Below are 57,671 nucleotides of genomic sequence, written 5' to 3'. Positions count from 1 at the left end.
ATGCTAAAAAGATGGAAGCCTGGAGAAAAACCGATCATAGCGATATGAAAGGTAAAATGAATGAGCGTAAAACGGCAATGAAAGAACAAAAGGCAAAAATTGATGCAATCTTAACTGCAGATCAAAAAACTAAAATGGAAGCTTTTCGTGCAGAAGCAAGAGAGAAAGGTGGAAAGATGCGTAAAGGATTGAATCGTGGAGACAGAACTGATAAAGCACCAGTTGAAGGCTAATCCTCAGTAAAATATAATATTCGATAAATAAAGATCGCCTGGAAGTAAAATTCCAGGCGCTCTTTTAGTTTTAAATAAATACTAAAACGTGATTTGCTCCATTAATTTAAATAACCACTTTTCTTTAAGAATGCTGCCCAAACATCATATCCCGCAGGTAGTAAATGGAGTCCATCTTTAGTTAACGCGGCATTTAAATGCTGATCCGAATCAGTAAAATGTGGATAAAGATCAATAACGGTAACGTTTTTGGAGGTAAACTTTCTGATCTCCTCATTGAGATAAAGAATATGTTGATCCTTACCGTAATGATTTTTAAATTTCTCAAATGAACTATTTACTGGCAGAAGGGTATTGAAATAAATCTGCGTTTTTCTAGATCCTTTTCTAATTCTTGAAATCATCATTTTATAATTTTTCAGAATGATGCTATCTGGAATATTTCTGGATATATCATTGATTCCGATCAGTATAAAAACCTTCGACGGCTTTCCGTCAATCACATCCTGTAGCCTTTCTAAAACACCAAATGTAATATCGCCGGAGATGCCCCGGTTTTTAGCCAGTGGTAAATCAAGAAGTTTTGACCAATCTGTTCCAGCCGTAATGCTGTTGCCTAAAAAAACAATATCCTTTTTTGATTTTAGATCGTCTTTAAATTTTTTAACTAATTCAACATATTTGCCAGGCCGGTAAGTGCTGTCCCATGTTACGGTTTGCGATTTAACAGAAACGGCTACTAAAAGTAATAAGCTGAATGCAGTAAAATATTTGCGGAAGGGAAATAATTTCATGAGTTTTTTTCTTCAAACTTAATTATTTTGCCTGAACTAAAATATCAGGATAATCTGAAATAATACCATCAACATTTAAGGCTTTTAATTTTTGAATATCTTCCAGCTTATTGGCTGTCCAGGGAATAATTTTAACGCCATTAGCATGTGCTTTAGTTACCATATCTGTAGTTACCATTTGCCATATCGGACTTAAAATAAACGGCTTATAACCTAAATCAGCGATGTTTTCTTCATAAGATTTTTTATTCGCTACGAGGAAAGATGTTTTGATGTGCGGATATTTCTCGTGAATGATTTGAATGGTTCTCTTATCGAAAGACTGAATCACTACAAAAGAAGAAATTTTCTTTTTCTCAATAACATCCATTAATAACTTAACAAACACCTCTGGCGTGGGATTGGTCTGTCCATCCCCTTGCGGACTGCATTTGGTTTCGATATTGTAAAAGAACTGCTGACGTTTATTTTTATTAATATCGTATTGTACCGAATCAATCAGATTTGACAACAACGGAATGTAAGTTTTAACTTTCTGTTGTGTTGGAAACAAATCATAATATTTCGTACCAAGATCAAACTGTTTTAATTCTGCATAATTCATCCCGAATACAGGATATTTCTTTGCATCAGCCTCAGGGATATCTTTTCCATCAGGCGTAAGCATAAATGCCGGGCTCAAATAATCATCATGTGTAACCACCACCTGGCCATCTTTAGTAATGTGCGTATCCATTTCCAATGTCGTAATACCCTTTATTTTTAGCGTATTGATCATGGCTTTAATGGTATTTTCAGGCATTAGCCCTCTCCCGCCCCGATGCGCTTCTGCACTAAAGGCTGGAAATGAAGCAGTTTTCTGTCCATTAGAATTTAGTGCTAAAAAAGATGCTGCTGTAAGTAAAATAGCTGACTTAATTAATTTCATTTTCAATGAGTTAAGTTATGATTTTTTAAAATGATGGTGACTAGGCACTTACCTCTGATTCGAACTTCTCTCCAAACCGATCAGTGGCAACAACTTTTACCTTTCTAACAGAAGGATCGAAATGTGCCATAAATAAGTGGTCCGTTGAACGGGCTTCTACAAAGGATCTTGGGTTGGGAAGTTTATCCCCTTTATACAACTTTACTGCAAGAGGATCAAATCCATCTTGTTGCGCCAGTGTACCCATTGCTTTTCCATCAAGAAAATATTCAACCTTCCATTCCGGATCATAGTTCCAAACATTGGCAATCAGCCTCTTCTGGTTGGTTAAAGTTTCTACATAAACGGCCAGCTGCTCTTTTCTATCGCGACCAGTGGATTTATAATGCCATTTAAGTTTTGTTCCATCCACTTCGTAAACGCCATAACCACGAGGTGTTCCATCTTCACAAATTGGACCAGTCCACCAGCCACCACAAACGGTACCATGGTTATGCTCGAAAACACCATTCTTAATTACGTTTTTATTAAAATGCGTGTGGCCAGACATGATGTGAACATTGCTGTAATCCTTAATCACAGCATAAAAATCATCGTTGTTTTTTACGGAGTTATGCACCGGGATATGTAGGCAGATAATCAATAAGGCATCTTTCGGCACGAATTGCAAATCTTTAGCCAGCCAATCCAGCTGTGTTGGCGTGATATAGCCATCATAATTTCGCTCTGTGCCTAAGTATCTTACATCATCCAGTACCACATAGTGTGCTTTACCTCTGTTGAAAGAATAATAAGTCGGGCCGTAATGAGCCTGAAAGGTTCTGTCAGATGTATCATCACCACCTTGTCTGTAATCCTGATCGTGGTTTCCCAATGCCTGGAAAAAAGGGATGCCGATTTGTGCAATTGCTTCGTCATAAGCTGGGAATAAATCAAAATTATCCCAAACTAAATCACCCACTCCAATACCATGAACAGGTATTTTACCCATTCCTGCAACCACTTTTTTAGTGTCAGGAACTGAAGTTTCCATCATTTGCTGTACATCACTTTTATTTTTTACCTGAGGATCAGCCCAGATAATGAAGTTATGTCTGTTGTCTTTTTGCTTCAAAGGTTGAAGGTCGAAATTCAGTTTTCCAGCGGTATCCGGCTTATAATAATGTCTTGAAATGCTGCTTTCTGTTTTAAATTCATAGCCTGCAGGTGTACTGATCCAGACAAAACGGGCAAGATCATTCAGCTTAATTTCGTATTGGCCTGCTTTATCTGTTTGTACCACCTGATATCCGTCGGAAATTACTGCACCTGCTACGGCCTTACCTTTACTGGTAACCGAACCACTTACCACGCCATCAACAGAAAACATTGATGATGGGAAAGCTTTGAGACTAACAAAAAGTGTAGTGGTTAAGAGACTTGTTTTTTGGATAAAGGATCTTCTATTCATAAAATGATGGAGTTAAAATAATAAATCAAGCCACCGGTAAACTGATGGCTTGATCAAATAATTAATTGACAATCGCTGTAAAGCCTGTTGCCTGTTGAATTTCTGAAAGTTGTGATTTAGCGTTAAGCTCAATATTTTTAGCTACTCTTCCGGTTTTCCATAAGCCTGTTGTAGCATCGTAAGTGCCGCCAAGCATGGTGAAATTACTGGTAGCAGGAAAGGCAAACTTGTTGGTATTGGTACCACCTCCATAGAAAATGACACGCTTTCTGTTTTGAATGACACTATATTTATCAGTATTGGTAATGCGATAGCCCACTTCTGGTGGCCCTGCAGTATATACACTGCCACCTCCACCAAACATAACCACATCCAATGGAACTGAATTTGCATTTACCGTTATGCCATCAAATACGGCAATACCTGCTACGTTACCACTGTTAGCCAGTAAATTAGTTGTAGCAGTACCAAAATCATCACCATTTAATGTAGAGTAAGCTTTGCTGGCAATCCATACTGCACTGCTGATATCAGTTGATGCAGAACCCCAAATTTTCTTATTGCTTCCACCAACATAACAAAACTGCCCTTTTTTAACTGATCCTGTTGTGATGTTAAACTTATAAGTCCGCACACCGCCCATTGCCCATCCTAAAGCTGGAGCAGCAGTAATACCGGCATTATTGGAAGTTACAATTGACATTGGTGTTGTAGCAAAATTAATGTCTTTTGTGGCTTTAAACTGAATATATTCGTTATTGGCATCAGATCCATCCGGATCGGTCAAATAGCCCGTAATTACCAATGGTGATACTTTAATAATATCCAATTCATATATGTCATCAATATATCTTGGCCAAAGTTGCATACCACTTGAAGTGTTAAAAACAATCCCGGTAAAGTCTCCAAAAGGCACCATTGAAGCTTTGGCTAGTTGTGCAGCAGATTCTGTATGAACAGTTATTTTTCCAAAACCATCATTAATCGTTTTGTTTCCGCTGAATGTTTCGCCAGCTACTGGCTCTGGCTCAACAACTCCTTTACTAATGGTGATCAGTGTACTTTCGTAGAAATCTAGACGACTAATTAGTGTTGCTGCATTAACCGCCTGTGTTCTCATATTTTTACCTGATGCGATTTTTTTTATCTCGCTGGCATTAACGCTGGTAAGTTGTAAAATTCCATCTACTCTTTTCAAAGTGCTACCATCTATCTTCACGTGAATAGAATCACCTGGAACATATTTGCTTGATTCTGCACCTATATTAATGGCAATTCCTCTTAAAGAATCGATCCCGCTGCCTGTTACTCTGCTATTTTGCAGAATAACTAATCCGGCAGGAATATTTCCATTAGTCTGATCTGAAATAACCACCCCTCTGATGCTGGTAGCACCTGCTAAGTTTGATGTATTTAATTGTACTTCTGTATTTTTGAAGAGTTTCCGTAAATCAAAGTTTGCAATAAATGGACTTGGATTAACCAACACATAATCGCTATCGCGCTTACAACTTATAAAAGTGCTTCCTAAAACCAGAAGTGCACTCATGTAATATAATATCTTTTTCATCTTATTTATGAATTAAGGTTTTTGCCACCAAACCAATGTATTGATGTCATCAGCCCCTTGTGCAGCAACAGCGTTACGATAAGAGGTTGGATTGGTAGATTGTGTAACCAATGGATAATTTAGTCTTGCTGGCATTTGCCCACCGTTGGCAAGTCCGGTACCGACCTGTAAAAAAGGATGTTTAGTTCTGCGATACTCAAACCACTGCTGAAAATCAACTAGAAACAACGCATAATATTTTTGAATCTGAATCAGTTGCATTTTGCTTGATGAATTGCGTACCTGATTTTCTAAAGGTAAAGTGTTATTCCATTGGATATCAGCATCGTTAACATAGTTAATAACTTCCGGGCTGCTTCCGCTGGTAAATCTTTCAGGCATCCAGTAGTTAATGGCATCTGCAATTCCTTTTAAATAGTAAGCTTCTCCAGTACCATTTATCCAGCCTTTTGCAGCAGCTTCTGCCAGGATAAAATCGACCTCTGCGCAATTCATGATAATACCCGTATAACGGTCAGTTTGCAGCGTATATGGTGCGTTGGTTGCATCTGAATAAAAGTAGGATTGTTTTTTAATAGAATTACCTGCATCATAACCACTTGGTACACCTACATAACCATCTGGTCCGGGTGCTATACCAAATCTGCTCACATTGTTTTTACCCAACTGAGGATTGATACGCGGGTCTGCCCAGGCACCAAGATTTCTTAAAAAAAAGTCCGTAATGGCTGGTGTTCTGAAATCAACAGCACGTACATTGATCATAAATGGCGAAGAGTAAACCGCAGTACTGCTATTGGTTCCGTTCCAAAGGATTTTAGCTGTATGGGTATTGTTTTCCATAATTGGATAGTTCGCTTTATTGGTATCGGCTATTTCTTTAATTTTTGCGATAGCCTGTGCGCTCACCTCTGCTTTTCCAGAAACACGAAGTAATAATCTTAAATAAAGCGAATTGCCAAATCTGCGCCATTTATTAATATCGCCTTGATAAACAGGATCTGCATTGGCAGAAATAGCTGTTCCTGTTGTTAATAGTTTGTTTGCTTCTTCAAGTTTGCTAAACAGATCAAGGTAAATGTCTTTTTGCTTATCAAAGGCTGGCTCGATTAGACCTTCTTTACCTTTATTGGCTTCAGTATAAGGTATATCACCATAAACGTCCGTTAAGAGTTGAAAAACCCAAGCCTGGCTAATTAATGAAATTCCTTTATAGGATGCGTTTAGCGATTCTGGCCGATCTGCAATGGTATAAATATCTCTTAAGTTCGTTAACTCTAAGTACCAGTTATTCCAGGTGTAATCTGCCCAGTTTCTACGAACATCATACCTGAAAACCTTGCCTTCTGCATCACTGATATCAACAGTAACCTGCATTAATTCATTATTAAAGTTTCGGTTACGTACCATATTGGTTGATAGCACATTCACTAAAGATGGTGCCAGTAATTGTCCTGCAGTTGTAGTTGATTGCCCAATTGGATCGGTATTGACCTCATTAAAATCTTTCTTACAAGAGAAAGCGGATAAACAAAGTATTGATAATAATATATAGCTGGTTATTTTATTTCTTGTCTTCATAATCTTATAATTTATAAACCCACTACTAAACGAACACCATAACTTCTGGTAGATGGTAGTTGGCCTGTTTCGAAGCCTTGCACAATATCACTACCGGAGAGTGTTCCAAACTCCGGATCGAATGCCGGCCATGGTGACCATATAAATAAATTCCTTCCGTAAGCACCGATGGTTAGTTTGGTAAAGCCAATTCTTTTCAAGAAAGTGGGACCGAACGCGTAGGTGATATTTGCTTCTCTGAATTTTAGGTAATCTGTTCTGAATACACTCCCTTCTGCCTGGTCTGAACCATAAAGCGAGGTATAAAAACTTTCCAGATTGGTGGCCACCACATCATTTTTACGATAGGTACCATCTGCATTTTGAACCACTCCATCTCCTATAACGCCATTATAGCGTCCTGGTAAGGTAAGTTCAAGTTTTCCCAAGGCTGCCATCCTCGAAAAAGTTAAAGAGTGTGCTACTGCTCCCAGCTGTGCGTCAAATAATCCATTAATGCTGAAATGATCGTAAGTAAAGGTAGAGCCAAAACTAAATCTGAACTTAGGCATTGTATTTCCTAAATAAATTAAATCTGAGGTGCTGATTTTAGCATTACCTGTTGCAGAATCATAAATAATTTGTCCATCCGGAGATCTCATATATCCCCTTCCGTATAAATCACCCATGCTTCCGCCAACATTGGCAACGATTTGTCCGCCACCCAAAGCGCCGGTTCTTAATACTACTGAACTATCTGCAAGTTCTTCTATCCTGTTGCGGTTTGCTGTAAAAGTTCCGGTAAGTTCCCATTTAAATTTCTTGGTTTGAACAGGCGTACCATTCACGGCAATTTCAACTCCTTTATTTTGTACCCGACCAACATTGAAAACAGCTACGTTATAACCAGTTGCCCGATCAACGATGCGGCTTAAAATTTGATTTTTAGTATTCCCTAAATAAGTTGCAAGATCAAAATTCAAGCGATTCTTAAATAATCTCAATTCAGTACCTAACTCAATGGTGGTGGTTTTTAGTGGTTTTAAATTTGGATTGGGTAAAACACTGGGATTAGTCGTGGCATTACCTGGATAAATACCATTCGAAGCCAGATTATAATTATAAGCCGTGCGGTATGGCGTAGTACCTCCACTTCCAACCTGAGAAACTGAAGCCCTTAATTTAAAGAAGCTGATCGTCTTCGGAAGTGATAATAAATCGGATAAAATTAGTGATGTACTGGCCGACGGATAGAAGAAACCTACGTTATCTGTTCTTGATGGCGTGGCTAATGTACTGCTCCAATCTTGACGACCCGTTAAATCTAAATACAAGTAGTTTTTATAGCTGAAAGACAACGCTGCATAAAAACTGTTAATTCTATATCTGGCGGTATCAGGAACAGAAACAAGCGGACTTAAATTGTTATCGAGGCTGTAAATTCCCGGAACAACTAATCCATCTGCACGTAATTCAGATTTTTTATATTCATTACGCATCTGGCTTCCACCTACATTAGCATTAAGGTGAAGATCATTACTGATTTTTTTATCATATCGCATCAGGAAATCAAAATTGGTTTCATAAGAATTGATATTTTGAACGCGATAAGATCCCTGTGCAAACTTATTTCCTGCTGCATCCCACGGACGTTGTGTCTCGCGGATATCTTTATTATAATCAATTGAGCCTCTTAACAACAAACTCAATTCCTTCGTAATTTTATAGGTCGCCTGAACATTGCTGAGAATTCCGTTTCTACGCTGCTTATTGATGTATTGTTCAGAAACAGCATATGGACTTTCAGGATTGGTAGTTGTGATATTAACGAATTGAACATTCTCTTTTCCAGGTGCCCAATAGTCTCTATACCAATCTGTATTTACATTGGGCTGAGCAAACATAAACCAATACATAAGTGACTGGTTTCCGTAACCTGTGGCTGGTAAATTATCACTATTTCTATTGTTGTAAGCAGCTTTAAAGGATACACTAAATTTCTTGCTCGCATCGGTATTTGCAGAATAAGAAACTGAAGTACGCTCTAACCCGGTATTGGGCACAATCCATTCATTGCTGCCATGACTGGCTGAAAATCTCATGCCCACTCCTTTATAAGAACCATCCAAACTTACAGCGTTAGAAGATTCGAAGCCGGTTTGAAAAAAAGCATCAACAGGATTTTCATAAGCTACCCATGGCGTTCTGGTAGTACCTCGGGTTTTAGTTGCAGGATCATACTGATAAAAACTGGTTCCCGTACCGAATGGAGCTCCCCAACTTGCACTGGTAGCATTGGTACTTGGTCCATCATCTGTAGTACCATAAGAAAAGTAAGGTACACCAAACTGGCCTTGCCCGAATTGATTTTGAACATCAGGGCTATTATTTACCGTTTCCCATGTACTGTTTGAAGTAAAGGTGATGTTTAACTTTTTATTGGCCCTGCCAGATTTTGTAGTGATGATGATGGCACCATTTGCACCACGTTGTCCATATAAAGCTGATGCACCCGGACCTTTCAAAACCGTAACACTTTCAATATCATCAGGATTTAAGTCGTTAAGTGCAGAGCCAAAATCAGCTGGCATTACATCTCCCGATGTTCCATAAACACCTCCGGATGAGCCTGCAGTACGCCTGGCGGAACTACTGGCCACAACCCCATCAATTACAATTAAGGCTTCATTATCACCAGTAAGGTTATTCTCACCTCTTAAAATAATTTTATTAGAAGCCGCCGGACCACTGTTACGTACGAGATTTAAACCGGCCACTTTCCCAGAAAGAGATTCCGTCCAGTTGCTGGCAACAGCATTCGTTAGCGCGGTGCTATCCACTAAGGTAACCGAATAACCCAATGCCTTTTCATCTCGCTTAATTCCTAAAGCAGTAACCACCACTTCATTCAAATTACTAGCTGAAGAAGCTAAACGAATCACAGCATTATTTTCATTGGTATTAAATACGCGGCTAACAGCTGTATATCCTACCATATTATAAACCACCGTGGTACCTTTTGCAATACTGAGGGCATAATTTCCTTTCTCATTGGTTACGCCTAAAATTTTACGGTTACCATCGGTAATGGTAGTTCCCACCAAAATCTGACCATCTTCATCATCTAAAACTGTTCCTTTTACAATGATATTCGCCGTGTTAATCTGGGCAGAAGCATTGCTGAAGCAAATCAGATGTAAAATTAAAAGTAACGTAAGCACTCGAAATCCTGAATTCAGAAAAACAGCGTTCCTTCCTGTTTGTTGTCCATTACTCAGAAGGCGTTCCTTCGAATTTAGAAAACATTGTGGCCAGGAAAATTTTTGTGTAAATTTTTTAATCATAATTAGCTATATTAGGGTCGCTGAGCATAATCTAATTCGTTTTACTCCTTCCCGATTTGCGAACAAAGTAAGCCTCCCTGTGTTAAAAGGATGTTAACAGTATATTAAGGTATAACAGGTAATCACAATCTATTTCGAATGATTTCGATCTAGTTTCATTGGACTTCTAAGTGGTTACTTTTGATCACATTGAAATTAAACATCAAGAACTATAGTTACAAATGCTGACTGTTAAACACTACTGAGATATCGTTCTGTTTTGAGTTAAATGTATAATGTATTCAAGGAATAAGAGTGAATTCACATCTTTTTGAAGATATAAAATATGCATTTACAATAAGCCAGACAAAGGATTGTAAGATTAAATCGTAATCACAGTTACGCTTATTAGAAGGAAGTAAAAAACCAAATTGATGAAATGCCGCTAAGTAACATTTTAATGATCTTCATCATCGAAACATAATGAAACTATTATTCTTTAACCTTTAAAACTCAATATGTATTTATTGTAAAGTTTTCTTAAAGAATAAGTTCTTTCTAAAAGAACCAACAGTACGATTGGGAAAATCACCCATTTAAAAATCTGGAGTACATAAAACAGATAAGCAAATAATAAAATTAACCTGAAAGCTTCTAAATAGTAAATCCAGATCCGCTGTTCTAACAACGCTCCAATATTGATCAAGGTAATCAATACCAAAATAAGTATTGCCCATCTATCTACTGTGTTTAAAAATGAATAAAACATGGTGGTAGCTGTTAGCGTAATCACCACCATTATCAATTGAATATTAAGATATTTTTTAAACTTTAAACCAGATTGCTTTTTCTCTTTATTCTGGAAATATCTTATCTCCAAAGCTGGTCTTATATTTTGATCCATTAGTGTCGGGCTTCCAAAAAGTGCATTCCATTTTGCTTTTCTACCATTTGCTCTCCTATATGCCTCTGCTATTTCCAGGTAATAATGAAAATGTTGCCATAAAAAACTATAGCTTTTAATGGGGTGAGTAAGTCCATATTGTGGTGGCTCCTCTTCCAGCTGAAAGGTGCCGAAGAGCTTATCCCAGAAAACAAAAACATCGCCATAATTTTTATCCAGATATTTTTCATCTGAAGCATGGTGCACACCATGTAGAGATGGTGTGATCAACACATTTTCAAGCCAGCCCAATTTTCCAATTAATTGGGTATGTGTAAAAAAAGAATAAGCGCCATGTACCAGCAAAATGGTGATAATCATATGAGGCTGAAATCCAATCAAAGGTAAAACACACCAAAAAATATTTCTGAAAATGGCTTGTATAGTTGTAATTCTGGCAGCAGTTGTAAAATTAAACTCCTCGCTTTGGTGATGTACAATATGAGCTGCCCATAAAAAGTTAATCTCATGCCCCAAACGGTGGTACCAATACCAAACAAAATCGGTGGCCAATAATAAAAGGAGCCATATATACCATTTATTAGGGATGTGAAATAAAGCATAATGGTTATAAACCCATTCATAAACCTGATAAAAGCTGGCAGCCATAAATAAATTTAGCAACCTCTCGGCAATGCCAACACTAAAGTTTGCAATAGAACTCTCGTATTTATAAATATTATTCTGCTTTCTTTGTTGCGCAATTTGATATTCGATAAAGACAAAGATGAAAAAAGCAGGAATAGCAAATGCGAGGTAGTTTACAGTCATGGCGATTACATTTTCTTTAATATAGATACCGCAAACATATAAATAATATACTAAATACATAGACTAAGTAGTTTACTATTTTAAATTAGTTTCCATTCTATTCGTTTAATATTTATTGTTTCTATTAATTTGCAGAAATCAGTTTATATAAAAACATTCATATGGCAGCAGAAAAAAAAGTCGGACAAACAAACATTCTTTCAATTGATATCGGTGGAACAAGTATCAAAACAGTTTTACTGGATGAAGATGGAAATATGCTGTCAGAATATATGAAGAGCAAAACGCCTGCTGGGGCAACGCCAAAAGATATTGTAACAGGCATACAGGACCTGATTAAACCTATCCCACAAACTTACAACCGTGTTTCAATTGGATTTCCAGGGTATGTAAAAAATGGAATCGTTAAGACTGCTCCAAATCTGGCTAAAAACAAATGGGCAGATGTAGATTTGGCTCAACGTGTAGCAAATGCCCTAAACCACCCCGTAAGATTGGTTAATGATGCTGACCAGCAAGGTTTAGGCGTGGTTGAGGGTAAGGGTTTTGAAATAGTATTTACAGTAGGTACTGGATTCGGAACTGCATTGTTGTTTGATGGTGAACTCCTTCCGCATTTGGAACTGGCGCATTTCCCGATCAATAAAGAAGAAGATTATGATGACTATATCGGCAATAAGGCCTATGAAGAAATTGGTTCAGACCGATGGAATAAACGTCTGAAAAAAATTGTCGAAATCTATAAAACGGTTTTTAATTATGATACGCTCTACATCGGTGGTGGTAATTCAAAACATATCGATTTTAAATTAGATAGCAACATTAAACTGGTAACCAACCGTGATGGTATTAAAGGTGGTGCAAAGCTCTGGAAACTAGCGGATAAGTATAATATTTTCACCGTAAATCCTTCTGTGTAAAACGTACACTAACCTGCGTTGTTAATTATTACAATCTTTTAACATCAAAATCCAATATATTAATTTGTAAATTTTAATTTTGGATACTATAAAAAAATAAAAATGTCAAATAACGAGTCAAAAAAATACAAATTAGGGATGATAGGTTTGGGCACAATGGGCCGCAACTTATTATTAAATATGGCAGATAAGGGTTTTTCTGTAACCGGTTATGATAAGGATCAGAAAATGATTTCTAAACTGGAAGAAGAAGGGCAAAAACACCAGTTGAAAGGTTTCGATAACATTGAAGCCTTTATAGGTAGCTTACAATCGCCCAGAACACTGATCCTGTTAGTTCCTGCCGGACCTATTGTTGATAGCGTTATTACAGAATTAAAACCTTTGCTAAGTGAAGGTGATATTATTATCGATAGTGGAAATTCACACTTTACAGATACCAACCGCAGGGTTACCGAACTGGAAAAAGATGGCTTACATTTCTTCGGAATGGGCATTTCTGGTGGAGAAGAAGGTGCTCGTTTTGGACCGAGCATGATGCCAGGTGGCGATAAAAAAGCTTATGATGTAGTGAAAGAAGTTTTTGATGCTGTTGCCGCGAAAGTGGGGTCGGATCCATGCGTAACTTACATCGGCCCTGGTGCATCTGGTCACTTTGTTAAAATGGTGCATAACGGCATTGAATATGCTATTATGGAACTTATCGCTGAGGTATATGGTGTATTAAAAAATGGCTTAGGCTATTCTAATGATGAAATTTATAAAGTTTTCAAAAAATGGAACGAAGGTAGACTTCAATCTTTCTTATTGGAAATAACCGCTGAAATCTTTTTGTTTAAGGACACAGATACTCAGAACGACCTGCTGGATCAGATTAAAGATGAAGCCCGTTCTAAAGGTACCGGAAAATGGACTTCAGAAGTTTCTATGGAATTACAATTGCCTATTCCAACTATTAATGAAGCTGTTTCAAACCGTGATTTATCTAAATTTAAAAACTTAAGGGTTTCATTGGAAGATGCTTTTGGTAAAAAAGATAATAAAATTGAAATCACAGTGGATGAATTGGAAGATGCATTTTATTTTTCTATGATTAGTGCATATGCCCAAGGAATGCATTTATTGGTTCAGGCTTCTAAAGAATATGAATACGATTTACAATTGCAGGAAATTGCTAAAATCTGGCGTGGAGGCTGTATCATCAGGGCTAAATTTTTAGAAGATATTTATCAGGCTTATGATAAAGATAATGCTTTAGAGCACTTATTCGGTGATTCTGGAATTCAGGAAATCATTAAATCTACCTTAACCGGAACACGCAAAACCATTTCTGCCTGCGTTAATGCTGGTGTAGGTATTCCTGCATTTGCATCCACACTTACTTATTTTGATACCATTACTACAGCTAGAATGCCTTCAAACCTGATCCAGGCTCAAAGAGACTTTTTTGGCGCACATACTTTCGAGCGCATTGATCGTGAAGGCGTTTTCCACGCAGACTGGAACAAACTATCTTAATTTTAATTACAAGAAGTCAATATAAAATGAAAACTAAAGCCGCATTAAGCCCTACAATATTTGTAATATTTGGTGGTACAGGTGATTTGAATAAAAGAAAATTAGCTCCTGCCTTATATAATTTATTTATTGAGGGTTACATGCCCGAAAAGTTTGCCATTATTGGTACAGGTAGAACTGAATTTACTGATGATAGTTATAAAGCTGCCTTAGAAGATGCAGTAAATGAATTTTCGCGCTCTGGAAAAGTAAAAAAAGATAAATGGGAAAATTTTGGAAACACCATCCACTACTGCCCTACTGATTTTGCACAGCCTAAGACTTTCGAAAACTTAAAGAATGCTGTAGATAAATATCAAAAGGAATACGGATCAGATACACAGATTATTTTCTATCTCGCTGTAGCACCAAATTTCTTTCCGGTGATTGCAGAATACCTGCATAAATACAAATTAACGGAAAATGAGAATAACAGTAGAATTGTAATTGAAAAGCCTTTTGGTCATGATCTGGAATCTGCCAAGGAATTAAATGCACTATTAAGTACCATCTTTTCCGAGAAACAGATTTATAGAATTGATCATTATTTAGGTAAAGAAACGGTTCAAAACATGATGGCTTTCCGCTTTGCCAATTCTTTATTTGAACCACTTTGGAACAGATCATATATTGATCACGTTCAGATTTCGGTAACCGAACAATTAGGTGTTCAAGATCGTGGTGGCTATTATGAAGGTTCAGGTGCTTTGCGAGATATGATCCAGAATCACTTATTACAATTGCTTTGTTTGATTGGAATGGAAGCGCCCATTAATTTTGATGCTGATGAAATCAGAAATCGCAAAGTAGAAGTTTTAAAAGCCATGCGTCCTTTTTCTGCGGAAGATATTCGTTTCCATACTGTTCGTGGCCAATACAGTAAAGGCTGGGTTGAAGGAAAGGAAGTACCAGGATATCGCCAGGAAAAAGGTGTAGATCCACATTCCAACACTGAAACCTTTGCAGCAGTAAAATTTCACATTGATAATTGGAGATGGCAGGGCATTCCATTCTATTTAAGAACTGGAAAGCGTTTAAATCAAACCTCATCTTTAATTACAATTCAGTTTAGAGATGTTCCTCATCAGATTTTTTCTTCTGGTGTAACTGAAAACTGGCAACAGAACCGTCTGGTTATCAGCATTCAGCCAGAAATGAGTATCCGTTTGCAGGTTCAGGCGAAAAGACCAGGTTTAGATATGGTTTTAAATCCGGTTGACATGGTATTTGATTATAAAGGAACATACGATGGTGATACACCTGAAGCTTATGAAACATTGCTTTTAGATGCCATGATGGGCGATCAAACTTTATTCATGCGTGGCGATCAGGTAGAGGCCGCCTGGGAATTGGTGATGCCAATTTTAAATACCTGGGAAAGTAAGAAATCAATAAACTTCCCTAATTACCCTGCAGACAGCTGGGGACCTGAAGAAGCAGAGGCACTAATTGCACGTGATGGTTTTCACTGGTTTAACTTGCCTTTGAAAAATAAAGAATAATTTTTATCCTGTTATTGCGAAGTACGAAGTAATCTTAAAGGTATTTAAGGTTTCTGTATGCTTCGCAATGACCATTAACCTATAAACATGAATCTACTCATTTATAAAACGCTTGAAGAGTTAAATCAGGATTTAGCTGATTATGTGATCAAAATCGCAGAAATGTCGATTGAGGAAAACGATCGCTTCAATTTTGTTTTAACTGGTGGAAGCTCTCCAAAAGCGCTTTACCATCTTCTGGCAACTGAATGTGAACACCGAATTGATTGGGAAAAGGTTTACTTTTTCTTCGGTGATGAAAGAAATGTGCCTTCAGATGATGAAAACTACAATGGCCTGATGGCAAAAAAAGCTTTGCTTGATCCATTAGGAATAAAAGAAGACCATATTTTTTATGTAAATACAAGTTTAGCTCCGGAAAAAGCAGCTATTGAATATAAAAAATCAATTGATCAGCATTTCAATGGCGAAGATCTTACCTTTGATCTGATTCTTTTAGGAATGGGTGATGATGCACATACAGCATCAATCTTTCCACATACTGATTTAGTTAAAGATGAAGAAGTTGGTATTGCTTCGGTATTTGTAGAGAAATTAAACACTTACCGAATCAGTTTCACTGCTCCTTTAATTAATAAAGCTGATAATGTGGCTTTTCTGGTTTTTGGTGAAAATAAAGCGGAAGCTTTGAAGCACGTAATTGGAGATGAAGAGAAAAATTTCGATTTATATCCTTCGCAATTGATTGATCCTATTGATGGTAAACTGACTTGGTTTACTGATGAAGCAGCTACGAAATTGTTAGAGGAATAAAATTAGTTATTGTTTGGCGATAAAATCGCCTTTCTCAATCGTCCTCGTTAAAAACGAGGACGATTTTTTTTATTATTCAAACTTATGAGGTTTTAAAAACCTTATAGGTTTATTAACTTTTAACTTAATTTCTCCTCAATTAACAACTTAATAATTCCATCTGCCATACCCACTTTTGGTACGTAAAGTTGTTTTATTCCAGTCCATTTCATCAAGGTTAAATAAATTTCACATGCTGGAATAATTACATCTGCACGATCAGGATTTAAGCGCAAGGTGTTAATTCTTTCTTTTAAAGAATAGCTGGTGAGCTTGTTATAAAGGGCATTTAATTTTTGCAAAGAAAGTGGAGCGTTATCTTTCTCCTCACTCATGCGAAATAGCTTATTAATATTACCACCTGTACCAATACCGGCCAGATGCTTATGGCCTTTGGTATGCTCTTTTACCCACTCCTTCATTTCCTCCCAGGTTTCTTCTTTATCCTGGTTATCCAGCATTCTAATGGTACCGATATCAAAAGATTTTGAAGCCTGAGGCGTACCATCAACGAAAATGGAAAGTTCTGTACTACCGCCACCTACATCAATATATAAATACGTTTTACTGTTATCAAGATCTGCTTCAATGTGATTTGCATAAATAATATTTGCTTCACGTTGGCCTTCTATAATCTCCAGATTAATTTCTGTTTTCTCTTTAATCAATTTAACAATGTCATGACCATTTTTAGCCTCACGCATGGCCGAAGTGGCACATGCAAGGTATTCTGATACATGATAAACATCCATCAGATTCTTAAATGCCATCATGGTTTTGATCAGGTCGCCTGTCTTTTTCTCAGAGATCTGTTTATCAAGAAATGCATCATCTCCTAAACGCAGTGGTACGCGGATTAAGGTGTTTTTTTTATATTTGAATTCGCCCTCGTGTTTGCTGATATCTGCAATGAGTAGCCTTACCGCGTTAGAACCGATATCTATAGCTGCGTATCTTAACATTATAATTGGTGCTTGGTTTTTAAATAGTTATAGGTATCAACTTGCGCTCTGATTTTTTTACTTTGCCTGTTTTTGTGGTACTTGTTATTGTTTAATGCATTGATCTGACGCGCCTTCGTATTGTCTTGTAATTGCAAATCAATAATATCCTGAATTTCTTGTTTGACATCAGGATCTAAAACCGGGAAACCAACTTCTACCCTATGCTCAAAATTTCTGCTCATCAAATCAGCGGATGATAAATACATATCGTTCTTACCATTATTGCTAAAAATATACACACGGGCATGTTCTAAAAACTTATCAATAATGCTAATTGCGGTAATATTTTCACTAAAGCCTTTTACACCTGGCACTAAACAGCAAATGCCACGAATAATTAATTGTATTTTAACACCAGCATTGCTTGCATCATAAAGTTTTGAGATAATACCTTCATCTGCCAGACTATTAACCTTTAACAAAATATAAGCTATTTTGCCAGCCTTTGCGTTTCTAATTTCCCGATTAATAAAATTGATCAGTTTAGACCTGCTTTCCAGCGGTGATACAATTAAATGCCTAAAACCACTTGTTACAGTACGTTTACTTAAGGCATCAAACAGTTTAACTAAATCATTGGTAATTTCTTTACGCGCTGTGAAAATACTATGGTCACAATATAAACCAGCTGTTTTTTCATTGAAGTTACCTGTAGCCAGATTGGCGTAATAAACAGGTTTTTCCTTTTCAATTCGCTTAACCAGACAGATTTTGGAATGCACTTTATAGTCAGTTAATCCATAATTTACCTTCACGCCTTCTTCCATTAAGCGCGTGGTCCAGAAAATATTGGCTTGCTCATCAAAACGTGCTTTTAACTCTAGCAGTACAGAAACAGCTTTTCCATTTTTTGCCGCATTAATAAGGGCATTAATTACTTTAGAATTCTCAGCTAGTCGGTATAAGGTAATCTGAATTTCGGTAACCTTTGGATCTATAGCCGCTTCACGAAGAAAAAGAATAATGTAATCATAAGATTGATATGGCAGGTTTACCAAATAATCGCGTTGCGCCACCTTATTAAACATGCTCTGTGTCCGATGAAGATCATGTACCTTGAGCGGTACATTTGGTGCATATTCCAATTCTTTTTTTCCAACGTTCGGGAAAGAAATAAAATCTCCAAACTTATGGTACCTGTTTCCTGGAATTAAACTTTCTGCTTCCAGTTTCAGTTTATTTACTAAAACAGTCAGCATATTAAGTGGCATGGCCGAATCATAAAGTAAACGCATAGGTTTACCTTTTTTTCGTTTCTCCAGACTGCTCTTCAGATCCTCAATAAATTTATCATTGATGTTTTTATCAATATCCAATTCGGCATCTCTGGTTAGCTGAATAGAATAAGCCTCAAGGTTATCATAAGTAAATACATAAAAAATATCGTCAAGGCAATAACGGATAATGTCTTCAGCCAGAATAATAAATTTCAAGTCGTTCGTTTCCGGAAGCACTAAAAACCGCGGTAAGTTGGGAGGAATTTCAATTAAGGCATATTTCTCTCTTATTTTAGTGTCTTTTTTAGAAAGCTTAACAAAGAAATAAAGATACCTGTCCTTTAGTTCTGGAAAAGGCTTATCCATGTCCAGCATAATCGGAACCAGATTCGAGAGAATTTTATCGCGAAAGTGATTTTTAACAAATTCTCCCCTGCTTACGTTAAGCTGGGTATCATTTAAAATAAAGATTCTATTTTGTGCTAACTCATTGATTAAGGTTGCCTGAAAAAGCTGATCAAATTTCCGCTCTTGTTTAACAACAATATTTTTGATTTCGTTAAGGATTTTACGCGGATTGAATCCTAGAAGCGCCTTAGCTTTATCATTCAGGTTAGTTAAGCGAGTCATTGTAGCTACCCTTACCCGGTAAAATTCTTCCAGATTGGATGAAAAAATAGATAGAAACTTTATTCTTTCGATAAGTGGCACAGTTTCATCAGCGGCCTCCTGCAATACTCGATCATTAAAGTAAAGCCAACTAATTTCACGATTTAAAAATGGTATCTTCTTCTTGCTCATTTAAAAAAATAAAAATCCCCGCCGAAACAGGGATGCTCAAAACTGCATATTAATTTGTTAAATCCATGTTAATTCACATACAGATTAACGTTAACAAATTATTTTTTTAATGGCGCTTTTACTACTTTCTTAACAACTGGAGCAATTTTATCTTTAGCTTCTGTTGCGGTTTCTTTTGTAGCTTCAGCTGTTTTTTTAACTGTTTTCTTAATAGCAGTAGTTGCTTTTGCAGCTGCATCAGTTACCTCTTCTTTAGCAGATTCTACCGTTGGCTTAACCGCTTTTTGTATTCCTTCTACACTGTCTTTAACCACTTTAACTGGTTTTGCAATAGCCTTTTCTGCTTTTTCTTCTGTTGCAATAGCTGCAACTTTAACACTTTGAACAACAGGTTTTGCTTTAGCAACTGCTTTTTTAACCACCTTGGCAGCACTTTTTTCTGCCTTAGTAATGGGTTTCTTTATGTCTTTAACTTTTTCTTTTGATGAATGTAAAATATCATCAATTTTATGACCAACGTCTGCTTTGATTACTGTAAATTTTTTGGTCAATTTTTTTGCAACACGTTTACTTGCTTTTGCCACTTCGGTACTTATCTCTGATGCATCATGGCCGAGGCTCATGATCACCTCTAAAAATTGAGCAGTTAAAGATTGTTCTAATTGTTTCTTAGCATCTTTTTTAGTTACTTTTTGAGACTTTGCTTTAGTGGTTTTCATATTATTTTTCGTTTTTTTGTGCAACGGATTTATTTCTTTTTAAATCTACTAATTTTTTACCTTAAAGCTAAAAACCATGCCTTCTTTTGATATTGTAAGTAAAGTTGATGCGCAGACTCTTGATAATGCGATTAACAATGCTAAAAAGGAAATACTCAACCGTTTTGATTTCAACGGTTCTAAAAGTACTGTCGATCTGGATAAGAAAACGAATATTGTAACCATTGTAACGGAGGATGATATGCGTTTAAAAGCCATTGAAGATGCTATTATCTCCAGGATGATGAAACAGAATCTAGACCCTAAAAGTATGGATTTTGGTAAAGAGACCATTGCTTCTGGCAATATGATCCGAAAGGAAATCACCATTAAGGAAGGATTAGATAAAGAAGCAGCCAAGAAGGTGGTGGCAAAGATTAAGGCCAGTGGCTTAAAGGTGCAACCTTCTATTATGGATGATCAGGTTCGGGTAACGGCTAAGAAAATCGATGATCTGCAGGCGGTTATCACTTTATGTAGAGGTGAAGATTTCGATCAGCCATTGCAGTTTATCAATATGCGTAATTAAAAGATTCAACTGCTCATTGCTATTGAAGTTGAAGTTTAATTCGCATCTATTTTAATTTTTTTTATCCTTTTTTATATGCAGATAAGCGAAAATGATTTTATATTTTCTGATCAGAAGGAGTTGCTTCAGATAGAATCTATTCATCATTATTTGAGTAAAGAATCGTACTGGGCGAAAAATATTCCATTAGAACTTGTTAAACGTTCTATAGAAAACTCACTGTGCTTTGGGATATACAAAAATCAGGAACAAATCGGTTTTGCCCGCTGGGTTACAGATAAGGCAACTTTTGGATGGCTCTGCGATGTTTATATTGCCGCTGCTTATCGTGGATTAGGTTTATCTAAAAAGCTAATGGCTTTTATGATTTTTCACCCTGATCTTCAAGGTTTGCGCCGTTACCAATTGGCTACGTTGGATGCCCACAGTTTATATGAACAATTTGGCTTTAAAGCGCTAGAAAATCCTGATAGGCAGATGGGTATCGTGTTACCAAATATTTATCAAGAAACAGATACTGAAGCGGATTAAAAACCTTTTTCATTAACACTTGTTTTAATTCTATATCAATACAAGAACATACATGAAAAAGATATTTATACTATCAACGATAGTTGCTTCCGCTCTTACCTTTCAAGCCTGTCAAACAGCAGATAAAAAATCAGATACCACTAAAGATAGCGTAGGTGGAGATACCACCATGGTTAATGGTAATCACGTAGCCGGAAGTGAGGTTGTAGAATCTGGTATAGATGAAGCAGGTGCTACTTTCCTTAGAAAAGCTGCTGTTGGTGGCATTATGGAAGTTGAAGCTGCTAAGATTGCTTTAAAAAATGCATCAGATCAAAAAGTTAAAGACTTCGCTACAAAAATGTTAGCTGATCATACACAGGCTAACAAGGAGCTTAAAGCTTTCGCCATTGAAAAGAAAGTAATTACTCCGGATGCTTTACCTGCGGAAGATCAAATCCATTTGGATGAGATGAAAAAAATGACTGGTGCTGCATTTGACAAGCACTATATGGACATGATGGTTACCGACCATGAAAAAACTGTTGCTTTATTTAAAGAAGGTGTATCAAATAAAGATGCAGGCTTAAAAGAATGGGCTACCAAAACTTTGGCAATCATAGAACAGCACAATGTAATGGCAAAACAGATTGTAACTGGTTTAAAATAAAATTTACGACATTGCATATTACTATAAAAATCCCAATTTATTTGGGATTTTTTTTATTTATAAAGTTTGTAAAACATCATTTTTAATACAATTTATGGGAAAGAAAAAAATTAAAATTATCTTTCGCCGTTTAATACAAAAAAAACACAAATGAATAAGAATAGAATTTTTAATGTGCTATTAACCGGTGCATTTGTTATTGCAGTTCCATTATTTGCCAATGCACAAAAAGCAAACTGGCAAAATCTTGATTTAAAAACTGATTCAACATTTGGAATCAGTACAGAAAAAGCCTACAAAGAATTGCTTAAAGGTAAAAAATCAACAAAAGTTATTGTTGCTGTAAATGATGGTGGTGTTGATGCGATGCATGAAGATTTAAAGCGCATCATGTGGGTAAATGCCAAAGAAATTGCAGGTAATAATAAGGACGATGATAAAAATGGCTATGCAGATGATATTCACGGCTGGAATTTTATTGGCGGACCAAAAGGATCTGTAAATTTTGAAACACTGGAGCTTACCCGTTTAGTGCGCCGTGACCAAACACGTTTTGCCAATACTACGGATGCTAACGTTGCCGAAAAAGATAAAAAAGACTGGGAAGCATTTAAAGCCATGAGGGCAGATCTTGAAAAACAGTTGGGTGAAGCTAAACAAGGATTGGCTGGTATTTCGGGTTTCAAAAACGCTTTAGATGGTGTAGTGAAGAAAATAGGCAAAGAAAATCCGACTATTGAAGATTTTAAAAACTTTAAGCCTGCCAATGATATGGAGGGACGTATCCAATCGGTGATGGTTCAGCAATTGGATAAAGGTTCATTCAAAGAATTTTATGAAGATCAGATTAAAGAAGGCTTAGATTATTATACCCGTCAGGCAGAATATAACTTAAACATTGATTATGATCCACGTACTATTGTTGGTGATAATCCTAATGATGATAACGAGAAATTTTACGGTAATAATGATGTAACTGGTCCTGATGCCATGCATGGTTCACATGTGGCTGGTATTATTGCTGCTGATAGAACCAATAAGCTTGGAATCATGGGTGTAGCTGATAATGTGGCGATTATGGGCGTTCGTTGCACACCAAATGGTGATGAACGTGATAAAGATGTAGCCAATAGTATTCGTTATGCTGTTGATAATGGTGCTAAAGTTATTAATATGAGTTTTGGTAAAGCATACAGCTGGGATAAAGCTGTTGTGAATGATGCTATGAAATATGCAGCTTCTAAAGATGTGCTAATTGTTCAAGCTGCAGGTAATGAAAATAAAAATATTGATACTGAAAATAATTTTCCTAACCATAAAGATTTAGATGAAAAAACCATCGCATCTTGGATTACGGTTGGTGCATCTGGTCCAAAAGATGATGAAACATTAAAAGCAAGTTTCTCTAACTTTGGTAAAACACAGGTTGATGTATTTGCACCTGGTGTTAAAATTCACTCTACCGTTCCAGGTTCTAAATACAAAGATTTAGATGGAACGAGTATGGCTTCTCCTGTTGTTGCTGGTTTAGCGGGATTAATTCGTTCGTATTATCCTAAATTATCTGCTGCACAAGTAAAAGAAATCATTGTAAAGTCGGTAACGAAGGTTAACCACAATGTATCTTATAAAAAAGGTGATGAAGAAAATGCTGAAACCGTATCAGTACCTTTTTCTGATTTGTGTATAAGTGGCGGTGTGGTTAATGCTTACGAAGCACTTAAATTAGCGGCTACATATACCGGAAAATCATCTGCTAAATAATTTTAAATCTATTTATTAAAAGGGCAAATTTCATTGAAATTTGCCCTTTTTTTATTGGTCGAGATTTATAATCTCGATCACATTAACTGCGGATTTTAAATCCGCAATTCGTAGAGCCGGGATTGGAGATCCCGACCAACAATATCGCTATGGATATAAAAAAATATGCTTAGTTGGTCGAGATTTATAATCTCGTCCTTATTTAACTGCGGATTTGAAATCCGCAAATAGAAGAGTCGGGATTGGAGATCCCGGCTAACAATATCACTATAGATATAAAAAATTATGCATGATTGGTCGAAATTTATAATCTCGATCGCATTTACTAAGGATTTGAAATTAGCAAACAGAAGAGTCGGGATTGGAGATCCTGATTAACAATTTCAATATGGATATAAAAAATTATGCGTAGTTGATCGAGGTTTATAATCTCGATCGCATTAACTGCGGATTTTAAATCCGCAAATAGAAAAGTCGGGATTGGAGATCCCGACTAGCAATATCTATGGGTATAAAAAATTATGCGTGGTTGGTCGAGTTTTATAATCTCGACCTGACTTAACTGCGGATTTTAAATCCGCAAATAGAAGAGTCGGGATTGGAGATCCCGACTAACAATATCACTATGAATATAAAAATTATGCGTGGTTGGTCGAGATTTATAATCTCGATCGCATTAACTGCGGATTTTAAATCCGCAATTCGTAGAGCCGGGATTAGAGATCCCGGCTAGCGATACTAACTATCTGCTAAAATTTTATCAGGCGTAATGGGTAAACTTCTGATTCTTTTACCTGTGGCATTAAATACCGCATTGGCTACAGCAGCTGAAAAACCGATTAAAGCAATTTCCCCCATTCCCTTTGCCCCCATCGGATTGATATAAGGATCAGGTTTATTGATGAAATGCACTTCAATTTCAGGAATATCTGCATTTACCGGTACATGGTAATCAGCGAAATTATTATTAATGTACCTGCCATAACGATGGTCAATAATAGATTCTTCAGTCAGCGCCATGCCAACGCCACCCACTGCACCTCCAACCATCTGGCTACGAGCGGTCTTTGGACTTACAATGGTTCCGGAATCTCCAACAGATACAATTTTATCCACCTTCACTACCCCGGTTAAACTGTGCACTTTTACTTTCACGAAATGAATGGAAAACGAATACATCGAATAAGCTTCGCGTTCTTTTCCTGCCTGACTTTGCTTCATGATTTCAATTGAAGGCAAATTATTTTTCTTTAAAACATCTACAAAGTTAGCAGTGGCATCCATATTGGAGTTAGCCGCCAATTCTGCGATGGTAGATTTTAAGGCTACACAAACATCATTAACAGCAGAACCAACTGTAGAAAGCGTAGCAGAACCACCCTGACTTGGTGCGGGTGGCAAAGAAGAATCTCCCAGTTCAAATGTAATTTTATCAGCAGGGATCTTCATTAATTTACTCGCGATCAAAGTCATGCCGGTTCCAGTGCCCGGACCAATATCACTCGTTGCACTTTGTAATACCAATGAGCCATCTGCTTTTAAAATACCTTTTACACTGGCTCTACCCCTGTTGGCATTAAAAACACCGATGCTTACACCGTAACCAGTTTTCAACTGACCATCTATCAGACTTCCAGGTTTATTCTTTCTTTCATTCCAGCCTATTTTTTGTGCACCAACACGATAGGCTTCTTTGATGTTTTTATCTGAGAATGGCAGACTTCGCTGTTGATCTCTTTCCGGGTCGTTTTTAATTCTGAATTCCAGCGGGTCCATGTCTAGTGCATGAGCCATTTCATCAATGGCACTTTCCAGCGCAAATGCACCTGTCGCTTCACCAGGTCCACGCATCCAGATCGGAACACCTAAATCTACAGGCACAACAGTATATTGGGTATTTACATTATCACATTGATACATAAATTTCGCCATATTAACCACGCCTTCCGTAAAGTTTTCGTAAACAGAAGTCTCGCCAAATGCTCGGTGTGTGATTCCTGTAAGCTTTCCATCTTTATTGGCACCCAAACCGATAGTTTGTATAGCTGCAGGGCGATTTCCCACCATCGTAAACATCTGCATTCGCGTGATCACGAGTTTTACCGGCTTACCAATGTGTTTCGATGCCATTACAGTCGCAATCTCTACAGGCCAGGTTCTAAGTGCCATTCCAAAGCCACCTCCAACAAACTCAGAATTCACCTGGATATTTTCTACAGGAATTTTAAAAACGTTGGCAATAGTACCCTGTGTAGCCTTTACACCTTGAGTTTTGGCATAAACGGTAAGTTGATTATTTGGCCGCCAATCTGCAATAATTCCATGTAACTCCATCGGATTATGTGTCTCGATAGGAAGATGGTATTTTTCTTCAATTTTTACCTCAGCGGTTTTATATGCATTTTCTACACCTCGTTTATAATCAGGTTGACCCTGAAGTTTTTTTGATTTTGAATCGGCAACTGCCTTGTCAAAATTAGTGTTGAATTCCTCCTTAGCATAAGTTGCCTTAACCAGCGATGCGGCATAAGTAGCCCTTTCAAAAGTATTGGCAACAACCATGGCAATAGGTTGACCGTTATAGAAAATTTTATCTGTGTAAAAAATCTTCATTGGAGAGCCGCCATCCTGTTCATAACCGGGAGCCGAGGGCTTATTTAAATGAGACAGTACTGAGATTACACCAGGTGCTTTTTCAGCTGCCTTAGTATCTAATGTGGTAATCTTTCCCTTTGTTATGGTACTGGTTACCAGCACACCATAAGTTAAACCCGGAAGTTCATACTCGGCAAAATATTTCGCTTTACCAGTTACCTTAAAAACGCCGTCTACACGATCGTTTTCATCTTTTAGCATTCTATTTTCCATGGTTAAGCTTTTGATTTTGCAAGGGTTAATGCTTCAATAATTGAATTGGGTGCCATTTGAAGTTTGAAATCATTTTCACCAAAACCCTTTGCATCAGTCATGGCTAATTTAGCAGCCAGTTCAAAGTTCGCTGTTGATGCTTCCTTTCCTTTAAGGAAATTTTCTGATGCCGTTAAACGCCAGGGTTTATGTGCTACGCCACCCATAGCTAGCCGCACATCAGTAATTTTATGATCAGAGATTTCCAATGCCGCTGCAACAGAAACCAAGGCAAATGCATATGAAGCACGGTCTCTTACTTTCAGATAATGAGAATTTTTAGCCAGGTTATTTATCGGGATTTCTAACCTAATGATCATTTCATCAGTCTTTAAGTTATTGTCTAACTGCGGTGTATCTCCAGCGAGGCGGTGAAAATCTTTAAATAATATTTTGCGTTCACCTTTCTGATTGGCCAGTACAACAGTTGCATCCAGTGCGATTAATGCCACGCACATATCACTCGGATGAACAGCGATACATTTTTCTGATGTGCCAAAAATAGCATGCATTCTGTTAAAGCCACCAATAGCGCCACAACCAGATCCCGGTTGGCGTTTATTGCAAGGCATTTCCGTATCATAAAAATAACCACAACGCGTACGCTGCATCATGTTTCCTCCTACTGTAGCCACATTACGCAACTGCGCAGAAGCACCTGCATTTAAAGCATTAGCCAATAATGGAAGTTTTTCCTTTATTAGTGCATGTTCTGCAACTGCCGTATTTGATGCCAGTGCACCAATTATTATTGTATCACCTTTAAGTTCGATCTGCTTTAAAGGTACATGGTTAATATCGATCAGCTTCTCCGGTGTGGTTACTCCCCTTTTCATTAAATCAATCAGGTTGGTTCCACCAGCCAGAAATTTGGCTGCTTTATCTTTTGATAATAAAGCCAATGCCGATTTAGAAGTTGTTGTTCTTAAATATTGAAAATTGATCATGCCTTTGTTTCTCCTTTCGATACTTCAATGATTGCATCAACTATATTTGGGTAAGCACCACATCTGCAGATATTTCCACTCATGTATTCACTAATTTCAGATCTGGAAGTGGTATGGCCTTCATTCACACATGCCACTGCAGACATAATTTGCCCGGGTGTACAGTAGCCACATTGGAAACCATCGTGTTTAATAAATGCGGCCTGCATCGGGTGTAATTCATCACCATTGGCCAGGCCCTCTATGGTGGTTACTTTTTTACCTTCATTCATCACCGCCAAACTTAAGCATGAATTAACCCTTTCACCATCAACGTGAACGGTACAAGCCCCGCATTGACCGTGATCACAACCTTTCTTGGTGCCTGTTAAATGCAGTTCTTCCCGCAAATAATCCAGCAGCGTAACCCGAGGTTCAACAGATGTCTGATATGCCTTATTATTAACGGTAAGGTTTAAGGGGATTTTTTCAAAAAGCTCGGCGAAGCGTTCATCAGCCTGGCTTTCTGCAGCCTTTAAGGCAACTGATGGTGTGAGGGCAATAGCAGTGATGAGAGAACTTTTTTTCAGGAAATCTCTTCTGCTATCACCCTGATTATTTTTAGGATCAGATGATTGCATAAAATATGTTTTGTAAAGTAGTGCAATTTTAAATATCGTGAATATAAACCTTAAAATCTGTACAATAAGAAATTTAGAACAATTCTATGAAGTAATATTTATGTGTCGTTAAAGCTCTGATTTTAGGTAAAACTTAATCTGTTCTAAATAGAAAATCGTTCATTGTAGCCAACTCTATAAAGAAATCCTGATTTTTTAAAATAATTTCTGAAAATGTAAAGCCAATTTCTATTTTTATCAAATGGAAGAGATTAAAGCACTACCCGATTTATCTGCGGAGGAACAACGTGTGTTAGGTTCATTGATTGAAAAGAGCAGAACTACACCGGATTATTATCCCATGACTTTAAATAGCTTAACAGCGGCCTGTAATCAAAAAAGTTCAAGAAATCCTGTTGTCAATTATGATGAAGAAACTGTTACCCTAACATTGAATGCTTTAAAAATAAAAGGATTAACCTCAACAGCTACAGGTGGTTCAAGCAGAGCAATTAAATATAAACATAACTTGGGAATCGTATATCCACTGGTACCATCTGAACTTTCTATCCTAAGTTTACTGCTGTTGCGTGGACCATTAACACCAGGAGAAATTAACAGTAATTCAGGAAGGCTTTATGAATTCGATAGTATTGAAGAAGTGTTGGAACAACTTCAGAAACTTTCAAATGGTGAGCATGCTTTTGTAAAACAATTGCCGAAGAAAACGGGTCAGAAGGAAGCCCGATTTATTCATTTATTAGGCGAACAAGCCCATACACCAGAAGTAGAAAATCAGACTTCTGAAACAACGATTTTCCAACCCAATGAAGCGTTGGAAAATCGAATTTCAAAACTTGAACAAGAAGTTGAAGACCTGAAAGAACTGGTTAATCTCTTAATGGATAAATAAAACTATGCTTCATATTTTTTGAAAATTGTACTGGCTACATGCCCACCAAAACCAAAAGTGTTATTTAGAACATAATTAATTTCCTTCTCAATACATTGCCCTAAAACGATGTTCAATCCTTCCGGGATTTTTTCATCTAGTTTTGTGGTGTTAATTGTTGGTGGAATAATGCCGTCTCTGATCGCTAAAATACTAATTAAACTCTCCACCGCGCCAGCAGCACCGAGCAAATGGCCTGTCATTGATTTTGATGCCCCGATCACAACAGGTAAATCTCCAAATACTGTTTTTACGGCATTCAATTCGCTCAGATCACCCAAACCTGTAGATGTGGCATGAGCGTTAATATAATCAATCTTATCCGGGGTAATGCCTGCATCATGTAATGCTTTTTTCATACCTAAAGATGCACCCAGACCGTCCGGAGGTGTTCCGGTTAAGTGGTAAGCATCGGCAGCCATTCCGCCACCCACAATTTCAGCATAAATATGAGCACCACGATTTAAAGCATGTTCTAAATCTTCTAAAATTAGTGCTCCGGCACCTTCTCCCATTACGAAACCATCACGGCTTTCATCAAAAGGTCTTGATGCCGTTTCTGGACTATCATTTCGTTTTGATAAAGCTTGTGCTGCACTAAATCCACCAACTGATGCTTCAGTAATTGCAGCCTCCGACCCACCGGCCACCATAATATTGGCTTTTCCTAAGCGAATAGTGTCGAATGCATTTATAATGGCTGTGTTGGATGACGCACAAGCTGAAACGGTGCAATAATTAGGTCCACGTAATTTATGGCGAATGGAGATGGCGCCTGCAGCAATATCTACAATCATCTTCGGAATAAAAAACGGACTGAATCGTGGTGTTCCATCACCCTGATGAAACTCAGCCAATTGCTGTTCAAAAGTAGAGATACCGCCATTTCCAGTTGCCCAGATTACTCCAACTTCAGCCAACTGATCATCACTCATTGATTTAAAATCCAGTCCTGCGTCTGCAATCGCCTCATCAGTTGAAGCAATGGCATATTGCGTAAACGTATCAAATTTTCTAGCCTCTTTTTTGTCTAAAAAAGATTCAGGATTAAAGTCTTTAACCTCTGCGGCAAAATGTGTTTTAAACTTACTGGTATCGAATTTGGTGATTGGTCCAATCCCACTCTTCCCAGCTAAAATATTCTTCCAGAAACTTTCTACTGTATTTCCAAGGGGCGTTATCGCACCCAATCCTGTTACAACTACTCTTTTCATGCTATTTATTGTTCATGGTTCCAAATTAAGAAACCGATTTTTATTTTTTGAGGTGATAATATTATTGGTACAATGACCTGACGCACTTTGATTGAGTAAGATGTGCATCAATTTGATTCAATCTTTAGACTTCTCATTTTACTATTCCTGGCGCAAATATCATGATAATAAGGTTAAAGCGCTCTTCTTTTTTCTCTTCCTGAATGTTCGTTTTATAATCGATTGTCAGTTAGATTTTTATGTTTTGCAACTCATTTGTTTAAATCACTTTTTTAGTCATCATTATCATTTGTGGTTAGCTTAGATTATTGATATATACTTTTAAAGAGTCGATAAGCAGTTCGCAAGTTTCCTTGGTATTGGTTAGTCTGGAAATCATGATTCCACCTTCTATCATCGCAATAACTGTTAAGGCAATTTGTTCTGGATTATATTTAGAGGCTATTTCTTTATTCGAAATCCCATCTTGAATTATGCCCATGATTTGCTTCTTCCAGGACAATAGTGCATTCAATGCTTTTTCCCGGAGTGCCGGATGAGTATCGTCAGCATCAATAGAAGTATTTAGAATTGGACATCCGCCGGGAGAAATTTGACCAACCATTAAACCTTGATATACGATCAAATAAGCTAAAAGTTTATCTTTTGCGGTATGTTGATTATTCATAGCTGCGTTGATTTTCATCTCCATGCTTTTGAAATTATAGTCGAAGGCCGCCAGCGCAACTTCATCTTTATTGGCAAAATTCCCATAGATACTTCCTTTTGTCAATCCGGTTGCGTCAGTCATGTCATTTAATGATGTCCCGGCAAAACCTTTCATGTTAAAGATCGGTGCAATTTTTTCAATGATGTGACGCTTCGTTTTCTCTGATTTTGTCATAATAATTTATCGATTCAAATGTATACCGATCGGTATTTTTAATTGTCATGATGCTGTACTATTCGACTATTAACATTTAAATCTGAATGAGGCTATTAATGCGTCAACATTACATTTTATGGTTTATCGTTATGGGAAGGATCAGCCTTGTAAAAATTCAAACAGAACTTTTCCAAACTTTTGTCACTATACTAAATATCAAATACCACACATTAATCTTAGTTTGAATTTTGTAACTTTGTTTTCATGAGTACAACAGAAACTATTGAAGACTTCTATCAAAAAAAATTTAGTTTTTTACCCGAAAACCTACAGCAAGGTGTTGGCCATTTTAATGTTTTCAAACTAGAAGATTGCCTGCGTGATGATAGTAAACAAATGAGTTATAACCGCAGAGATTTTTATAAAATCGCGTTAAACAGGGGTCATAACATTTATCATTATGCAGATAAAAGTATTGAAATAAATGGTACTGCACTCATGTTTTTTAATCCTTTGGTTCCATATACATGGGAATTAGCAAGTGGTAGTAAAAGTGATATAACTGGCTTTTTCTGTATTTTTACCGAGGCATTCTTCAAAGAAAAAATTCGAGGAAACATCGGTGATTTACCCATGTTTGTTCCCGGAGGTAAGCCTGCATATGCACTTGATGAAAAACAAGATGCTATCGTTTCATCAATTTTCACCAAAATGTTTGAAGAAATAAATACGGATTACATTTATAAGTATGACCTATTAAGAAATTACATCACTGAGATTGCGCATTTTGCTTTAAAAACACAGCCATCGGAAACCTTATTTAAACATACAGATGCCAATACCAGAATAACCGCTGTATTTACTGAATTATTGGAGCGGCAATTCCCTATAGAAACTACTTCACAAAGGTTTACCATGCGCTCTGCAAAGGATTATGCTTCGCAACTTTCAGTTCACGTCAATCATTTAAACCGGGCTATAAAGGAAACCACTGGAAAAACCACGACAAATTACATCACCGAACGTTTATTAAGCGAGGCAAAAGCACTGCTTAAACATACCGATTGGAACATATCTGAAATTGGTTATTGTTTAGGTTTTGAGGAACCAACACATTTTAATAACTTTTTCAAAAAATTAACGAAGCACACGCCTACTTCTTATCGAATTGTTTGAATTTTGTAATGATCAGTTTGAATAGCGTAATATTCAATATCGATTTCCACCTTAATTTTGTCTCAACAAAAAGGATAAAATTATGGGACTTAAAAAAGTTTGGTTTATAACTGGCGCATCAAAAGGCTTAGGGCTGAGTTTAGTTAACCAATTATTAAAAGCTGGTCAGTATGTTGCGGCTACATCCAGAAATATTAATGAATTAGCATCTGCCGTAAATTCTAATTCTGAAAAATTTCTTCCATTAACTGTAAACCTCAGCGATGAACTTAGTGTAGAGCAAGCCATCAATGCTACTATTACTCAATTTGGAAGAATAGATGTAGTCATAAATAATGCTGGCTACGGAATTGGTGGTAGTATTGAAGAACTTACTGATAAAGAAACCCGAGATAACTTTGACGTAAACGTATTTGGAACGCTAAATGTAATCAGGAAGGCTCTTCCCCATTTAAGAGCGCAAAAATCAGGACACATCATTAACATTTCATCTATTGCTGGCATCAATGGTGCCACCGGATGGGCAATTTACGCTGCTACAAAAGCAGCAGTGATAGCATTTTCTGAAGTTTTAGCAGAAGATGTTAAAGCATTCGGAATAAAAGTAACTGTTGTCGCACCAGGCGCATTCAGAACGAGTTTCCTCAAACCAGAATCATTAATACTCACCGAAAATCCAATTGAAGACTATGAAGATGTGCGTACGGCACATGCCAGATATTTAAAAATGGATGGAGTGCAGGCAGGAGATCCTGAAAAAGCCGCTGCCGCGATGATTTCGCTGGCAAGCATGCCAAACCCTCCCGTTCATTTACTTCTGGGAAATGATGCATTAATTAGGGCAACATCAAAGTTAGATGCATTATTAGAAGAAATCCAAATTTGGAAAGCGATCACGATTTCTACAGATTTAGATGAATAATCAGGTATTGTATTCAACAAGGAGTATACATCTGATCACGATAAAAAGTAAAAAAATACAATAAATTATGGAAAACAAAAAAGTATGGTTTGTTACCGGGGCATCAAAAGGACTCGGACTAACATTAGTTAAAAAATTATTAAGCATTGGTTATCAGGTTGCTGCAACTTCTAGAAATCTAAATGATCTATCGAAAGCAGTTGGCGATGACGAAAACTTCCTGCCCTTATCGATGGATTTGTTAAATGAAGAAAGTGTAGAAACCGCTCTGAACAAAACCATAAGCAAATTTGGTCAGCTGGATTTTCTAGTCAACAATGCTGGTTATGGAATGCTAGGTGCATTGGAAGAATTGAGTGACAAAGAAGCTCGGGAAAACTTTGATGTCAATGTTTTTGGTTCGTTAAACGTGGTTAGAAAAGCATTGCCGCAAATGAGGAAACAGCAATCAGGACATATTTTTAATATCTCTTCTATTGGTGGTTTCACTGGAAATTTTCCCGGATTTGGGATTTATTGCGCTACAAAGTTTGCTGTGGCTGGTTTTACAGAATCACTTGCTGCTGAAGTTAAGTCTTTTGGGATTAAAGCAACAGTTATTGAACCTGGATATTTTAGAACTGAATTTCTAACTTCCGGATCACTGGCAGTTCCGGCAAATCCAATTGATGCGTATAAAGAAGTGCGAGACTCACAAGCGGCACATCAAAATGACATCAACAGCCAACAACCTGGAGATCCAGCTAAAGGCGCAGATGTAATTATTGCAGCTGCTGAAAGTGAAAATGCCCCATTACATTTATTCCTGGGCCCGGATGCTTACTCGCTAGCAGAAGCTAAAATAGCCGATGTGCAGAAAGACATGGAAACCTGGAGAGCTTTAGCGACAGCAACAAATTTCTAACCTCTTCAACTGACGAAGTTTAGTTGCCTGTGCAACGGAAAACTTCGTCAGTTTAAAACAGTAGTTTCTACTATTCTCGAACGTCTTTGCTAAAACATTTTCCGATCCTTCAACGGTAATGTTCGTGACAATCTCACCTTTGTTTTGCAACGATCCACCTTAAGGGAGGTTGCCATGAAACGGAGAAAAACCGTTTCGCGCAATGACGACTAGGTCAGTTTGGCACTATTTTCACCTCCATGAACTTCTTTGCGAGGAGGCACGACGAAGCAATCTCATTTGCGATTTCTTCGATGGAGATTGCTTTAGCAGATGAAGAATCAGCTTCGCAATGACGATTCCGCGAGAGATGCACTAAATAAATCGTCATGCTGAATTTAGTTCAGCACCTTACTATAATAAGATCCTGAATCAAGTTCAGGAGGACGATCCCCTAGTAGAATCGTCTTTGCGAGGAGGCACGACGAAGCAATCTTATTTGCGACTTCTTCGATGGATATTGCTTCAGCAGATGAAGAATCAGCTTCGCAATGACTATTCCGCGAGAGATACACTTAACTTACTTAAAGTCCAATAGCGTATTTTTCAATTCTGTTTCCGTAAACTCTTTCTCGTAAAATTTCCTCCTCTTCTTATTTACAAACAGAGTTGCAGGAATCGCTCCAGACCAATGTTCATCAACACGTTGAATATCAGCTTGTCGGTCTGATGCATTCAAAATAAACACTTCAGCATTAATGTTATTTTTCTGAACAAAAGGAATTACTTCTTTTTGTAATTTTGATTTAAAATCTAAACTGATCAAGAGCACCTTAACAGGATTTTTTACGTTGGCCAAACGCAACTTTTCAAAGTTGGGAAGTTCTGCTACACATGGAGCACACCAGGTTGCCCAGAAATTAATAACATAGGTGGTATCTTTTCCGTTGGTCAGACGTTTATCCAAATCTTCAAGAGTTAGTAATTTTACTTGAGCGCTAGCTGAATAAGCAATTAAAGATAGGTAGATTATAAAAAATATGCGCATAGTTTTATAACGAATTTAGAAGGTTTTAGTCGCTCGTCACCCTGAATTCATTTCAGGGTCTTTCTTTTGGTTAGATGCTGAAATAAATTTACTCCGTAGCTTTCCACTGCGCTACAGGTCAGCATGACGATAAGCTTAAAAAACTATTTAATTAACAGAACCCGATTTAACCAAAACCCTTTGATAGGCTGGCAGATTCAAATCATCTACAATTACCCCTCTGTTTGTGCTGGCATGAACAAAAAAACCATTATTTAAGTAGACCCCAACATGGTCAACATTACTGCCTCCAAAAGAGAAAAACACCAAGTCACCTTCTTTTAAATTGTCAACACTTTTGTGTTTTACTACGCTTGCCTGATCACGGGAAATTCGAGGTAAGGTAACACCATAGATTTCTTTCTCCAGTAAAAATGCGAAACCAGAACAATCTATACCACTTTTATCCAATCCACCGAAACGGTATTTTACGCCTGTCCAATCTGTAATGAATTTATAAAGTTGTTTACTTTTTAAATTAGACATGGCATCAGCAGCCTTTGCTGCTTTGGTATCACTTTTAACTGTATATTTTCTGGAACCACAAGCAGTTATAAGGAGTGAGAGCATTAAAATTAACCCAAAAGAGTATTTTGTTTTCATCATATCTCTAATATTATTTGCCGCAAATTCGCAGATTTAATTTTTATTTTTATCACAGGAATAAGTTTTCAAGGCGTGATTCCGTAAAATCATATTACTTTGCCTAATAAAATCTGCGAATCTGTGGCTAACCTAATTCTTTATCAGCCTTTGTATTTCATCTAATTTTAACAAAGCCTCTACGGGTGTTAACGCATTAACATCCAAATTATTTAGCGTATCTCTGATTTTTACCAAAACAGGATCGTCAATAGCGAACATTTGTAATTGATAAGCCTGGTTCTGAACTTTTTTGATACTATCTTTAATACTCTGTCCCTCTGTTCTATCGATTTCCAATTTCTTTAAGATCTCATTTGCCCTGCCAATCAATTTTGGTGGCATACCAGCCATTTTTGCTACATGAATACCGAAACTGTGTTCACTTCCTCCTGGAATTAACTTCCTCAAAAAGATCACTTTATTGGTCATTTCCTTAACAGATACATTAAAATTCTTAATACGGGGCATGGTATTGGCCAACTCATTTAATTCATGATAATGCGTGGCAAAAAGTGTTTTTGGTCTGGCTGTTGGGTGTTGATATAAAAATTCTGCAATGGCCCAGGCGATGGAAATGCCGTCATATGTACTTGTTCCACGCCCGATTTCATCTAATAAAATCAAACTATCATCTGAAATATTATTTAAGATGCTGGCTGTTTCATTCATTTCCACCATGAATGTACTTTCGCCCGAAGAAATATTATCAGAGGCACCAACACGGGTGAAAATTTTATCAACAATTCCCACTTCAGCATCTTTTGCTGGTACAAATGAACCCATCTGCGCCATTAAAACAATTAATGCCGTTTGGCGGAGAATTGCTGATTTACCCGCCATATTGGGGCCGGTTATCATAATGATTTGTTGAGAATCGGTATCCAGATAAACATCATTGGTAATGTATTCCTGGCCAACTGGTAACTGTTTCTCAATTACTGGATGTCGACCACCCTTAATATCCAACACTTTATTATTGCTTACCTTTGGCTTATTGTAATGATTCTTTTTAGCCAGTTGAGCGAAGCATAGCAAACAATCCAATTGTGCGATCAGAAATGAATCCAATTGAATCGGTTTGATGTAGCCCGCTGTTTCATACATCAGTTCATTGTATAAACGAATTTCAATGGCCAGAATTTTTTCTTCAGCACCCAGAATCTGATCTTCATATTCTTTAAGTTCGGGCGTAATGTATCGCTCTGCATTTACCAGGGTTTGCTTACGAATCCAGCCTTCAGGAACTTTATCTTTATGGGTGTGTGTTACTTCTAAATAGTAACCGAAAACATTATTAAAAGCAATTTTTAGCGATGGAATTCCAGTAGCTTCCGCTTCGCGTTTTTGAATCTGAACCAGATAATCTTTACCGCCAAAGGCGATTTTTCTCAAACGATCAAGGTCTTCATCTATACCATCTGCAATTACATTTCCTTTAATTAATACAGCGGGAGGTTCAGGTTGTAATTCTTTTTCAATGCGATCTCGAATGGCTAGACAAGGATTTAATTGGTCGGCTATTTTAATTAAAAAAGGATTTTTAGAATCGGCAGCCAGCTTTTTAACAGACTCGATATGGTAAAGTGCTCTTTTTAAAGCCACTAATTCCCTCGGGCCAACTCGCTGTAATCCCACTTTAGAAATCAATCGCTCTAAATCACCAATTTGTTTAATATGTGTTAAAAACTCTTCCTGTAATTCATGATTTGTAACGAAATAATCAACCATTCCCAAACGTTCCTGGATAGGTTTTAGCTCCTTTAGCGGCATAATAATCCACTTTTGCAACAAACGGGCACCCATCGGAGTACAGGTGTGGTCGAGAATATCAAATAAAGTTACCGCATTATCGTTTGGTGAGTTCACCAGTTCCAGGTTACGAATGGTAAACCTGTCCAACCACATATAGCGATCTTCTTCAATTCTGCTGATCGATGTGATATGTTGTAAGTTGCGGTGCTCTGTTTCACCTAAATAATGAAGGACAACACCAGCTGCCACAATACCACTTTGAAGTCTATCTACACCAAATCCCTTTAAGGAAGTGACATCGAAATGCTTCATTAGCGTTTCATTTCCATAATCAGAGGTGAAAGGCCAATCATCTAAACCAAAAGTGTAAAAACGGTCACCAAAATTTTCGGTAAATGTTTGCCTTTTAGATTTCTGAAATATCACTTCAGTAGGCTTAAAACCTTGCAAAAGCTTATCAATGTAATCACTATTTCCTTGGGCAATTAGAAATTCACCTGTAGAAATATCCAGAAAGGAAACGCCCAGTTGTGTTTTATCAAAGAAAACACAGGCCAGAAAATTATTCGACTTTTGATTGATGATATTATCACCATAAGCCACACCAGGAGTAACCAGTTCAGTAACACCACGTTTCACAATAGTTTTGGTTGCTTTAGGATCTTCTAACTGATCACATATCGCTACACGCTGGCCTGCCCTAACTAATTTTGATAAATAATTATCTAAAGAATGATGCGGAAAACCTGCAAGCTCTAAAGCGCCTCCATTTGGTCCGGTGCCTCTTCTGGTTAAAACAATGCCTAAAATCTGAGCTGTTTTTATGGCATCTTCGCCAAAGGTTTCGTAAAAATCTCCTACCCTGAAAAGTAGTAATGCACCCGGATACTTCGCTTTTATAGCGTTGTACTGTTGCATTAATGGGGTTTCCTTATTCGTATCTTTAGCCAAAACTGAAATTAATTTGCAAAAGCTATAAAGATAACATGATTATGCAATGGGGAGGTATTTTGTTGAAAAATTGAATAAATGTTGGAATGTTTTAAAACTGAAAAGTATCTGTGATTAGCAAATTAAATATGATCGAAAATATAAAATATTACTCGATGTAAGTTTTGAAATTAAAGTCAATCTGATAACCAATTGGTTACAATTATACAGCTGCTATTTAAAACGTTTTGTTGTTCGGTTTGTTAATCAAATATAGTTTAACCTTAATATTAAAATTATGACGATTCAACTTAACACCGACAAAAATTTAACCATACACCAGGAATACGAAGAAAAAATTAAAGGTGCCATTACAGATGGATTAGGCCGATTTGATGATTTACTTACGCGGATCGAAGTACACCTTTCCGATGAAAATGGAAGTAAAGATGGTTTAGATGATAAACGTTGTTTATTAGAAGCGAAAATAGTTGGTAAAGAACCTATCGCCGTAACTAACCTCGGTAACACTTATGATTTGGCACTAAGCGGCGCTATCTCGAAGTTAAAAAGTAAACTGGAAACGATTGCTGGAAAGCTTAAGACACACTAGAAATATAAAAGGCAATTTATTTGCCTTTTTTTATGCCTCCACTTTTTCCAGTTGATCAATGTATTTTAAAAATAAATTCATGGCTTGCTTCCGCTCTTCAGTTGCATCAAACTGGAGTTTATCATAGAGGTAATCTTTCAGATCGAAGTTAGATACGGTTGGTAAATCTTTTAATACTTCATTTCGATGTTCCAAACCAAATTTTAAAGCCGCATTAAACTCAGCTTTAAATTCATCAGAGATCTTTTTATTGGCTACCCAGGCTGCATACATAAAAGGCAAACCGGTGAAATTTTTCCACTCTTCACCCATATCATAAGCAAAAGCAAAGTCATCTTTTTTGCCAAAAGTTCTATCACCTATTAATACCAAAGCATCTGTATCAACCGTTTGATCAGTGGTGAAATCAACCTCCTTCTTCCAGTAAAATTTCAGCAAAACTTTAGCCAGATTATTTGATGTTCTGGAATGCGCATCTAATTTTAATGTTTTGATTTCCTCAATAGGGACATTGCTAAATATAAACACCGAATTGACCGCACCATCACTTCCTATGCAATAATCGGCGACAATGTTTGCATTAGGCACCAATGGAATTGCAGCCACGGGCATTAATCCCATATCTACCTCACCACTAATTACTTTAGCAGCACAATCTGAAGGAATATCTAAACTTAAATCGATTTTATTGATAATATCCGAATGTTCCAATCCGTATATAAAAGCTTTTGTGTTGGTATAGGCAACAGCCGATATTTTAATTTTATTCAAGGTATTATTTTAATGTTTTGCGCTAAGCTTTAGCGCATTATCCAATCACTAAACCATCCAAATGAACGGCACTATTAAACTCAAGAACGGAGAACTTTCCATCTTCAAAACCCATTTTATATAGAACTGTATTCTGATGAGGAAATTCGGTCATTTCACTTAAAGGTTTCCCAAGCAATAGGCAGAGAAATACACGCATGGCTCGTCCATGCATGCAAAGCAAAACTGTTTTTTCTTCAGGACGTGTAGACAGTACTTCCATTGGGTGCTTTAAACGTTCATATACATCCTGAACACTTTCACCGCCATCAAAATGGGCAGTATAATCACCATTTTCCCACGATTCTAACATATTACGAAAAGCTTCACGTGCTTTTTCACTGTTCGGCTGACCTTCCCAAACGCCCCAGGCCAATTCATCCAGGCCTGAAAGTTTTTCCCATGGTAAACCAGAATCGATAAATTTTTGAACAGTTTGCCAGGTACGTTTTAAATCTGAAGTATATACTTTATCAAAACGAATGTCTTTATATCGTTGATAGAAAGCTTCAGCTTGCGCTCTGCCCGTATCATTTAGATCAGAATTTATACCCCTACCTTGTACTATGCCTTGTTTGTTCAGTTCCGTTTCGCCGTGGCGTATAATATAAATACTCTTCATTTAATGATTGGATTTTGAGTTAGAATGATAGAATTTTGGTCCGTGAAGTATTCACTCATTCAAAACTCATTCATTCAAAATTAATTTACCACGGGCAACTTATAATATTGTGGCTTTTTTTCTTCTTCAAAAACAACATTTTCAAAATCGGTTACCACATTATAGAGTGTGTCACGTTCAATTGCAATTCTGCCAACTTGTTTAATCAGATTGACCAGTTCTTTGGTACTCATTGCTGGCGTTTGCTCTTCGGCTCCAGCCATAGAATAAATTTTAGTGGTATCATCTAAAGTACCATCAATATCATCTACTCCATAATTTAATGATAATTGTGCAGTTTCCCTGCTAATCATTGCCCAGTAAGCCTTGATATGGTCAAAATTATCCAGATAAATTCGTGCAATGGCATAGTTTCTCAAATCCTCAATGACAGAAGATTCAGCTACATTGCTCATCTGGTTGTTTTGATTTCTAAATTTTAATGGAATAAAAGTTTGGAAACCACCAGTTTTATCTTGCAATTCACGAAGTTTTTCCATGTGATCTACCCGATGCTCAAATTTTTCAATATGACCATAAAGCATGGTGGCATTACTTCTCATGCCTAACTTATGCCATTCTTCATGTATCGCTAACCATTGCTCTCCGGTACATTTATCTTTGGCAATTTGCTCGCGGATTTCCGGATGGAAGATCTCGGCTCCACCGCCTGGCATAGATTGTAAGCCTGCATCCTTCATCAATTTCATACCAGTAGCATAATCTATTTTTGCCTTTTTGAAAATATAATGGTATTCAACTGGGGTTAAGGCTTTTACATGTAATTCTGGACGGTGTTCTCTAATTGCAGTAAACAGTGCGGAATAGAACGCGACATCATACTGCGGTAAAACACCACCTACGATGTGTACTTCAGTTACAGGTTCATGGTCGTATTTCTTTACGATATCAAGCATTTGCTGCATCGTTAAAGCCCAGCCTTCTTCTTTTTGTTTAATTAGGCGAGAATAAGAACAAAATTTACAATCGTAAACACAAAGATTAGTAGGTTCCAAATGGAAATTTCGATTAAAATAGGTTTTATCGCCATGTTTTTCTTCCCTGATAAAATTGGCTAAAACACCCAAGTAACCTAATTCTGCGTGCTCGTAGAGGTAAACACCTTCATTAAAAGTAATACGTTCTTTATGAAGGACTTTATACGCTATGTTTTGTAATTCAGTTGATAATGATGTATCAGCTAATATTTTTTCAACTTGTTCAGTTGTATTCATTCCTGATTTATTTTAGACAAAAATACAATATTGAGGCGATTTGAAAATCATTTTCTTGTAACAAACGGACATTATTGGTTCGATATAGCTATGAGTTCATTAATCATTTCTCAGGTACTTCAACTCAACGCCTAAATTTTATTTAAAAATAAAGAAGATTTACATTTGACTTAATGCCCAACTAATAACCAATGATTAATGAACCATTGAACCAATAAAAAAAAAGCACCTCCTTTCGGAAGTGCTCTCAATATATGTTTTTCGTAGGTAATGTTTAATTTGCTGCTGGTGAAAACGTCAAAACGATATTTGCTGTTTTGCCACCAAACTCGATTGGAGATTTCATCACCATATTGCCTTTAGATAATTGAGTTAAAACCAAACGGTAACCTTCAGTTACGTTTTTAGCTTTGTCACCTTCAAATATTTTTTTGAATTGAAAAGTTTCTTCTGAAGGCGTTGCAGACCAGAATATGGTTTGCATCACTGAACCACAAGTACTTGATGCAGGCAATGTATAAGAGCCATTTCCGCTATTGGTTAATTTCCAGGTACTGCCTTGGAAACATTTATAAGATTTTTCACCAAATAAACCTTGAACGGCTTGATCAGGAAGACCTTCTAAGGTTACGTTGTTTAATACCCATGTACCAGTAATTGTACCTCTTCCACCATTAATACCTGTTGTAGCATTTTTAGTTGAAGAACAACTTTGTAACATGATCAAAGTAGAACATACTATCGCAATAGCTATAAATAATCTTTTCATTTTAGTTTTTTTTAATTTTGAGAAAACAGATACATAAATCTTGCCAAAACAATTTTGAATTTTATTTTAACACTAAATTATTAAATTGCCACCAGATTAATCTACCTTAAAAAGAATCGTTATGAAACCCGAAACCCTTGCTATTCACGCCTCTAATCTTGTAAAAAACACAACCGGTGATGTTACACCACCCATAAATTTATCTACAACTTTCTTTCGGGATGAAAACGGTGGATATCCTGGTGGTCATATGTACAGCCGTGTGAGTAATCCAAACAGGTCTGCTTTAGAAAATACTGTAGCGAAATTGGAATATGGCGAAGATGCTGCAGCTTTCGCTTCAGGCAATTATTGTGGCATGGCTTTGTTTCAGGCGCTAAAACCTGGTAGTCACATCATCGCTCCAGATGATATGTATTGGGGAATTAAAAAGCAGCTGCTTACCATTTATCATGAAACACTGGAATTTGATTTTGTTGATCAAACTGATTTAAACCTGATCAAATCAGCTGTAAAGCCAAATACTAAAGTAATCTGGATCGAGACACCATCTAATCCTTTACTAAAGGTTACTGACATTGAGGAAATTTCTAAAATAGCCAAAGCAAACCAGGCTACATTGGTTTGCGACAGTACTTTTGCCTCTCCTATCTTACAAAACCCCATTTTGCTGGGCGCAGATCTGATCATGCATAGCAGCACAAAGTATCTTGGTGGCCATAGCGATATATTAGGTGGAATTTTAGTGACAGCTAAAAAAGATGAGCTTTGGGAAAAAATCAAAAATATCCAACAAACGGGTGGAGCCGTGCCTTCTCCATTTGATTGCTTTTTACTTTGCAGAAGTATTAAAACCTTGGCTTATCGCATGAAAGGACATTGTGAAAATGGAAAAAGAGTAGCTGAGTTTCTGGATAAACATCCAAATGTAGAAGCTGTTTTTTATCCCGGATTGGAAACCCATCCTCAACATGAAATTGCGAAAAAGCAAATGAAAGATTTTGGCGGGATGATGTCTTTTTTAGTTAAGGGTGATGTTGATGCCACCAGACTGGTAGTGAATAAAGTAAAATTATTTGCACAGGCAACAAGTTTAGGTGGTGTAGAAAGCTTAATTGAACACCGTTATTCTGTGGAAGGTCCGGATAGTAAAACGCCTAAAAATTTGTTGAGGATTTCAGTCGGACTGGAACATGTTGATGATATTATTGCAGATCTGGAACAGGCCTTAGGGTAATTTATATCAGTATTTCGACTAAAGTGGAGAACCACTAGGTGCTCAGCGAAGCTAAATATTTGAACTGAATGAGTTGCGTTTACTTAAGCGGCAACTCTGATTATACTGTCATTCTAAGGAGCGAAGAATCTGCACCTATGAAACAGATTCTTCGTTCCTCAGAATGACAAAGTTAAAAAATAATACTACTTGATCGAGTTGCCTTTACTTAAGCGGCAACTCTGATTATACTGTCATTCTAAGGAACGAAGAATCTGCAATCTATAAAACAGATTCTTCATTCCTCAACATAACAAAGCTAAAGAATAATACTACTTCGGATTACAAACGGTAACCAACTTCGTAGAATAGTTAGCGTTTAGTGGCTCATTTGTTTGTGCCAGACGCTGTGAACCCGTATTTGCAGGGCAAGCAATATCACCTGCTGCATCATAAACCAACTTATTACCACTGGCCATTATTTCTTTAGGTACATAGACCTGAACGCGTGTAATGGAATAGCCAGAAGGGAAATAACGCACATAGTATCCATCTGGATGCTTAGTCCAGATGCCGCTAGGCACATCTGCTCTTTGTGGTGCCATACCAGCAACAATCGCATACCGTTCCAGATCAGCATAAGTATAATTTCCTGAGGAAACGAGTTGGCGAATATTATTTTCGGCTTCGAAAACTGCTTTTAAACCAGAAGGCAACTGGTCTTTGGCTTTTTCCATTACATCAAAAGGAAGTACGCCTAAAGCACCACCCTCTAACATGGTAATTTGTTTTGGCGTTAATAATTTTAATGCAGTAACCTTTACTTGTCCGTTATAACTGGCGAATTTGGTACGTGCAATAATGGTCCATAACAATGCCTGGATATCATGTTGTTCTACCTCAGGATGCTTTTCTGCACTTTTAAGGATGGCAATCACAACTTCTTCTTTTGATCCCAACACTGGTGCAAACATATAACCATCCCCTTTTGATGGTGCAAAGGTACCTGCCATTAAACAATAGCTTTTGTTTGTCATTTCATAAAGGCCTTCACAAAGCAAGTATCCCCCCTCTGGATTCTTTGGTAAAAGATAAAGCGGTTGTGCTTTGAGTGTTGCTTTAAAATCTGGCATCATTTCTCCCTCACGGTTTACATCTTCAAAACTGGTCGTGATTGCACCTGGTTGTTTTAGAAATTTATCTACACCTAAGGCTTTAGCGCCCTGTGCAGTTCCAACTTTTAGTAATTTGTCTTTTAATCCGCCGAACTGAGCGTTAACGGTAGTCATACTTGCCATGGCGAGTGAAAGGGCCAGGCAGATCATTTTAGCGTTTTTCATATAGATGAGATGGTTTACACAAACATAAAATTTTAATGTTAAATAAATTTAATCGAATAATAGTTTTAAGAATAAAGGCTCAATTAGGTTTTTTTTATAAAAATTCAGAATTTAATTTTGTTGTTCAAAAATTATTTCAGACATTTGGAATATTATTTGGTAGATCACTAAATAAAAGTCAATCTAAATCAGATTGATTTATAAAGAAGTGGCGAGAGACTGGCTCCGTGACCCACTGGCAACCCTCAGAAAGAGAAGGTGCCAATTCCTGACCGGATAACATGGTGTTATTTGGTGATATAAATTTTAACTGATGAATACTTTAAATTTTCAATCGCAAGGCGACCTAAGTCTGAAATTAAAACAGGTAGAAATTTTGGCTACTTCTTTTATTTGCTGTGATATGATGCCCATTACTCGTATGTGTTGTCGCATACGGTAATTTAAAAATCTTCCTCTCTTGTTTATTTTTCAAATTGGAAGGTCCCGATAGATCGGGATACGACGCCTGCTATGATTTACGGTATTTGCTAAATCAACTCAATTCATTCAAATATTCACTCAAACCATAAGAAAATGTCAACACCATATAAATTTGAAACCTTACAGTTACATGCCGGTCAGGAAATAGATCCAACAACAGGTTCAAGAGCAGTACCTATTTATCAAACCACTTCATACGGATTTAAAAATGCAGAACACGGGGCCAATCTTTTCGCATTAAAGGAATTTGGAAACATCTATACCCGTTTAATGAATCCAACCACAGATGTTTTTGAGAAAAGAATTGCCGCTTTAGAAGGCGGTGTTGCGGCACTTGCGGTAGCATCTGGTCAGGCCGCTCAATTTATTGCACTTCATAATATATTAGAAGCTGGCGACCAAATTGTTTCCTCATCTCATATATATGGTGGAACTTACAATCAGTTTAAAGTTGCCTTTAAGCGATTGGGCATTCAGGTTGATTTTGCAAATCCAGATGTACCTGAAGAGTTTGAACAAAAAATAACGGACAAAACCAAAGCCATCTATTTGGAAACGATTGGCAACCCTGCTTTTAGTATTCCTGATTTTGAGAAAATAGCGGCTATTGCAAGAACACATGATATTCCTTTCATTGTAGATAATACTTTTGGTGCAGGTGGTTATTTATTTAAACCATTAGAACATGGAGCAAACATCGTGGTAGAATCTGCTACTAAATGGATAGGCGGACATGGAACAAGTATTGGTGGTGTGATCATTGATGGCGGAAATTACAACTGGGGTAATGGAAAATTTACCCAATTCACCGAACCATCTGAAGGTTATCATGGATTGGTTTTTAATGATGTTTTTGGCATCGGAGGACCTTTTGGTAACATTCAATTTATTATACGTGCACGGGTAGAAGGCTTAAGAGACCTGGGGCCTGCCCTATCTCCTTTTAATTCTTTCCTTTTATTGCAAGGTTTAGAAACCTTATCACTCCGTGTGCAGCGCCACGTAGATAATGCCCTGGAACTGGCAACCTGGCTGGAAAATCATCCTTTGGTTAAGGAAGTTCATTATCCTGGTTTAACCAGCAGCCCATACCATAATTTGGCTAAGAAATACCTAAGTAATGGCTTTGGTGGCGTATTATCATTTGAATTAAATGGCAGTAAGGAAAACGCTTCTCAGGTTATTGATAGTTTGAAACTGGTTTCTCATTTAGCTAATGTTGGTGATGCCAAAACTTTAATCATTCAACCATCAGCTACAACACACCAGCAATTAAGTGATGAAGCACAATTGGCAGCAGGCGTGAAACCAAATGCACTGAGGGTTTCAGTGGGTATTGAACATATCGATGATATAAAAGCAGATTTCGAACAGGCTTTTGCAGCGATTGGTGCTCACCTTAATCAGGAATCACTACAAGCTTAATACTCCGATTTTTAATTACGACATTACGATTTTATAATGAGCACAGCATCAACATATCATTATCCCAAACAATTTAAATTAGAAAGTGGTAAGAAAATTCGCAATCTGCAAATCGCCTATCAAACTTATGGTCAGCTAAATGCCAATAAAGACAATGTGATTTGGGTGTGTCATGCGTTAACGGCCAATGCAGATGTATTCGAATGGTGGGAAGGGTTGTTCGGGGAAAACGCATTGTTTAATCCAGAGGATCACTATATCATTTGCGCTAATGTTTTGGGTTCCAATTATGGCACCACTAATCCATTAAGCACAAATTCAGTAACTGGCTTGCCTTATTATCTGTCTTTTCCACAATTTACCATTCGCGATTTCGTATCTGCACATCAGTTGCTGGCCAACCATTTAGGCATAGATTCGATTAAACTTTTAATTGGTGGCTCTTTGGGTGGACAACAAGCTGTAGAATGGGGAATTATCGAACCTTCGCGCATTGAAAATCTCATTTTGGTAGCTACAAATGCAGTTCATTCGCCCTGGGGAATCGCTTTCAATGAAAGTCAGCGATTGGCGATTACCACCGACAGAACCTTTTATGCCAATCGCCCTGATGGCGGCAGTAAAGGCTTAAAAACGGCCCGAAGCATTGCCCTTTTAAGTTACAGAACCTACAATGCTTACGGCAATACACAGGTAGAAAGTGTAAATGATAAAACGGATCATTTCCGTGCTTCTTCATATCAAAATTACCAGGGAGAAAAATTGATCAATCGTTTTAACGCCTATAGTTATTATTACTTATCTAAAGCAATGGATAGCCATAATGTAGGTCGCAATAGAAAGAGTATTGCTGAAGCTTTGAAACTAATTACAGCGAATACTTTGGTCATTGGAATTGAAAATGATTTTCTGTTTCCGTTATCGGAGCAAAAATACCTTGCAGACCATATTAAGGATGCACAGTTTGCTGCGATCCATTCAGCATATGGTCATGATGGTTTTCTAATCGAAACCAATGCCTTGACCAATATAATCGGAACATTTATTAAAGAAAGCAGAAATCGGAAAATTATTAAGTTACAACATACCGCTTAAAGCGGAGCACGCTTAACGCCATAATTTAAAATATAAAACAATCGTAGCGAATAATAAAGTTCAGTCTTGATACTTCATTCCAGCTACTTGATACAATAAGAACATGAGTAAGAATTTAAAAATCGGTTTATTTGGTTTTGGAGTGGTAGGACAAGGATTATTAGATATTATCCAAAGTCAAAACCTCAATTTGGAAATTATAAAAATCGCCATAAAAGACCCAAAGAAGAAACGTACGCTTGATAAACATTTATTTACGACAGATCGCAATGAGATTCTGAACAATTCAGAAATCAATACAGTTGTAGAACTGATTAATGATGCTGATGCCGCCTATGAGATTGTAACTACGGCTTTAAAGAACGGCAAAAATGTGGTTTCTGCGAATAAAAAAATGATCGCCACGCATTTAAAAGAATTGGTTGAATTACAGCAAAAGCATGGTACCTCTTTACTTTATGAAGGTGCTGTGTGTGGAAGTATTCCAATCATTAGAAATTTGGAGGAGTATTATGATAACGAACTCTTTCATGCACTAAGCGGCATCTTTAATGGATCATCAAATTACATTTTATCCAAGATTTTTAATGAAAATCAAAGTTATGATGCGGCTTTAAAAGAAGCACAAGACCTGGGTTTTGCAGAGACTGATCCAATTTTAGACGTAGGAGGTTATGATCCAAAATATAAACTTGCTATTGCCACTGCTCACGCCTATGGTTTATTTGTAAATCCGGATGCTATTTTAAATATTGGTATTCAAAACCTTTCCGCTAATGACATTAAGTACGCCCGCGAAAAGAATTTCAAAATAAAACTGGTTCCTACAGCCCGTAAAGTTAATAAGAAGGACATCGTTACATATGTATTGCCAAAGCTTGTAGCAAAAGATGATTTCCTGTATAATGTAGAAAATGAATACAATGCGGTAACTGTTCAGGCTGCATTTGCCGATAAACAATTTTTCTTTGGAAAAGGTGCTGGTGGTCACCCCACTGGTGCGGCTGTGCTATCTGATATTGCAGCTTTACGATACGATTATCGTTATGAGTATAAAAAATATCACTCCGAAAATGGAGTTAAACATACTGAAAATATTCTGCTTGAAATTTACCTACGCTATGCCGATGAAGACCTGATTACGCTATTAGAGTTTGATGAAATTAGTGAGCGCTATGCTGCCAGTAGTTTTAAGTATGTAACTGGTACGGTTAAGTTAGAGAACCTGATTAAAAACCGTGATCTGCTTCTGGATACAAGCGTATTTATTGCTTATACCGGCAGGCAGATTTACAAACAGGAACAAGTTGCAGAAAATGTTTTTGCAGAAGAACTTGCTACTCTATAAGCATTTTTAGATTAATTTTTTTTATTTGTTTTGTTGTTAAGCATGAAGGTCGGAGCGATTCCGACCTTTGTGTTTTTACCTATTAGGCTTCGCCCTGATATATTTTTCAATAATCACCCGATCAATGTTTGCCTCTTCTACCTTCTCCACTCCTTTTTGAATGAGTGTATCCTTATTTAGGGTGATTTTAAATTTAAAGGTGTTACCCTCCCACTTTTTATCTTTATAATAATCAAGATGTTCTGTATAATCATGCTGGTTTAAGGTATAAGATCCTCCACCAGCATCAAAACTACTGCTGTCTTTTGGATTAAGGCTATATTTTAAAAATGCGAAATGTGTGCCGTTAATTATTTTAATCATCTTTTGCTCACCAGAGAAAGGTGTGAATCGGCTTTTTCCATTCTCAATGATTTCGGATGAAATTAATTCCCATGTCCCTTGAATATTAAGCGTTGAATTTTCTTTTTTGTCCTTTTTGCCCGAACAAGCTATTACTGAAAGTAATATAACAATTCCAAAATATTTTTTCTTCATTATCTTGATTGATTTAGACCTATCCTCGCCCTGCCATTTCCGTTAGTTTTTTTGATAAATCCTTTCCTAAATAGCTGTCAATAATCAGGTGGACTACATATAAAATAGGTGTCATTAAAATGGCAACGATGAATTTATACGTATAATTAACCAGGCCGATAGCTGCAACCATCTTCCAGCTGTAATGATATTGTGGATTGAGATAAAAAGCTATAAATATCACAACAAAACTATCAATTAACTGTGAAACTACCGTTGAGCCTGTAGCCCGTAACCATAGTGCCCGCTCTCCAGTTATCTTTTTAATGCGGTGAAAGATCAAAACATCAGCCAGCTGGCCAACAATAAAGGCGATAATAGACCCAACAATGATCCACATACCCTGACCAAAGATGCCTGCAAAGGCGTTGTTCATGTTTAAATCTTCCCCGTTAATATTTTGGTGTACCCAGAAATCAGCTGCACTCAAATGCATCGAACCCCAAACCACCAGGAAAGCAAAAGCAATAAGAATTGAGGTCAGTATGGAAAGAAAGCGAACCTGCTTTACCCCAAAATATTCATTGATGATATCTGTCATAATAAATATAATAGGCCAGGTAAGCACGCCAGCTGACATCACAAAGGAGAGGTTTTTAACTCCTAATAAGTTGATATCAAACTTTTTAATACCTAGGGTATCCTCTACACTAAACAATTTTACACCAATAAACTCAGATAGTATTGCATTTGCAACGAAAAAACATCCCAGTACAAGGAACAAGCGGCTTTCTTTGGTTTTAAAAGTCATAGACTATAAATCTAAATATAATTCAAATCAGAATAACGATTTCGACCGTTAAATTTTATAACTGTTTATCTTTTTACAATCATTCGACTTCAAAAATAGGTTAAGCGCATAAATCTGACAATCTTTGCGCCTCGGAAAACTCATCATTATATGGCTAAGCAAAAAAAAATCTACCTCATTTTAATTCTAGGTTCTTTGGCGACATTAGGCCCATTTTCAATTGATATGTATTTGCCGGGCTTTGTTGATATCGCAAAAGATTTAAAAACAAGTGAATCTTCAGTAGCGCTTTCTTTATCGGCATTTTTTATTGGTATCTCTGCCGGACAATTACTTTACGGACCACTACTAGATAAATTCGGGAGGAAAAAACCACTTTACTTTGGTTTGGCACTTTATATTTTCTCTTCATTTCTTTGCCTCGCCGTAACTGATGTGAATCAGCTTATCGTTTTACGTTTTGTGCAGGCCATTGGTAGTTGCGCCACGGCTGTAGCGTCAATAGCCATGGTTCGTGATCTTTTTACCGTGGAAGAAAGTCCAAAGGTTTTTGCTTCTCTGATGCTTGTAATTGCCGTTTCACCAATGCTGGCACCTACGGCAGGCGGTTATTTAATATCTACATTAAGCTGGAAATACGTATTTGTTTTTCTGGGTTTTATGGCCATTTTAATGCTGTTAGCCTCTATATTTAAGTTACCAGAAAGTTATAAACCAGATCCAAACTATTCTTTAAAGCCGAAGCCAATTTTAAACAGCTTTTTAACCGTTTTAAAAGAGCCACAGTTCTCTACTTATGCTTTAATCAGTTCCATCACTTTTTCTGGTTTGTTTGCTTATGTGTCATCTTCCCCTACAGTTTTTATGAAAATTTATGAGGTAACCAAAACGGGTTATGGATGGATTTTCGCTTTGCTTTCCGTTGCCTTTATCGGATCAAGCCAATTAAACAGTTTAATTTTAAAATGGTTCAGCAGTAAAAAGATTGTCACCTGGGCTTTAACTGCTCAATGTATATTCAGTTTAATCTTTCTCATTTTTGCTTTGAATGATTGGTTAAACTTATACCTCACACTTGGTTTTATTGCATTATTTCTTTCCTGCCTTGGATTTATTAACCCAAATGCGGCGGCTTTAGCATTGGCACCTTTTAGTAAAAACGCAGGAAGTGCTTCGGCTCTTATGGGTGCCTTACAAATGGGACTCGGTGCGCTAGCTTCAGTAGTAGTAAGTTTATTCAGTGAACATTCTGTTGTGCCCATGCCTTTGGTAATGACAGCAGCAGCACTCATTGCCATGTTGTGTTTATTAGTCGGAAGAAAGCTGATCAAAAGTGAAATTGAAGTATCTGCAGATGCTGCTGCAGTGGTGGCACATTAATGCCTCGATTAATAGTTCTACAGGCAAAGAATAGCAACTTTAATAATACTGATGATAACAGGTTTATTTTAAAGAACTTAAACACTAATTACAATACCATAGGCGAAAATAAGAAAGCTTTTTTAAGCTTTTTTTGCTATTTTCGCTTATAACATGTTAAATATACAATCAAAACTTCCTGGCGTAGGCACTACCATTTTTTCTGTAATGTCAAAGCTTGCGACAGCGCACCATGCCATTAATTTATCGCAGGGATTTCCTGATTATCCCTGTGACCCAACACTTGTAGAACTGGTTAACAAAGCCATGAAAGATGGATTTAACCAATATGCACCGATGACTGGTAATCATTTGCTGAATGAAACCATTGCTCAAAAAGTAGAAAGTTTGTATCAGGTAAAATATGATCCAGAGACTGAAATAACTGTTACGGCAGGTGGTACTCAGGCAATTTTTACCGCTTTAACTGCAATAATCAATTCAGGCGATGAAGTCATTATTTTCGAGCCTGCATACGATTGTTACGCACCAACAGTAAGACTTTTAGGTGGATTAGTGAAAACGTATGAGCTAAGTCCACCAAGCTATGGAATTGATTGGGATATGGTTAAAAAACTATTCACGTCAAGAACGAGAATGATCATTTTAAATTCTCCGCAAAACCCTACAGGCAGTATTTTATCAGATGAAGATATGAAATCGCTGATTAAACTCATCAGCGGTACAGATGTTTTAATTCTGAGTGATGAAGTTTATGAACATCTGATTTATGATGGAGAAAAACACAATAGTGTGATGCTTTATCCGGAATTGAAAGAAAGAAGTTTTATTGTAGCCTCTTTCGGAAAGCTCTTACATGCAACAGGTTGGAAAATGGGTTATTGCCTTGCTCCTGAATTGTTGATGAAAGAATTCAGAAAAGTACACCAATTTAACGTTTTCAGCGTTAATAGTGCCATGCAACAAGCCATTGCGCAATATCTTCAAGACTCCAATCATTATCATCAGATAGGCACTTTTTTTGAACAAAAAAGAAATTATTTTAGAACACTTTTAAGCGAAAGCCGTTTCGAACTACTTCCCTGTAAAGGGTCCTATTTTCAATGTGTGAGTTATGCAAAGATTAGTGATGAAAAAGACACTGATTTCAGCATCAGGCTTATTAAAGAATTTGGCGTGGCCAGCATCCCCGTTTCCGCTTTTTATCAAAAAGCAACTGACCATAAAATCATCCGCTTCTGTTTTGCTAAAGAAAATTCAACCCTTGCTTTAGCCGCAGAAAAATTAAAGAATGTTTAACATTTTGCAAACCAAAAACATATGGAAGCACCTATCTACACTAAAATAGAAAATCTGAAAGTAACCATTTTTCAAGCCTATCTATTTTGGGAAAATATAGAAAAAAATCTGGTTAACCTTGCTCTTAGACTGTCTATGGGCGTTAGGGAGAAAACAGATTTAATTATTCTGCCAGAAATGTTTAACAGTGGTTTCAGCATGAATGCAGAAGCTTTAGCTGAAGAAATGGGCGGCCCTACCATGCAATGGATGCAGAAAACAGCTGCATTATACAATTGCGTAGTCACCGGAAGTTTAATCATAAAGGATAATGGCCACTATTTTAACCGGCTAATCTGGATGGATAAAGATGGCGAACACCAATATTACGATAAGCGTCATTTATTTGGTATGGGTGATGAAGATGAAAATTTCAGTTCAGGTGAAAACAAGCTTATTGTTGAATTGAAAGGCTGGAAAATCAGATTGGCCATATGCTATGATCTACGTTTTCCGGTATGGCTAAGAAATATTAATGAAGAATATGATATCCTGCTTTTAGTAGCCAGTTGGCCAGATCGACGTTCGGCACATTGGAAAGCGCTCATTCCGGCTAGGGCCATAGAAAATCAGAGTTATGTGATTGGCGTAAACCGGGTAGGACATGATGGTAACCAGGTTTATCATGGCGGTCATTCAATGGTGATAGATTCTTCTGGTAATACCGTTTATTATAAGCCGGAAGATGAAGACATGTATACCGTGACCATTAATTACGAAGAATTAGTCAAAATCAGGCGTCAGTTTCCCTTTTTAAGGGATGCAGATCAATTCACTATTCTTTAACCTTAACAAAAAATCTAAATTTAATATAAATGTTTAACAGACGTAAATTTATAAAAGCCTCTGCCCTTTCTGCCGGATTACTGGCTATAGATAAAACCAGTATTGCCAACGCCATTCCAGCTTCGCCCGGTCAGGCAAAAAATTTACCCATCGTTATCTCTACCTGGGATTTTGGAATTGCAGCCAACGCCGATGCATGGAAAGTATTGTCAAAGGGAGGCAGATCTTTAGATGCTGTAGAGCAAGGTGTTTGGGTTCCGGAAGCAGATGAAAAAAATCAAACCGTTGGTTACGGTGGTTTGCCAGATAGAGATGGTAAGGTAACACTGGATGCCTGTATTATGGATGAATTGGGTAATTGCGGTGCCGTTCTGGCTTTAGAACATATTAAACATCCTATATCTGTTGCTCGAAAAGTAATGGAAAAAACACCGCATGTGATGTTGGCTGGAGATGGTGCTTTACAATTCGCTTTAGAGCAGGGATTTAAAAAAGAAAATTTGCTCACACCATCCAGTGAAAAGGCCTGGAAAGAATGGTTAAAAGCGGCAAAATACGAACCCGTAATGAATATTGAGAATAGGCATTATGATCAGGCTGCTCCTCAAAAATTGCCAGGAAACCAATACAATCATGATACTATTGGCATGTTGGCCATTGATGCTAAAGGAAATATTTCTGGTGCCTGTACCACTAGCGGTATGGCTTATAAACTTCATGGCAGAATTGGCGATAGTCCGATTATTGGCGCAGGTTTATTTGTAGATAATGAGGTAGGTGGTGCAACTTCAACAGGTGTTGGCGAAGAAGTGATTCGGAATGTGGGTTCATTTCTCGTGGTTGAACTCATGAGACAAGGCTATACCCCTGAAGCTGCGTGTAAAGAGGCTGTAATGCGCATCATCAAAAAGAAACCGGAAACGGCTAAAAATATTCAGGTTGGTTTCCTGGCCATCAATAAAAAAGGTGAGTATGGAGCATATGCTATCCAGCAAGGATTTAGCTATGCCGTATGCAATGCTGAAAAACAAGATTTATTAATCAAGGGAAAGAGTTATTATTAATCTTTAAATTATTTAAACACACGCTTATATCAAATGGGTTTACTATCTAAAATTTTTGGAAAAAAAAACGTAGCAGAACGTAAAGGCGAACCTACTATGGTGTACATTCCAGAGGAAGACGAAGGAATGAACTGGGCCATTGAAAAAGCCAATTTAACGCTTTGGTATTTCGAAGAAAGTTTGAATCAGCCCAAAAGCCACCAAACTTATTTTTCTATTAAAGTGAAAATCATGGATGGTGAAATCAGCGAGCATATCTGGCTTATTGATCCGAGTTTTGATGAATCTGGAAACCTGTTTGGCGTAATTGGTAATGTGCCTGTAGATGTTAAAACCGTACGGGTTGACCAAAAAATAGGGATCGACAGGAATTATATTTCTGACTGGATGATTATTGAACAAGGCAGATTGATTGGTGGATATACGATCAGAGCCATTAGAGATGGGATTCCTGATGCAGATAAAGCACAGTTCGATGAGAGTATTGGTTTATACATAGATGAAGGTGTCGACCATTTTAAAACAGATTTTGAAACACCTGAAGGAGCCATTCTATCCCTTGAAAAAGCTTATGATGAACAGGATTTAGAAGCAGCACTTGCCTGTAAAGATTTTAAAGAAGAGGCCAAAATCATGCTTTCAACATTATCAATGGATATTGATGATGAGATGGTTACCAATACTGCTGAAGTTTTAGAACTATCATTTATCAATAATATTGAAGAACATGGTTTTCCAAAGTTCTCCGATCTACAAAATGCCTTTCCTGTAAGAGAAAAAATTGATGATTCACATTATATCATTACTGAAGTCTGTTGGTTTCCTGACGGCGGTATCTCCATTCAAAAGTTGAATACCTATAAATCAGCCTCTGGTTGGAAAGTGCTTGGTCCGGTAAATGAGGATAATCAAGAATAGCATGTCGGGGATTTTAGAAGTTTGTGCGAACTCATATACATCTGCTGTGGCCGCTCAACTTGGTGGCGCCAAGCGTGTAGAATTTTGTGATAATTTAGCTGAAGGCGGTACAACGCCAAGTTATGGGCAAATTAAACTGGCAAAGCAAAATTTAAACATCGCCATATGGCCGATTATTCGTCCACGGGGCGGAGATTTTCTATATTCTGAATTAGAATTTAACTTAATGAAAGAGGATGTAAAAATCTGTAAATCATTAAATTGTGAAGGGGTTGTTATTGGAATACTTAAGGAAGATGGTAGTGTAGATATAACCAGATGTCAGGAACTTATAGAACTGGCAAAGCCTATGAAAGTTGCTTTTCACAGGGCTTTTGATATGTGTAATGACATGGAAAAAGCACTGGAAGATTTGATTGGAATGGGAATCGTTCGTGTGTTATCTTCTGGTGGTGCTTCGTCTGCTTATTTAGGAATAAATCAACTGGCTAAACTTATTAAACAGGCAAACGGAAGAATCACCATTATGCCTGGTGCTGGTATCAATGCCGGGAATATCAAAGAACTTTATCTTAAAACCGGCGCAACCGATTTTCATGCATCTGCGAAAGCATTTGTAGAAAGTAAGATGGAATACCGGAATGTAACGGCCAAAATGGGAAGTATTGAAGATGAGTATCGATATGAATTAACTTCTGAAGAAAAAGTAAGGGAACTGGTTGCAGAGATAGAGAAGTTTGATTAATAACTTACGAAGTTTAAATGTTAAAAGTATGGGAGAACATATTCAGCCGTTGGATTAACTTGCGAAGTTTCAAAGGCCAGAAGCGTAGCAGAACTTCGTCAGTTTAAACGTGATGAATTGATATCAATATTAAAGAAACTAATTAAGCTAAATATCTTATAGACTAACTTTAGTACACGATATCGATAGGTATTTTGTTTTAACCACCCCGCCCTTTGGGCACCCCTCCAAAGGAGGGGAATGACGATCTTAATTCCCTCTCACAAGCCAACAAAGCTTCGTAAGTCGAATCAACTTGCGAAGTTTCAAAGGCCAGAAGCGTAGCAGAACTTCGCCAGTTTAAACGTGATGAATTGATATCAATTATTAAAGAAACTAATTAAGCTAAATATCTTATAGACTGACTTTAGGACACGATATCGATAGGTATTTTGTTTTAACCACCCCGCCCTTTGGGCACCCCTCCAAAGGAGGGGAATGACGATCTTTGTATCGTCCTAAAAAAAGTTTACAGTTTTAGTTTTAATCCTTTAATTGATTTACAGGATTTTTATTTTCCTGAAATGGGTTTACAATTTTAGTG

At 37.2% G+C, this 57,671-nt stretch carries 49 protein-coding genes and 1 riboswitch (1 of these 50 running past the window's edge); of the genes, 24 read left to right on the top strand and 25 right to left on the bottom strand.

Annotated elements, in window-relative coordinates:
* Positions 1 to 233, top strand: partial view of a hypothetical protein gene (locus tag EV200_RS15510; RefSeq protein WP_132534238.1) — the 3' portion only. It extends 202 nt beyond the left edge of the window; the window shows 233 of its 435 coding nt (coding positions 203-435); its start codon lies beyond the left edge, outside the window; it ends in the stop codon at positions 231 to 233.
* A 101-nt stretch (positions 234 to 334) separates the two neighbouring features.
* On the opposite strand, the gene EV200_RS15505 is transcribed toward EV200_RS15510, so the two are convergent.
* The 7 genes from EV200_RS15505 to EV200_RS15475 all read right to left on the bottom strand — a co-directional run bounded on the left by EV200_RS15505 (position 335) and on the right by EV200_RS15475 (position 11,632).
* Complete coding sequence (locus EV200_RS15505; RefSeq protein WP_132534236.1) at positions 335 to 1,027, bottom strand: GDSL-type esterase/lipase family protein; 693 nt, start codon at positions 1,025 to 1,027, stop codon at positions 335 to 337.
* Between the two features lie 22 nt (positions 1,028 to 1,049).
* Positions 1,050 to 1,955, bottom strand: coding sequence for a glycerophosphodiester phosphodiesterase family protein (locus EV200_RS15500; protein WP_132534234.1), 906 nt, complete (start codon positions 1,953 to 1,955; stop codon positions 1,050 to 1,052).
* Positions 1,956 to 1,995: 40 nt separating this feature from the next.
* Positions 1,996 to 3,405 carry a calcineurin-like phosphoesterase C-terminal domain-containing protein gene (locus EV200_RS15495; protein ID WP_132534232.1) on the bottom strand — a complete coding sequence of 470 codons (1,410 nt, stop codon included), beginning with the start codon at positions 3,403 to 3,405 and terminating at the stop codon, positions 1,996 to 1,998.
* Between the two features lie 61 nt (positions 3,406 to 3,466).
* Positions 3,467 to 4,975 carry a DUF5689 domain-containing protein gene (locus EV200_RS15490; RefSeq protein WP_132534230.1) on the bottom strand — a complete coding sequence of 503 codons (1,509 nt, stop codon included), beginning with the start codon at positions 4,973 to 4,975 and terminating at the stop codon, positions 3,467 to 3,469.
* 12 nt (positions 4,976 to 4,987) lie between these two features.
* Positions 4,988 to 6,556, bottom strand: a complete 1,569-nt coding sequence (locus EV200_RS15485) for a SusD/RagB family nutrient-binding outer membrane lipoprotein (RefSeq protein ID WP_132534228.1) — start codon at positions 6,554 to 6,556, stop codon at positions 4,988 to 4,990.
* Positions 6,557 to 6,567: 11 nt separating this feature from the next.
* Entirely contained in the window at positions 6,568 to 9,879 is a 3,312-nt protein-coding gene (locus EV200_RS15480; RefSeq protein WP_132534226.1) for a SusC/RagA family TonB-linked outer membrane protein, read from the bottom strand.
* A 478-nt stretch (positions 9,880 to 10,357) separates the two neighbouring features.
* Positions 10,358 to 11,632 carry a sterol desaturase family protein gene (locus EV200_RS15475; RefSeq protein ID WP_229676852.1) on the bottom strand — a complete coding sequence of 425 codons (1,275 nt, stop codon included), beginning with the start codon at positions 11,630 to 11,632 and terminating at the stop codon, positions 10,358 to 10,360.
* 101 nt (positions 11,633 to 11,733) lie between these two features.
* Between EV200_RS15475 and EV200_RS15470 the strand changes: the two genes are divergently transcribed.
* The 4 genes from EV200_RS15470 (at position 11,734) to pgl (ending at position 16,364) form a co-directional block, all read left to right on the top strand.
* On the top strand, positions 11,734 to 12,492 hold the full coding sequence (locus tag EV200_RS15470; RefSeq protein ID WP_132534224.1) for an ROK family protein: 759 nt from the start codon (positions 11,734 to 11,736) through the stop codon (positions 12,490 to 12,492).
* A 102-nt stretch (positions 12,493 to 12,594) separates the two neighbouring features.
* A complete protein-coding gene (gene gndA / locus EV200_RS15465) occupies positions 12,595 to 14,010 on the top strand; it encodes an NADP-dependent phosphogluconate dehydrogenase (RefSeq protein WP_188754123.1) in 1,416 nt (471 codons plus the stop codon).
* 26 nt (positions 14,011 to 14,036) lie between these two features.
* Positions 14,037 to 15,551: a glucose-6-phosphate dehydrogenase gene (gene zwf / locus EV200_RS15460; protein ID WP_132534220.1), complete on the top strand. Its 1,515-nt coding sequence runs from the start codon at positions 14,037 to 14,039 to the stop codon at positions 15,549 to 15,551.
* Positions 15,552 to 15,638: 87 nt separating this feature from the next.
* Complete coding sequence (pgl, locus tag EV200_RS15455) at positions 15,639 to 16,364, top strand: 6-phosphogluconolactonase (protein WP_132534218.1); 726 nt, start codon at positions 15,639 to 15,641, stop codon at positions 16,362 to 16,364.
* A gap of 119 nt (positions 16,365 to 16,483) precedes the next feature.
* Here pgl and EV200_RS15450 read toward each other — a convergent pair whose 3' ends face one another.
* The 3 genes from EV200_RS15450 to EV200_RS15440 all read right to left on the bottom strand — a co-directional run bounded on the left by EV200_RS15450 (position 16,484) and on the right by EV200_RS15440 (position 20,144).
* Complete coding sequence (locus EV200_RS15450; protein WP_132534216.1) at positions 16,484 to 17,365, bottom strand: Ppx/GppA phosphatase family protein; 882 nt, start codon at positions 17,363 to 17,365, stop codon at positions 16,484 to 16,486.
* Positions 17,365 to 19,425 (bottom strand): polyphosphate kinase 1, encoded by a 2,061-nt coding sequence (gene ppk1 / locus EV200_RS15445; protein ID WP_132534214.1) that lies wholly within the window; start codon positions 19,423 to 19,425, stop codon positions 17,365 to 17,367. Before ppk1 ends, EV200_RS15450 begins: the two co-directional genes overlap by 1 nt.
* 98 nt (positions 19,426 to 19,523) lie before the next feature.
* The gene (locus EV200_RS15440; RefSeq protein WP_132534212.1) at positions 19,524 to 20,144 is read right to left on the bottom strand and encodes a hypothetical protein; all 621 of its coding nucleotides are present in this window, start codon (positions 20,142 to 20,144) and stop codon (positions 19,524 to 19,526) included.
* Between the two features lie 76 nt (positions 20,145 to 20,220).
* On the opposite strand from EV200_RS15440, the gene EV200_RS15435 reads away from it, so the two are divergent.
* From EV200_RS15435 to EV200_RS15420, 4 genes are all read left to right on the top strand, one after another.
* Complete coding sequence (locus EV200_RS15435) at positions 20,221 to 20,712, top strand: YajQ family cyclic di-GMP-binding protein (protein ID WP_132534210.1); 492 nt, start codon at positions 20,221 to 20,223, stop codon at positions 20,710 to 20,712.
* Positions 20,713 to 20,787: 75 nt separating this feature from the next.
* Positions 20,788 to 21,243 (top strand): GNAT family N-acetyltransferase, encoded by a 456-nt coding sequence (locus EV200_RS15430; RefSeq protein WP_132534208.1) that lies wholly within the window; start codon positions 20,788 to 20,790, stop codon positions 21,241 to 21,243.
* Positions 21,244 to 21,295: 52 nt separating this feature from the next.
* Positions 21,296 to 21,892 carry a DUF4142 domain-containing protein gene (locus EV200_RS15425; protein WP_132534206.1) on the top strand — a complete coding sequence of 199 codons (597 nt, stop codon included), beginning with the start codon at positions 21,296 to 21,298 and terminating at the stop codon, positions 21,890 to 21,892.
* Positions 21,893 to 22,042: 150 nt separating this feature from the next.
* Entirely contained in the window at positions 22,043 to 23,656 is a 1,614-nt protein-coding gene (locus tag EV200_RS15420) for a S8 family peptidase (protein ID WP_132534204.1), read from the top strand.
* 738 nt (positions 23,657 to 24,394) lie between these two features.
* Here the strand turns inward: EV200_RS15420 and EV200_RS15415 are convergent.
* Genes EV200_RS15415 through EV200_RS15405 form a run of 3 tightly spaced genes read right to left on the bottom strand, consistent with a single transcriptional unit; the run spans position 24,395 to position 28,130 of the window.
* Positions 24,395 to 26,524: a xanthine dehydrogenase family protein molybdopterin-binding subunit gene (locus EV200_RS15415; RefSeq protein ID WP_132534202.1), complete on the bottom strand. Its 2,130-nt coding sequence runs from the start codon at positions 26,522 to 26,524 to the stop codon at positions 24,395 to 24,397.
* Positions 26,525 to 26,526: 2 nt separating this feature from the next.
* A complete protein-coding gene (locus tag EV200_RS15410; protein WP_132534200.1) occupies positions 26,527 to 27,510 on the bottom strand; it encodes an FAD binding domain-containing protein in 984 nt (327 codons plus the stop codon).
* Entirely contained in the window at positions 27,507 to 28,130 is a 624-nt protein-coding gene (locus EV200_RS15405) for a (2Fe-2S)-binding protein (protein WP_132534198.1), read from the bottom strand. The genes EV200_RS15410 and EV200_RS15405 overlap by 4 nt, the downstream gene beginning before the upstream one ends.
* A gap of 241 nt (positions 28,131 to 28,371) precedes the next feature.
* On the opposite strand from EV200_RS15405, the gene EV200_RS15400 reads away from it, so the two are divergent.
* On the top strand, positions 28,372 to 29,022 hold the full coding sequence (locus EV200_RS15400; RefSeq protein WP_132534196.1) for a YceH family protein: 651 nt from the start codon (positions 28,372 to 28,374) through the stop codon (positions 29,020 to 29,022).
* 2 nt (positions 29,023 to 29,024) lie between these two features.
* On the opposite strand, the gene fabF is transcribed toward EV200_RS15400, so the two are convergent.
* Both fabF and EV200_RS15390 read right to left on the bottom strand, forming a co-directional pair.
* Complete coding sequence (fabF, locus tag EV200_RS15395) at positions 29,025 to 30,275, bottom strand: beta-ketoacyl-ACP synthase II (RefSeq protein WP_132534194.1); 1,251 nt, start codon at positions 30,273 to 30,275, stop codon at positions 29,025 to 29,027.
* Between the two features lie 295 nt (positions 30,276 to 30,570).
* Positions 30,571 to 31,158, bottom strand: a complete 588-nt coding sequence (locus tag EV200_RS15390) for a TetR/AcrR family transcriptional regulator (protein WP_132534192.1) — start codon at positions 31,156 to 31,158, stop codon at positions 30,571 to 30,573.
* A gap of 246 nt (positions 31,159 to 31,404) precedes the next feature.
* Here EV200_RS15390 and EV200_RS15385 point away from each other — a divergent pair, with 246 nt between their 5' ends.
* The 3 genes from EV200_RS15385 (at position 31,405) to EV200_RS15375 (ending at position 34,142) form a co-directional block, all read left to right on the top strand.
* Positions 31,405 to 32,316 carry a helix-turn-helix domain-containing protein gene (locus tag EV200_RS15385; protein WP_132534190.1) on the top strand — a complete coding sequence of 304 codons (912 nt, stop codon included), beginning with the start codon at positions 31,405 to 31,407 and terminating at the stop codon, positions 32,314 to 32,316.
* Positions 32,317 to 32,398: 82 nt separating this feature from the next.
* Positions 32,399 to 33,238 carry an SDR family NAD(P)-dependent oxidoreductase gene (locus EV200_RS15380; protein WP_132534188.1) on the top strand — a complete coding sequence of 280 codons (840 nt, stop codon included), beginning with the start codon at positions 32,399 to 32,401 and terminating at the stop codon, positions 33,236 to 33,238.
* Positions 33,239 to 33,305: 67 nt separating this feature from the next.
* The gene (locus EV200_RS15375) at positions 33,306 to 34,142 is read left to right on the top strand and encodes an SDR family NAD(P)-dependent oxidoreductase (protein WP_132534186.1); all 837 of its coding nucleotides are present in this window, start codon (positions 33,306 to 33,308) and stop codon (positions 34,140 to 34,142) included.
* A 559-nt stretch (positions 34,143 to 34,701) separates the two neighbouring features.
* On the opposite strand, the gene EV200_RS15370 is transcribed toward EV200_RS15375, so the two are convergent.
* From EV200_RS15370 to mutS, 3 genes are all read right to left on the bottom strand, one after another.
* Positions 34,702 to 35,169 carry a TlpA disulfide reductase family protein gene (locus EV200_RS15370; protein WP_132534184.1) on the bottom strand — a complete coding sequence of 156 codons (468 nt, stop codon included), beginning with the start codon at positions 35,167 to 35,169 and terminating at the stop codon, positions 34,702 to 34,704.
* Positions 35,170 to 35,316: 147 nt separating this feature from the next.
* Positions 35,317 to 35,814 carry a C40 family peptidase gene (locus tag EV200_RS15365; RefSeq protein WP_132534182.1) on the bottom strand — a complete coding sequence of 166 codons (498 nt, stop codon included), beginning with the start codon at positions 35,812 to 35,814 and terminating at the stop codon, positions 35,317 to 35,319.
* A gap of 129 nt (positions 35,815 to 35,943) precedes the next feature.
* Positions 35,944 to 38,556: a DNA mismatch repair protein MutS gene (gene mutS, locus EV200_RS15360; RefSeq protein WP_132534180.1), complete on the bottom strand. Its 2,613-nt coding sequence runs from the start codon at positions 38,554 to 38,556 to the stop codon at positions 35,944 to 35,946.
* Positions 38,557 to 38,833: 277 nt separating this feature from the next.
* Between mutS and EV200_RS15355 the strand changes: the two genes are divergently transcribed.
* Positions 38,834 to 39,148 (top strand): HPF/RaiA family ribosome-associated protein, encoded by a 315-nt coding sequence (locus EV200_RS15355; protein ID WP_132534178.1) that lies wholly within the window; start codon positions 38,834 to 38,836, stop codon positions 39,146 to 39,148.
* Between the two features lie 30 nt (positions 39,149 to 39,178).
* Here the strand turns inward: EV200_RS15355 and EV200_RS15350 are convergent, their stop codons facing one another.
* From EV200_RS15350 to EV200_RS15335, 4 genes are all read right to left on the bottom strand, one after another.
* Positions 39,179 to 39,919: a menaquinone biosynthetic enzyme MqnA/MqnD family protein gene (locus EV200_RS15350; protein WP_132534176.1), complete on the bottom strand. Its 741-nt coding sequence runs from the start codon at positions 39,917 to 39,919 to the stop codon at positions 39,179 to 39,181.
* Between the two features lie 37 nt (positions 39,920 to 39,956).
* Positions 39,957 to 40,580, bottom strand: coding sequence for a histidine phosphatase family protein (locus EV200_RS15345; RefSeq protein WP_132534174.1), 624 nt, complete (start codon positions 40,578 to 40,580; stop codon positions 39,957 to 39,959).
* 80 nt (positions 40,581 to 40,660) lie between these two features.
* On the bottom strand, positions 40,661 to 41,854 hold the full coding sequence (mqnE, locus tag EV200_RS15340; protein WP_132534172.1) for an aminofutalosine synthase MqnE: 1,194 nt from the start codon (positions 41,852 to 41,854) through the stop codon (positions 40,661 to 40,663).
* A 274-nt stretch (positions 41,855 to 42,128) separates the two neighbouring features.
* Positions 42,129 to 42,623, bottom strand: a complete 495-nt coding sequence (locus tag EV200_RS15335) for a lipocalin family protein (RefSeq protein WP_229676850.1) — start codon at positions 42,621 to 42,623, stop codon at positions 42,129 to 42,131.
* A 121-nt stretch (positions 42,624 to 42,744) separates the two neighbouring features.
* Here EV200_RS15335 and EV200_RS15330 point away from each other — a divergent pair, with 121 nt between their 5' ends.
* The gene (locus tag EV200_RS15330) at positions 42,745 to 43,860 is read left to right on the top strand and encodes a trans-sulfuration enzyme family protein (protein WP_132534170.1); all 1,116 of its coding nucleotides are present in this window, start codon (positions 42,745 to 42,747) and stop codon (positions 43,858 to 43,860) included.
* Positions 43,861 to 44,171: 311 nt separating this feature from the next.
* On the opposite strand, the gene EV200_RS15325 is transcribed toward EV200_RS15330, so the two are convergent.
* Complete coding sequence (locus EV200_RS15325) at positions 44,172 to 45,179, bottom strand: hypothetical protein (protein WP_132534168.1); 1,008 nt, start codon at positions 45,177 to 45,179, stop codon at positions 44,172 to 44,174.
* A 195-nt stretch (positions 45,180 to 45,374) separates the two neighbouring features.
* A riboswitch (SAM riboswitch) is annotated at positions 45,375 to 45,485 on the top strand.
* Positions 45,486 to 45,755: 270 nt separating this feature from the next.
* On the opposite strand from EV200_RS15325, the gene EV200_RS15320 reads away from it, so the two are divergent.
* From EV200_RS15320 to EV200_RS15310, 3 genes are all read left to right on the top strand, one after another.
* Positions 45,756 to 47,087, top strand: a complete 1,332-nt coding sequence (locus EV200_RS15320) for an O-acetylhomoserine aminocarboxypropyltransferase/cysteine synthase family protein (RefSeq protein WP_132534166.1) — start codon at positions 45,756 to 45,758, stop codon at positions 47,085 to 47,087.
* Between the two features lie 36 nt (positions 47,088 to 47,123).
* Positions 47,124 to 48,182, top strand: coding sequence for a homoserine O-acetyltransferase family protein (locus EV200_RS15315; RefSeq protein WP_132534164.1), 1,059 nt, complete (start codon positions 47,124 to 47,126; stop codon positions 48,180 to 48,182).
* Between the two features lie 103 nt (positions 48,183 to 48,285).
* A complete protein-coding gene (locus tag EV200_RS15310) occupies positions 48,286 to 49,530 on the top strand; it encodes a homoserine dehydrogenase (RefSeq protein ID WP_132534162.1) in 1,245 nt (414 codons plus the stop codon).
* A 75-nt stretch (positions 49,531 to 49,605) separates the two neighbouring features.
* Here EV200_RS15310 and EV200_RS15305 read toward each other — a convergent pair whose 3' ends face one another.
* The gene (locus EV200_RS15305; RefSeq protein WP_132534160.1) at positions 49,606 to 50,067 is read right to left on the bottom strand and encodes a hypothetical protein; all 462 of its coding nucleotides are present in this window, start codon (positions 50,065 to 50,067) and stop codon (positions 49,606 to 49,608) included.
* Between the two features lie 19 nt (positions 50,068 to 50,086).
* Positions 50,087 to 50,857, bottom strand: a complete 771-nt coding sequence (locus EV200_RS15300) for a queuosine precursor transporter (RefSeq protein WP_132534158.1) — start codon at positions 50,855 to 50,857, stop codon at positions 50,087 to 50,089.
* A 150-nt stretch (positions 50,858 to 51,007) separates the two neighbouring features.
* Between EV200_RS15300 and EV200_RS15295 the strand changes: the two genes are divergently transcribed.
* The 6 genes from EV200_RS15295 to EV200_RS15270 all read left to right on the top strand — a co-directional run bounded on the left by EV200_RS15295 (position 51,008) and on the right by EV200_RS15270 (position 57,088).
* Complete coding sequence (locus EV200_RS15295) at positions 51,008 to 52,237, top strand: multidrug effflux MFS transporter (RefSeq protein ID WP_132534156.1); 1,230 nt, start codon at positions 51,008 to 51,010, stop codon at positions 52,235 to 52,237.
* Between the two features lie 153 nt (positions 52,238 to 52,390).
* The gene (locus tag EV200_RS15290; protein ID WP_132534154.1) at positions 52,391 to 53,536 is read left to right on the top strand and encodes a methionine aminotransferase; all 1,146 of its coding nucleotides are present in this window, start codon (positions 52,391 to 52,393) and stop codon (positions 53,534 to 53,536) included.
* Between the two features lie 21 nt (positions 53,537 to 53,557).
* A complete protein-coding gene (locus EV200_RS15285; RefSeq protein WP_188754122.1) occupies positions 53,558 to 54,361 on the top strand; it encodes a nitrilase family protein in 804 nt (267 codons plus the stop codon).
* Between the two features lie 29 nt (positions 54,362 to 54,390).
* Positions 54,391 to 55,425, top strand: a complete 1,035-nt coding sequence (locus EV200_RS15280; protein WP_132534152.1) for a N(4)-(beta-N-acetylglucosaminyl)-L-asparaginase — start codon at positions 54,391 to 54,393, stop codon at positions 55,423 to 55,425.
* A 33-nt stretch (positions 55,426 to 55,458) separates the two neighbouring features.
* Positions 55,459 to 56,343 (top strand): YegJ family protein, encoded by an 885-nt coding sequence (locus EV200_RS15275; protein ID WP_132534150.1) that lies wholly within the window; start codon positions 55,459 to 55,461, stop codon positions 56,341 to 56,343.
* A gap of 1 nt (position 56,344) precedes the next feature.
* Positions 56,345 to 57,088, top strand: coding sequence for a copper homeostasis protein CutC (locus EV200_RS15270; RefSeq protein ID WP_132534148.1), 744 nt, complete (start codon positions 56,345 to 56,347; stop codon positions 57,086 to 57,088).
* Positions 57,089 to 57,671 lie beyond the last annotated feature (583 nt).

It is taken from the genome of Pedobacter psychrotolerans (genome assembly GCF_004340665.1).
Lineage (GTDB): Bacteria > Bacteroidota > Bacteroidia > Sphingobacteriales > Sphingobacteriaceae > Pedobacter > Pedobacter psychrotolerans.
This window is presented reverse-complemented; position numbering and strand designations above follow the sequence as displayed.

Excerpts from the sequence above, each read along its gene's own strand:
- EV200_RS15405 (WP_132534198.1), bottom strand. The coding sequence starts at position 28,130 with ATGCAATCATCTGATCCTAAAAATAATCAGGGTGATAGCAGAAGAGAT.
- fabF (WP_132534194.1), bottom strand. The coding sequence starts at position 30,275 with ATGAAAAGAGTAGTTGTAACAGGATTGGGTGCGATAACGCCCCTTGGA.
- EV200_RS15450 (WP_132534216.1), bottom strand. The coding sequence starts at position 17,365 with ATGTTAAGATACGCAGCTATAGATATCGGTTCTAACGCGGTAAGGCTA.
- EV200_RS15480 (WP_132534226.1), bottom strand. The coding sequence starts at position 9,879 with ATGATTAAAAAATTTACACAAAAATTTTCCTGGCCACAATGTTTTCTA.
- EV200_RS15505 (WP_132534236.1), bottom strand. The coding sequence starts at position 1,027 with ATGAAATTATTTCCCTTCCGCAAATATTTTACTGCATTCAGCTTATTA.
- mqnE (WP_132534172.1), bottom strand. The coding sequence starts at position 41,854 with ATGAATACAACTGAACAAGTTGAAAAAATATTAGCTGATACATCATTA.
- EV200_RS15475 (WP_229676852.1), bottom strand. The coding sequence starts at position 11,632 with ATGTATTTAGTATATTATTTATATGTTTGCGGTATCTATATTAAAGAA.
- EV200_RS15345 (WP_132534174.1), bottom strand. The coding sequence starts at position 40,580 with ATGAAGAGTATTTATATTATACGCCACGGCGAAACGGAACTGAACAAA.
- EV200_RS15310 (WP_132534162.1), top strand. The coding sequence starts at position 48,286 with ATGAGTAAGAATTTAAAAATCGGTTTATTTGGTTTTGGAGTGGTAGGA.
- EV200_RS15440 (WP_132534212.1), bottom strand. The coding sequence starts at position 20,144 with ATGAAAACCACTAAAGCAAAGTCTCAAAAAGTAACTAAAAAAGATGCT.
- EV200_RS15285 (WP_188754122.1), top strand. The coding sequence starts at position 53,558 with ATGGAAGCACCTATCTACACTAAAATAGAAAATCTGAAAGTAACCATT.
- EV200_RS15500 (WP_132534234.1), bottom strand. The coding sequence starts at position 1,955 with ATGAAATTAATTAAGTCAGCTATTTTACTTACAGCAGCATCTTTTTTA.
- EV200_RS15490 (WP_132534230.1), bottom strand. The coding sequence starts at position 4,975 with ATGAAAAAGATATTATATTACATGAGTGCACTTCTGGTTTTAGGAAGC.
- EV200_RS15320 (WP_132534166.1), top strand. The coding sequence starts at position 45,756 with ATGTCAACACCATATAAATTTGAAACCTTACAGTTACATGCCGGTCAG.
- EV200_RS15380 (WP_132534188.1), top strand. The coding sequence starts at position 32,399 with ATGGGACTTAAAAAAGTTTGGTTTATAACTGGCGCATCAAAAGGCTTA.
- EV200_RS15270 (WP_132534148.1), top strand. The coding sequence starts at position 56,345 with ATGTCGGGGATTTTAGAAGTTTGTGCGAACTCATATACATCTGCTGTG.
- gndA (WP_188754123.1), top strand. The coding sequence starts at position 12,595 with ATGTCAAATAACGAGTCAAAAAAATACAAATTAGGGATGATAGGTTTG.
- EV200_RS15375 (WP_132534186.1), top strand. The coding sequence starts at position 33,306 with ATGGAAAACAAAAAAGTATGGTTTGTTACCGGGGCATCAAAAGGACTC.
- EV200_RS15470 (WP_132534224.1), top strand. The coding sequence starts at position 11,734 with ATGGCAGCAGAAAAAAAAGTCGGACAAACAAACATTCTTTCAATTGAT.
- EV200_RS15495 (WP_132534232.1), bottom strand. The coding sequence starts at position 3,405 with ATGAATAGAAGATCCTTTATCCAAAAAACAAGTCTCTTAACCACTACA.
- EV200_RS15315 (WP_132534164.1), top strand. The coding sequence starts at position 47,124 with ATGAGCACAGCATCAACATATCATTATCCCAAACAATTTAAATTAGAA.
- EV200_RS15400 (WP_132534196.1), top strand. The coding sequence starts at position 28,372 with ATGGAAGAGATTAAAGCACTACCCGATTTATCTGCGGAGGAACAACGT.
- EV200_RS15355 (WP_132534178.1), top strand. The coding sequence starts at position 38,834 with ATGACGATTCAACTTAACACCGACAAAAATTTAACCATACACCAGGAA.
- EV200_RS15390 (WP_132534192.1), bottom strand. The coding sequence starts at position 31,158 with ATGACAAAATCAGAGAAAACGAAGCGTCACATCATTGAAAAAATTGCA.
- EV200_RS15330 (WP_132534170.1), top strand. The coding sequence starts at position 42,745 with ATGAAACCCGAAACCCTTGCTATTCACGCCTCTAATCTTGTAAAAAAC.
- EV200_RS15290 (WP_132534154.1), top strand. The coding sequence starts at position 52,391 with ATGTTAAATATACAATCAAAACTTCCTGGCGTAGGCACTACCATTTTT.
- EV200_RS15435 (WP_132534210.1), top strand. The coding sequence starts at position 20,221 with ATGCCTTCTTTTGATATTGTAAGTAAAGTTGATGCGCAGACTCTTGAT.
- EV200_RS15420 (WP_132534204.1), top strand. The coding sequence starts at position 22,043 with ATGAATAAGAATAGAATTTTTAATGTGCTATTAACCGGTGCATTTGTT.
- EV200_RS15425 (WP_132534206.1), top strand. The coding sequence starts at position 21,296 with ATGAAAAAGATATTTATACTATCAACGATAGTTGCTTCCGCTCTTACC.
- EV200_RS15325 (WP_132534168.1), bottom strand. The coding sequence starts at position 45,179 with ATGAAAAACGCTAAAATGATCTGCCTGGCCCTTTCACTCGCCATGGCA.
- EV200_RS15275 (WP_132534150.1), top strand. The coding sequence starts at position 55,459 with ATGGGTTTACTATCTAAAATTTTTGGAAAAAAAAACGTAGCAGAACGT.
- ppk1 (WP_132534214.1), bottom strand. The coding sequence starts at position 19,425 with ATGAGCAAGAAGAAGATACCATTTTTAAATCGTGAAATTAGTTGGCTT.
- EV200_RS15365 (WP_132534182.1), bottom strand. The coding sequence starts at position 35,814 with ATGATGAAAACAAAATACTCTTTTGGGTTAATTTTAATGCTCTCACTC.
- EV200_RS15385 (WP_132534190.1), top strand. The coding sequence starts at position 31,405 with ATGAGTACAACAGAAACTATTGAAGACTTCTATCAAAAAAAATTTAGT.
- EV200_RS15300 (WP_132534158.1), bottom strand. The coding sequence starts at position 50,857 with ATGACTTTTAAAACCAAAGAAAGCCGCTTGTTCCTTGTACTGGGATGT.
- EV200_RS15415 (WP_132534202.1), bottom strand. The coding sequence starts at position 26,524 with ATGGAAAATAGAATGCTAAAAGATGAAAACGATCGTGTAGACGGCGTT.
- EV200_RS15295 (WP_132534156.1), top strand. The coding sequence starts at position 51,008 with ATGGCTAAGCAAAAAAAAATCTACCTCATTTTAATTCTAGGTTCTTTG.
- EV200_RS15430 (WP_132534208.1), top strand. The coding sequence starts at position 20,788 with ATGCAGATAAGCGAAAATGATTTTATATTTTCTGATCAGAAGGAGTTG.
- EV200_RS15410 (WP_132534200.1), bottom strand. The coding sequence starts at position 27,510 with ATGATCAATTTTCAATATTTAAGAACAACAACTTCTAAATCGGCATTG.
- EV200_RS15335 (WP_229676850.1), bottom strand. The coding sequence starts at position 42,623 with ATGAAAAGATTATTTATAGCTATTGCGATAGTATGTTCTACTTTGATC.
- EV200_RS15280 (WP_132534152.1), top strand. The coding sequence starts at position 54,391 with ATGTTTAACAGACGTAAATTTATAAAAGCCTCTGCCCTTTCTGCCGGA.
- EV200_RS15485 (WP_132534228.1), bottom strand. The coding sequence starts at position 6,556 with ATGAAGACAAGAAATAAAATAACCAGCTATATATTATTATCAATACTT.
- pgl (WP_132534218.1), top strand. The coding sequence starts at position 15,639 with ATGAATCTACTCATTTATAAAACGCTTGAAGAGTTAAATCAGGATTTA.
- zwf (WP_132534220.1), top strand. The coding sequence starts at position 14,037 with ATGAAAACTAAAGCCGCATTAAGCCCTACAATATTTGTAATATTTGGT.
- EV200_RS15305 (WP_132534160.1), bottom strand. The coding sequence starts at position 50,067 with ATGAAGAAAAAATATTTTGGAATTGTTATATTACTTTCAGTAATAGCT.
- EV200_RS15370 (WP_132534184.1), bottom strand. The coding sequence starts at position 35,169 with ATGCGCATATTTTTTATAATCTACCTATCTTTAATTGCTTATTCAGCT.